General features: G+C 71.9%; 59 protein-coding genes, 2 tRNA genes and 1 pseudogene (2 of these 62 running past the window's edge). 25 read left to right on the top strand and 37 right to left on the bottom strand.

The features are described from left to right. Together glmU and IW249_RS13135 are read right to left on the bottom strand one after the other, a co-directional pair. Positions 1–629, bottom strand: the 5' end (the start) of a protein-coding gene (gene glmU, locus IW249_RS13140; RefSeq protein ID WP_196920984.1) for a bifunctional UDP-N-acetylglucosamine diphosphorylase/glucosamine-1-phosphate N-acetyltransferase GlmU. 931 nt of this gene lie to the left of the window's left edge; the window shows 629 of its 1,560 coding nt (coding positions 1–629); it begins with the start codon at positions 627–629; its stop codon lies beyond the left edge, outside the window. 110 nt (positions 630–739) lie between these two features. Then, a tRNA-Gln gene (locus tag IW249_RS13135) sits at positions 740–811 on the bottom strand. Between the two features lie 316 nt (positions 812–1,127). Between IW249_RS13135 and IW249_RS13130 the strand changes: the two genes are divergently transcribed. Both IW249_RS13130 and IW249_RS13125 read left to right on the top strand, forming a co-directional pair. Next, on the top strand, positions 1,128–2,093 hold the full coding sequence (locus IW249_RS13130; protein WP_196920983.1) for an acyl-CoA desaturase: 966 nt from the start codon (positions 1,128–1,130) through the stop codon (positions 2,091–2,093). A gap of 224 nt (positions 2,094–2,317) precedes the next feature. Next, positions 2,318–3,016, top strand: coding sequence for a TetR/AcrR family transcriptional regulator (locus IW249_RS13125; protein WP_196920982.1), 699 nt, complete (start codon positions 2,318–2,320; stop codon positions 3,014–3,016). A gap of 5 nt (positions 3,017–3,021) precedes the next feature. On the opposite strand, the gene IW249_RS13120 is transcribed toward IW249_RS13125, so the two are convergent. From IW249_RS13120 to IW249_RS13095, 6 genes are all read right to left on the bottom strand, one after another. Beyond that, positions 3,022–3,498, bottom strand: a complete 477-nt coding sequence (locus IW249_RS13120) for a DUF4383 domain-containing protein (protein WP_196920981.1) — start codon at positions 3,496–3,498, stop codon at positions 3,022–3,024. Between the two features lie 208 nt (positions 3,499–3,706). After that, the gene (locus IW249_RS13115) at positions 3,707–4,162 is read right to left on the bottom strand and encodes a DUF4383 domain-containing protein (protein ID WP_196920980.1); all 456 of its coding nucleotides are present in this window, start codon (positions 4,160–4,162) and stop codon (positions 3,707–3,709) included. A 100-nt stretch (positions 4,163–4,262) separates the two neighbouring features. Then, a complete protein-coding gene (locus IW249_RS13110; RefSeq protein ID WP_196920979.1) occupies positions 4,263–6,068 on the bottom strand; it encodes an ABC-F family ATP-binding cassette domain-containing protein in 1,806 nt (601 codons plus the stop codon). Between the two features lie 120 nt (positions 6,069–6,188). Then, complete coding sequence (locus IW249_RS13105; RefSeq protein ID WP_196920978.1) at positions 6,189–7,136, bottom strand: 4-(cytidine 5'-diphospho)-2-C-methyl-D-erythritol kinase; 948 nt, start codon at positions 7,134–7,136, stop codon at positions 6,189–6,191. Between the two features lie 86 nt (positions 7,137–7,222). Beyond that, positions 7,223–8,092 (bottom strand): 16S rRNA (adenine(1518)-N(6)/adenine(1519)-N(6))-dimethyltransferase RsmA, encoded by an 870-nt coding sequence (gene rsmA / locus IW249_RS13100; RefSeq protein WP_196920977.1) that lies wholly within the window; start codon positions 8,090–8,092, stop codon positions 7,223–7,225. Between the two features lie 46 nt (positions 8,093–8,138). Continuing rightward, positions 8,139–9,038, bottom strand: coding sequence for a TatD family hydrolase (locus tag IW249_RS13095; protein WP_196920976.1), 900 nt, complete (start codon positions 9,036–9,038; stop codon positions 8,139–8,141). Between the two features lie 131 nt (positions 9,039–9,169). Here IW249_RS13095 and IW249_RS13090 point away from each other — a divergent pair, with 131 nt between their 5' ends. Beyond that, positions 9,170–10,417: a hypothetical protein gene (locus IW249_RS13090; RefSeq protein ID WP_196920975.1), complete on the top strand. Its 1,248-nt coding sequence runs from the start codon at positions 9,170–9,172 to the stop codon at positions 10,415–10,417. Positions 10,418–10,460: 43 nt separating this feature from the next. Here IW249_RS13090 and metG read toward each other — a convergent pair whose 3' ends face one another. After that, positions 10,461–12,263 (bottom strand): methionine--tRNA ligase, encoded by a 1,803-nt coding sequence (gene metG / locus IW249_RS13085; protein ID WP_196920974.1) that lies wholly within the window; start codon positions 12,261–12,263, stop codon positions 10,461–10,463. A 149-nt stretch (positions 12,264–12,412) separates the two neighbouring features. On the opposite strand from metG, the gene IW249_RS13080 reads away from it, so the two are divergent. Next, complete coding sequence (locus tag IW249_RS13080) at positions 12,413–13,471, top strand: hypothetical protein (RefSeq protein WP_372432961.1); 1,059 nt, start codon at positions 12,413–12,415, stop codon at positions 13,469–13,471. Positions 13,472–13,502: 31 nt separating this feature from the next. Here IW249_RS13080 and rsmI read toward each other — a convergent pair whose 3' ends face one another. After that, positions 13,503–14,342: a 16S rRNA (cytidine(1402)-2'-O)-methyltransferase gene (gene rsmI, locus IW249_RS13075; RefSeq protein ID WP_231393438.1), complete on the bottom strand. Its 840-nt coding sequence runs from the start codon at positions 14,340–14,342 to the stop codon at positions 13,503–13,505. Positions 14,343–14,483: 141 nt separating this feature from the next. Between rsmI and IW249_RS13070 the strand changes: the two genes are divergently transcribed. The 3 genes from IW249_RS13070 (at position 14,484) to IW249_RS13060 (ending at position 18,570) form a co-directional block, all read left to right on the top strand. Continuing rightward, complete coding sequence (locus IW249_RS13070; RefSeq protein ID WP_231393437.1) at positions 14,484–16,145, top strand: dolichyl-phosphate-mannose--protein mannosyltransferase; 1,662 nt, start codon at positions 14,484–14,486, stop codon at positions 16,143–16,145. Between the two features lie 365 nt (positions 16,146–16,510). Beyond that, the gene (locus IW249_RS13065; protein ID WP_196920971.1) at positions 16,511–17,788 is read left to right on the top strand and encodes a VWA domain-containing protein; all 1,278 of its coding nucleotides are present in this window, start codon (positions 16,511–16,513) and stop codon (positions 17,786–17,788) included. Beyond that, positions 17,788–18,570 (top strand): peptidase, encoded by a 783-nt coding sequence (locus tag IW249_RS13060; protein ID WP_196920970.1) that lies wholly within the window; start codon positions 17,788–17,790, stop codon positions 18,568–18,570. The genes IW249_RS13065 and IW249_RS13060 overlap by 1 nt, the downstream gene beginning before the upstream one ends. Before the next feature lie 46 nt (positions 18,571–18,616). Here the strand turns inward: IW249_RS13060 and IW249_RS13055 are convergent, their stop codons facing one another. Beyond that, the gene (locus tag IW249_RS13055; RefSeq protein ID WP_196920969.1) at positions 18,617–18,886 is read right to left on the bottom strand and encodes a hypothetical protein; all 270 of its coding nucleotides are present in this window, start codon (positions 18,884–18,886) and stop codon (positions 18,617–18,619) included. A 197-nt stretch (positions 18,887–19,083) separates the two neighbouring features. On the opposite strand from IW249_RS13055, the gene IW249_RS13050 reads away from it, so the two are divergent. Then, entirely contained in the window at positions 19,084–19,740 is a 657-nt protein-coding gene (locus tag IW249_RS13050; protein WP_196920968.1) for a 4'-phosphopantetheinyl transferase family protein, read from the top strand. 203 nt (positions 19,741–19,943) lie between these two features. Further along, a complete protein-coding gene (locus IW249_RS35000; RefSeq protein WP_196920967.1) occupies positions 19,944–20,720 on the top strand; it encodes a DUF4352 domain-containing protein in 777 nt (258 codons plus the stop codon). A gap of 51 nt (positions 20,721–20,771) precedes the next feature. On the opposite strand, the gene IW249_RS13040 is transcribed toward IW249_RS35000, so the two are convergent. Continuing rightward, positions 20,772–21,290 (bottom strand): hypothetical protein, encoded by a 519-nt coding sequence (locus tag IW249_RS13040; RefSeq protein ID WP_196920966.1) that lies wholly within the window; start codon positions 21,288–21,290, stop codon positions 20,772–20,774. A gap of 29 nt (positions 21,291–21,319) precedes the next feature. Beyond that, positions 21,320–22,405, bottom strand: coding sequence for a Gfo/Idh/MocA family protein (locus IW249_RS13035; RefSeq protein WP_196920965.1), 1,086 nt, complete (start codon positions 22,403–22,405; stop codon positions 21,320–21,322). A 59-nt stretch (positions 22,406–22,464) separates the two neighbouring features. On the opposite strand from IW249_RS13035, the gene IW249_RS13030 reads away from it, so the two are divergent. Beyond that, on the top strand, positions 22,465–23,184 hold the full coding sequence (locus tag IW249_RS13030) for a hypothetical protein (protein WP_196920964.1): 720 nt from the start codon (positions 22,465–22,467) through the stop codon (positions 23,182–23,184). A gap of 79 nt (positions 23,185–23,263) precedes the next feature. Here the strand turns inward: IW249_RS13030 and IW249_RS13025 are convergent. The 6 genes from IW249_RS13025 to IW249_RS13000 all read right to left on the bottom strand — a co-directional run bounded on the left by IW249_RS13025 (position 23,264) and on the right by IW249_RS13000 (position 29,979). Then, a tRNA-Ala gene (locus IW249_RS13025) sits at positions 23,264–23,337 on the bottom strand. Between the two features lie 253 nt (positions 23,338–23,590). Beyond that, complete coding sequence (sepX, locus tag IW249_RS13020) at positions 23,591–24,367, bottom strand: divisome protein SepX/GlpR (RefSeq protein ID WP_372432960.1); 777 nt, start codon at positions 24,365–24,367, stop codon at positions 23,591–23,593. 207 nt (positions 24,368–24,574) lie between these two features. Further along, a complete protein-coding gene (locus IW249_RS13015) occupies positions 24,575–25,225 on the bottom strand; it encodes a GNAT family N-acetyltransferase (RefSeq protein WP_196920962.1) in 651 nt (216 codons plus the stop codon). A 111-nt stretch (positions 25,226–25,336) separates the two neighbouring features. Next, positions 25,337–26,650: a molybdopterin molybdotransferase MoeA gene (locus IW249_RS13010; RefSeq protein ID WP_196920961.1), complete on the bottom strand. Its 1,314-nt coding sequence runs from the start codon at positions 26,648–26,650 to the stop codon at positions 25,337–25,339. Then, a complete protein-coding gene (locus tag IW249_RS13005; RefSeq protein ID WP_196920960.1) occupies positions 26,647–27,609 on the bottom strand; it encodes a UTP--glucose-1-phosphate uridylyltransferase in 963 nt (320 codons plus the stop codon). Before IW249_RS13005 ends, IW249_RS13010 begins: the two co-directional genes overlap by 4 nt. A 9-nt stretch (positions 27,610–27,618) precedes the next feature. Then, positions 27,619–29,979, bottom strand: coding sequence for a diguanylate cyclase (locus IW249_RS13000; protein ID WP_196920959.1), 2,361 nt, complete (start codon positions 29,977–29,979; stop codon positions 27,619–27,621). 85 nt (positions 29,980–30,064) lie between these two features. Here IW249_RS13000 and IW249_RS12995 point away from each other — a divergent pair, with 85 nt between their 5' ends. Both IW249_RS12995 and IW249_RS34245 read left to right on the top strand, forming a co-directional pair. Then, on the top strand, positions 30,065–30,742 hold the full coding sequence (locus tag IW249_RS12995) for a 5-formyltetrahydrofolate cyclo-ligase (RefSeq protein ID WP_196920958.1): 678 nt from the start codon (positions 30,065–30,067) through the stop codon (positions 30,740–30,742). Beyond that, positions 30,739–30,945, top strand: a pseudogene (locus IW249_RS34245) (FmdB family zinc ribbon protein); the annotation flags it as partial. The gene IW249_RS12995 and the pseudogene IW249_RS34245, both read left to right, overlap by 4 nt. A gap of 14 nt (positions 30,946–30,959) precedes the next feature. Here the strand turns inward: IW249_RS34245 and IW249_RS34240 are convergent. After that, positions 30,960–31,166: a hypothetical protein gene (locus IW249_RS34240; RefSeq protein ID WP_231394647.1), complete on the bottom strand. Its 207-nt coding sequence runs from the start codon at positions 31,164–31,166 to the stop codon at positions 30,960–30,962. 333 nt (positions 31,167–31,499) lie between these two features. Here IW249_RS34240 and IW249_RS12985 point away from each other — a divergent pair, with 333 nt between their 5' ends. Then, a complete protein-coding gene (locus IW249_RS12985) occupies positions 31,500–31,820 on the top strand; it encodes a hypothetical protein (RefSeq protein WP_196920956.1) in 321 nt (106 codons plus the stop codon). Positions 31,821–31,877: 57 nt separating this feature from the next. Here the strand turns inward: IW249_RS12985 and IW249_RS12980 are convergent, their stop codons facing one another. After that, complete coding sequence (locus tag IW249_RS12980) at positions 31,878–32,060, bottom strand: hypothetical protein (RefSeq protein WP_112581848.1); 183 nt, start codon at positions 32,058–32,060, stop codon at positions 31,878–31,880. A 105-nt stretch (positions 32,061–32,165) separates the two neighbouring features. On the opposite strand from IW249_RS12980, the gene IW249_RS12975 reads away from it, so the two are divergent. Beyond that, positions 32,166–32,600, top strand: coding sequence for a hypothetical protein (locus IW249_RS12975; protein WP_196920955.1), 435 nt, complete (start codon positions 32,166–32,168; stop codon positions 32,598–32,600). A gap of 53 nt (positions 32,601–32,653) precedes the next feature. Here IW249_RS12975 and IW249_RS12970 read toward each other — a convergent pair whose 3' ends face one another. Further along, the gene (locus tag IW249_RS12970; protein ID WP_196924767.1) at positions 32,654–33,136 is read right to left on the bottom strand and encodes a DUF2231 domain-containing protein; all 483 of its coding nucleotides are present in this window, start codon (positions 33,134–33,136) and stop codon (positions 32,654–32,656) included. A 201-nt stretch (positions 33,137–33,337) separates the two neighbouring features. On the opposite strand from IW249_RS12970, the gene IW249_RS12965 reads away from it, so the two are divergent. Both IW249_RS12965 and IW249_RS12960 read left to right on the top strand, forming a co-directional pair. Beyond that, on the top strand, positions 33,338–33,766 hold the full coding sequence (locus IW249_RS12965; protein WP_196920954.1) for a Fur family transcriptional regulator: 429 nt from the start codon (positions 33,338–33,340) through the stop codon (positions 33,764–33,766). Between the two features lie 78 nt (positions 33,767–33,844). Continuing rightward, positions 33,845–34,702, top strand: coding sequence for an oxygenase MpaB family protein (locus tag IW249_RS12960; protein WP_196920953.1), 858 nt, complete (start codon positions 33,845–33,847; stop codon positions 34,700–34,702). Between the two features lie 21 nt (positions 34,703–34,723). Here IW249_RS12960 and IW249_RS12955 read toward each other — a convergent pair whose 3' ends face one another. The 11 genes from IW249_RS12955 to IW249_RS12905 form a co-directional block, all read right to left on the bottom strand. Beyond that, complete coding sequence (locus IW249_RS12955; RefSeq protein WP_231392503.1) at positions 34,724–35,674, bottom strand: RecB family exonuclease; 951 nt, start codon at positions 35,672–35,674, stop codon at positions 34,724–34,726. Between the two features lie 13 nt (positions 35,675–35,687). Further along, positions 35,688–36,302 (bottom strand): MarC family protein, encoded by a 615-nt coding sequence (locus IW249_RS12950; protein WP_091394729.1) that lies wholly within the window; start codon positions 36,300–36,302, stop codon positions 35,688–35,690. Between the two features lie 41 nt (positions 36,303–36,343). Continuing rightward, a complete protein-coding gene (locus tag IW249_RS12945) occupies positions 36,344–37,216 on the bottom strand; it encodes a PHP domain-containing protein (protein ID WP_196920951.1) in 873 nt (290 codons plus the stop codon). 47 nt (positions 37,217–37,263) lie between these two features. Then, positions 37,264–38,526, bottom strand: a complete 1,263-nt coding sequence (locus IW249_RS12940) for a hypothetical protein (RefSeq protein ID WP_196920950.1) — start codon at positions 38,524–38,526, stop codon at positions 37,264–37,266. Next, the gene (locus IW249_RS12935) at positions 38,523–39,299 is read right to left on the bottom strand and encodes a SigE family RNA polymerase sigma factor (protein ID WP_196920949.1); all 777 of its coding nucleotides are present in this window, start codon (positions 39,297–39,299) and stop codon (positions 38,523–38,525) included. The genes IW249_RS12940 and IW249_RS12935 overlap by 4 nt, the downstream gene beginning before the upstream one ends. A gap of 103 nt (positions 39,300–39,402) precedes the next feature. Continuing rightward, positions 39,403–40,278 (bottom strand): PH domain-containing protein, encoded by an 876-nt coding sequence (locus IW249_RS12930; RefSeq protein ID WP_088951386.1) that lies wholly within the window; start codon positions 40,276–40,278, stop codon positions 39,403–39,405. Positions 40,279–40,284: 6 nt separating this feature from the next. After that, positions 40,285–40,443, bottom strand: a complete 159-nt coding sequence (locus IW249_RS12925) for a hypothetical protein (RefSeq protein WP_007455302.1) — start codon at positions 40,441–40,443, stop codon at positions 40,285–40,287. A gap of 116 nt (positions 40,444–40,559) precedes the next feature. Continuing rightward, positions 40,560–41,237, bottom strand: coding sequence for a DUF6758 family protein (locus IW249_RS12920; RefSeq protein ID WP_372432959.1), 678 nt, complete (start codon positions 41,235–41,237; stop codon positions 40,560–40,562). Positions 41,238–41,316: 79 nt separating this feature from the next. Then, positions 41,317–41,940, bottom strand: coding sequence for a TrmH family RNA methyltransferase (locus tag IW249_RS12915; RefSeq protein ID WP_196924766.1), 624 nt, complete (start codon positions 41,938–41,940; stop codon positions 41,317–41,319). Between the two features lie 51 nt (positions 41,941–41,991). Continuing rightward, complete coding sequence (locus tag IW249_RS12910) at positions 41,992–42,528, bottom strand: hypothetical protein (RefSeq protein ID WP_196920947.1); 537 nt, start codon at positions 42,526–42,528, stop codon at positions 41,992–41,994. Between the two features lie 90 nt (positions 42,529–42,618). Next, the gene (locus IW249_RS12905) at positions 42,619–43,134 is read right to left on the bottom strand and encodes a MaoC family dehydratase (RefSeq protein WP_030486570.1); all 516 of its coding nucleotides are present in this window, start codon (positions 43,132–43,134) and stop codon (positions 42,619–42,621) included. A 548-nt stretch (positions 43,135–43,682) separates the two neighbouring features. On the opposite strand from IW249_RS12905, the gene trxA reads away from it, so the two are divergent. From trxA to IW249_RS12890, 3 genes are all read left to right on the top strand, one after another. Next, complete coding sequence (trxA, locus tag IW249_RS12900) at positions 43,683–44,045, top strand: thioredoxin (protein ID WP_030329190.1); 363 nt, start codon at positions 43,683–43,685, stop codon at positions 44,043–44,045. A gap of 154 nt (positions 44,046–44,199) precedes the next feature. Beyond that, a complete protein-coding gene (locus tag IW249_RS12895; protein ID WP_196920946.1) occupies positions 44,200–44,640 on the top strand; it encodes a hypothetical protein in 441 nt (146 codons plus the stop codon). After that, positions 44,637–45,593: an HTTM domain-containing protein gene (locus tag IW249_RS12890; RefSeq protein WP_196920945.1), complete on the top strand. Its 957-nt coding sequence runs from the start codon at positions 44,637–44,639 to the stop codon at positions 45,591–45,593. The genes IW249_RS12895 and IW249_RS12890 overlap by 4 nt, the downstream gene beginning before the upstream one ends. On the opposite strand, the gene IW249_RS12885 is transcribed toward IW249_RS12890, so the two are convergent. Further along, positions 45,557–45,976 carry a thiol-disulfide oxidoreductase DCC family protein gene (locus IW249_RS12885; RefSeq protein WP_196920944.1) on the bottom strand — a complete coding sequence of 140 codons (420 nt, stop codon included), beginning with the start codon at positions 45,974–45,976 and terminating at the stop codon, positions 45,557–45,559. The two genes, IW249_RS12890 and IW249_RS12885, sit on opposite strands and share 37 nt — an antisense overlap. Positions 45,977–46,069: 93 nt before the next feature. Here IW249_RS12885 and IW249_RS12880 point away from each other — a divergent pair, with 93 nt between their 5' ends. The 4 genes from IW249_RS12880 (at position 46,070) to IW249_RS12865 (ending at position 50,494) form a co-directional block, all read left to right on the top strand. Continuing rightward, positions 46,070–48,136 (top strand): intein-containing Rv2578c family radical SAM protein, encoded by a 2,067-nt coding sequence (locus tag IW249_RS12880; RefSeq protein ID WP_196920943.1) that lies wholly within the window; start codon positions 46,070–46,072, stop codon positions 48,134–48,136. Positions 48,137–48,348: 212 nt separating this feature from the next. Beyond that, entirely contained in the window at positions 48,349–48,939 is a 591-nt protein-coding gene (locus tag IW249_RS12875) for an RNA polymerase sigma factor (RefSeq protein WP_196920942.1), read from the top strand. After that, entirely contained in the window at positions 48,936–49,898 is a 963-nt protein-coding gene (locus tag IW249_RS12870; RefSeq protein WP_196920941.1) for a LolA-like protein, read from the top strand. The genes IW249_RS12875 and IW249_RS12870 overlap by 4 nt, the downstream gene beginning before the upstream one ends. Before the next feature lie 188 nt (positions 49,899–50,086). Next, complete coding sequence (locus IW249_RS12865; RefSeq protein WP_196920940.1) at positions 50,087–50,494, top strand: CoA-binding protein; 408 nt, start codon at positions 50,087–50,089, stop codon at positions 50,492–50,494. Between the two features lie 139 nt (positions 50,495–50,633). On the opposite strand, the gene IW249_RS12860 is transcribed toward IW249_RS12865, so the two are convergent. Then, positions 50,634–51,830, bottom strand: coding sequence for an acyl-CoA dehydrogenase family protein (locus IW249_RS12860; protein ID WP_196920939.1), 1,197 nt, complete (start codon positions 51,828–51,830; stop codon positions 50,634–50,636). Positions 51,831–52,007: 177 nt separating this feature from the next. Here IW249_RS12860 and IW249_RS12855 point away from each other — a divergent pair, with 177 nt between their 5' ends. Further along, positions 52,008–52,547 carry a DUF4190 domain-containing protein gene (locus IW249_RS12855; protein WP_196920938.1) on the top strand — a complete coding sequence of 180 codons (540 nt, stop codon included), beginning with the start codon at positions 52,008–52,010 and terminating at the stop codon, positions 52,545–52,547. 27 nt (positions 52,548–52,574) lie between these two features. Here the strand turns inward: IW249_RS12855 and IW249_RS12850 are convergent, their stop codons facing one another. Continuing rightward, complete coding sequence (locus IW249_RS12850) at positions 52,575–53,480, bottom strand: SDR family NAD(P)-dependent oxidoreductase (RefSeq protein WP_196920937.1); 906 nt, start codon at positions 53,478–53,480, stop codon at positions 52,575–52,577. A 118-nt stretch (positions 53,481–53,598) separates the two neighbouring features. Between IW249_RS12850 and IW249_RS12845 the strand changes: the two genes are divergently transcribed. Continuing rightward, entirely contained in the window at positions 53,599–54,153 is a 555-nt protein-coding gene (locus IW249_RS12845; RefSeq protein ID WP_196920936.1) for a DUF4190 domain-containing protein, read from the top strand. A 75-nt stretch (positions 54,154–54,228) separates the two neighbouring features. On the opposite strand, the gene IW249_RS12840 is transcribed toward IW249_RS12845, so the two are convergent. Next, positions 54,229–55,183: the 3' portion of an HpcH/HpaI aldolase/citrate lyase family protein gene (locus tag IW249_RS12840; RefSeq protein ID WP_196920935.1), read on the bottom strand. Its footprint extends 2 nt past the window's final position; only the last 955 of its 957 coding nucleotides appear in the window; the start codon is cut by the window's right edge — 1 of its three bases falls inside, at position 55,183; it ends in the stop codon at positions 54,229–54,231.

The raw sequence follows: 55,183 nt of genomic DNA, 5'->3' as shown, positions 1-55,183 counted from the left end.
CCGAAGACGTCGGTCAGGTACTCCTCGCCCTGGTCGTTGTCGGTGGAGAGCTTGCCCAGCGCCTCGCGCAGCCGCACCGCGTCGAACGCGTAGATGCCGGCGTTGATCTCCCGAATCGCTCGCTGCGTGGCGTCGGCGTCGCGTTCCTCGACGATCTGCTCCAGGCGGCCGTCGGCGTCCCGGACGATCCGGCCGAGGCCGGCCGGGTCGGGCACCTCGGCGGCCAGCACGGTGGCCGCCGCGGCGGCCTCCTCGTGCGCGGTCACCAGCGCGCCGACCGTCTCGGGTCGCAGCAGGGGCACGTCACCGTTGATCACCACGACCGTGCCGGCACCGTCCGGTACGGCGTCCAGCGCGATCCGCACGGCGTGCCCGGTGCCGAGCTGCTGGGCCTGGAGCACCGGCGTGGCGTCCGGAGCGACCTCGGACAGGTGCGCCCGGACCTGGTCGGCGCCGTGCCCCACCACGACGACGGTGCGGTCCGCGCCCAGCGGGGCGGCGGCGCTCAGCACGTGACCGAGGAGCGTCCGACCGAGCAGGGGGTGCAGCACCTTGGGCAGTGTCGACTTCATCCGCTTGCCCTCACCGGCGGCGAGCACGACGACGGTACGAAGGTGGGGCTGGGGCACGACGTGGCTCCCGTCGGGACGGCGGACACTCTCGCGGCCATGCTAGCCGCGAGGCCCGGCACGTTCCCCTCTTACCCCCACCGGACCCTAAAACGGACGTAGGTGGGCAGCTCGGCCGCCAGGGTTCGAACCTGAAATACGGGTACCAAAGACCCGGGTGTTGCCAATTACACCACGGCCGATCAGCGACGCTGAGCATGTCGCATGAGGGATGGATGGACATCCCGCCGCTACACCTTAGCGCCCCGGCCGCCGGACGCCATCGCTCATCCCGCCGTACCGTGAGAGATCGACGCCCCCGACCTCCCAGGCTCGTCGGCCCACACCTCGATCCCTCGTTTCGGGGGCCGGTCAGACACCCACCACCGGGCCTACTGACCTGGGCGTTCGAGTAGTTACACGAAGATCGTTCGAAACTTCCCCGTGCGATCTACGGGGCCGTAAGTTACGGTGACGTAGGCGTAGCTTCGTGATCAAACCATCCCCCTGCGAGGTCCCATGTCGACTGCTCTGCTCGAACCCAACACCGCCGGCCCCGGCCCCAAACCACTCACCGACGGCAGCCAGTCCCCCGGCATCCTGGCCGCCCTCTGGGCTTTCGTGGTCATCCCCTTCGTCGCCCTGCTGGTCGCCGTGCCGGTGGCGTGGGGCGGCTGGCTGGGCTGGACCGACGTGATCATCGGCCTGGTCTGGTACGTCGTCTCCGGGCTCGGCATCACCGTCGGCTTCCACCGCTACTTCACGCACGGCTCGTTCAAGGCCACGCGGTGGCTGCGGGTGACTCTGGCGGTCGCGGGTTCTCTGGCGGTGCAGGGCGAGATCATTCAGTGGGTCGCCGACCACCGTCGACACCACGCCTTCTCCGACCTGGAGGGTGACCCGCACTCCCCGTGGCGCTTCGGCACCAGCTTCTGGGCGTTGACCCGGGGCCTGTTCCACGCACACGTGGGCTGGCTGTTCCGCCGGGAGCTGTCCAACCGCGCGCGTTTCGCGCCGGACCTCATCGCCGACCGGGACATCAGCCGGGTCGACCGGCTCTTCCCCGCGCTGGTGGCCGTCTCGCTGCTCGGCCCGGCGCTGATCGGCGGCCTGGTGACCTGGTCCTGGCAGGGTGCGCTGACCGCGTTCTTCTGGGCCGGGCTGGTCCGGATCGGTCTCCTGCACCACGTCACCTGGGCGATCAACTCGGTGTGCCACGTCTACGGCGAGCGCCCGTTCGCGATGCGTCAGGGCGACCGCGCCTCGAACTTCTGGCCGCTGGCGATCCTGTCGTTCGGCGAGAGCTGGCACAACCTGCACCACGCCGACCCGACCAGCGCCCGGCACGGCGTGCTGCGCGGTCAGGTGGACATCTCCGCCCGGGTGATCTGGTTGTTCGAGAAGACCGGCGCCGCGACGCAGGTGCGCTGGCCAAAGCCGGAGCGCCTCGCCGCCAAGCTCGTGAAGCCTGTCGCACCCCGCTAAAACCGGGCGGTGCCCCGGGATGCCGCCTGGCAGGATGGCCGGATGACCGAGCCATGCGGGGGGACCAGGCGGCTCGGCGGACGGGGTGCCGGGCCCGATCCGGGTACGGTCGAACGGCGCGTCAGGGTGGTCGGACCGCCCGACAGTGAGGCGACGACGTGAACGGGCACAGCGGAGGAACCATTCCACGGCAGGGCGTCACCGAGCGCCAGCGAGGCGGCGACATGCCTGAGGTCAGCGACGACGCGGCGGCAGCTGTCGGCGGCCGACGGGCGACGCCGACGGCGGCACCGAAAGCCAAGGCCCCCTCCCGGGTCCGCATGTCGGCGGCCCAACGCCGGGAGCAGTTGATCGCGACCGGCCGGCAACTCTTCGCCGAGCGCGGTTTCGACGCCACCTCCATCGAGGAGGTGGCGGCCCGCGCCAAGGTCTCCAAGCCGGTGGTGTACGAGCACTTCGGTGGCAAGGAAGGGCTCTACGCGGTGGTGGTGGACCGGGAGGTCCGGGCCCTGTTGGACCGGATCACCACGGCGTTGACCGCCGGTCATCCGCGCGAGCTGCTGGAACAGGCTGCGCTGGCCCTGCTGACCTACATCGAGGAGGAGACCAGCGGTTTCCGGGTGCTGGTCCGCGAGTCGCCGCTGATGTCCGGCACTGCCACCTTCAGCAGCGTCATGAACGACGTGGCGCACCAGGTCGAGCACATCCTGGGCGCCGAGTACAAGAGCCGCGGGTACGACCCGAAGCTCGCCGAGCTGTACTCGCAGGCGCTGGTCGGCATGGTGGCGCTGACCGGCCGCTGGTGGCTGGAGGTGCGGAAGCCGCGCAAGGAGACGGTGGCGGCGCACCTGGTGAACCTGGCCTGGAACGGGTTGTCGCACCTGGAGGCGAAGCCGACGCTGATCACCGCGCGGCGTAGCTGACCCGATCAGCGGCGGTGTACGTCGGCCACCGGGTGCTTGCGGTGCTCCAGCTCCGCCTCGGCGGATTCCGGTGGGCCGACCTTGTCGTAGAGGCCGGTGCCGAGCAGGATCAGGCCGAACAGCATCGACACGACCACTGTCGACATCGAGAAGTTGAGGATGTTCGCTTCGGTCTGCAGCACCGACATCGTCAGGATGCTGGTCACCAGGAACACCACGCCCGCTGTGAGGTTCATGTAGTGGCCGAGGTTGGTGCGCCGCGAGGCCCCGATGATCAGGACGATCCCGAAGATCACCGAGGCGAGCGAGAAGGCCAGGTTGGTCCGGAGCCCGAGGGCCCAGGTGCTGGTGCGGGCGAAGAGTGGGTCGCCGATCGTCTCGGCGACGCCCCAGACGCCGAAGACCAGGATGTAGACCCCGATCAGCCCGGAGAGGACCCGGTAGAGCGGCCGTGCCGGATGGTTGACCGGAAAGTGCGGCATGCCCAGACCCCCTGATGTGACCGTTTCAGGGGAATTGTCGCCCAAGGCAGAGCCAACTGTCCGGAAAACCCCAATGCGGGAGGTCCGCCAAAGGCTGGACCAAGGTCAGGTTTTCGCCGGAGCCCGAGCTGCGCAGGGATCAAGCCTGACCGCCCGGAGCAGCTCGGGCTCCGGCGAAAACCACTGCCGCAACCACAAAGAAGAAGAATCAGAGAACGAGACGAGCCTTCTGGAACGCCTCCGCCTCGTCCTCCGTGCCGACCTTGCCGTACATGCCGACCATGAGCAGCACCAGGGCGGCCGTCATCACCACGACCACCGTGGTGATGCTGAAGTTGAAGATGTTGGCGTCGGTCCGGATGAACGCGAGACCGGCCAGGCTGACCACCATGAGGCTGTACGCCAGCCACTGGTTGATCGCCACGTCGATGTTGCGGCCGAGCGCGGTGCCGACCAGCACGACGATCCCGAGCAGCACGCTGAGCAGCGAGAAGCCCAGGTTGGTGCCCTGACCGAGGACCCGGGTGTCGTCCTGGGCGAGGATCTCGTTGCCGGTGCTCGCGACGATGCCGAGCACACCGAAGACGACCAGGTACAGACCGGTCAGCCCGCCGATCGCCCGGTAGATCGGCCGCGCGGGGTGGTTGACGGGGGTGTGTGCCATGTCTGTGTCTCCAACGCCGTGGGGTAGGTGTCGCCGACGATTGTCTCGCATGTGGTGGTGTGACGCCGCACACGGGGCCCGGGCCGGCGCGCCCGGCCGGTCAGCTCTCGGGCAGGTCCTCGGCGAGGGTCATCCAGCTCTCCTCGATCCGCTCCCGTTCGGCGCGCAGATCCTTGAGCTGGGTGTCCAACTCCGCGACCCGGGCGTAGTCGGTGGCGTCCGCCGCGAGCTGATCGAGCAGCGTGGTCTCGCGCTGGTCGAGCTTGCCGAGTTGCCGTTCCAGCCGGGTCAGCTCCTTGCGGGCCTGACGCACCTCGGCGGCGGACATACCACCACCCGAGGGGGCGGCGGGCGCGGAGGTCGAGGTGACGCCCGCCCGGGGAGAGCCAGCCCGCTCGGCGGTCCGCGCGAGGTATTCGTCCACCCCGCCCGGCAGGTGCACTAGCCGACCGTCACCGAACATCCCGTACGCCGTGTCCGTGACCCGCTCGATCAGGTACCGGTCGTGGCTGGCCACGATGATCGTGCCGGGCCACGAGTCGAGCAGATCCTCCAGCGAGGCGAGGGTGTCCGTGTCCAGGTCGTTTGTGGGCTCGTCGAAGAGCAGCACGTTGGGCTCGCCGGCCAGCAACCGCAGCATCTGCAACCGGCGGCGTTCCCCACCGGAGAGGTCACTGACCGGGGTCCAGAGCCGGCGGTCGTCGAAGCCGAACACCTCGGCGAGCTGCGCGGCGGAGACCTCCCGGTCCCCGAGCTGGACCCGGCGGGCGACCTCCTCCACCGCTTCGAGCACCCGCAGATGCCCGGGCAGCTCGGTGAGCTCCTGGGAGAGGAACGCGGGCCGCACTGTGGAGCCGGTGCCGAGGCGGCCACCGTCTGGCCGGGTGATGCCGGCGAGCATCCGCAGCAGTGTGGTCTTGCCGGCGCCGTTCGCGCCGAGGATGGCGATCCGGTCGCCGGGGCCGACCAGCCAGGTGACGTCGCGCAGGATCTCCTTCGGGCCGGCGTGCAGCTCGACGTTCTCCAGGTCGTACACCTGCTTGCCCAGCCGGGAGGTCGCCATCCGCTGCAACGACATGGTGTCGCGCGCCGGCGGCACGTCGGCGATCAACGCGTTCGCGGCGTCGATGCGGAACTGCGGCTTGGAGGTCCGGGCGGGCGGGCCACGGCGCAGCCAGGCGATCTCCTTGCGGAGCAGGTTCTGCCGGCGGGCCTCGGTGGCGGCGGCGACCCGCTCGCGCTCGGCGCGGGCGAGGGTCCAGGCGGCGAAGCCACCCTCGTAGGCGCGGACGGTCTGGTCGGCGACCTCCCAGGTGGTGGTGCAGACCGCGTCCAGGAACCACCGGTCGTGGGTGACCACGACCAGGGCGCCCCTGCGGCCGACCAGGTGCCGGGCCAGCCAGTCGACACCGCCGACGTCCAGGTGGTTGGTGGGCTCGTCGAGGATGAGCAGGTCGGATTCGCGGACGAGCAGCGCCGCGAGCGCCACCCGGCGGCGTTCGCCACCGGACATCGGGCCGACCGGCTGGTCGAGGCCGAGGTGCGGCATGCCGAGGCCGTCGAGGATGGCCCGCACCCCGGCGTCGCCGGCCCACTCGTGCTCGGCGCCCATGCCCTCGTCGAGCCAGGCGGTGCCGAGCACCACGTCCCGGACGGTCGCCTCGGGCGCGAGGGTGAGCTGCTGCGGCAACCAGAGCACGCGCAGGTCACGGCGGTGGGTCACCCGGCCGTCGTCGGGGTCCTCCTGCTTGGTGAGCAGCCGCAGCAGGGTGGACTTGCCGGCGCCGTTGAGGCCGACCACGCCGATCCGGTCGGCGTCGTCCAGGCCGAGCGAGACGTCCGTGAGCAGCCGCCCGGCGGCGCCGTACCCCTTGGACACCCGGTCCAGATTGACGATGTTCGCCACGTTCCACCCTTCATGATCAAGGCGTCCCGGTGCCGGCGGGCACCTGGACGCCTGTCCCAAGGGTACGCGGACGCCCCGAACGTCCGCGCCGCGTGCCAGCGGCCCCGGTAGGACGCGTCGTCAGCCGACGCGGGCGCCGGCGACCGGACCGTGCGCGACCCGCGCCTCGCGGCAGACGCCCGCGGCGGTCAGCTCGGCGGCGATCCGCTCCGCGTCGGCCGCGTCGGCGGCGAGGAACACGCAGGTCGGGCCGGAGCCGGAGACGATCCCGGTGAGCGCGCCGGCCGCCTCGCCGGCCTTCAACGTGTCGGCCAGCGCCGGGCGCATGGCCAGCGCGGCAGCCTGGAGGTCGTTGCCGAGCGTACGGGCGAGCACCCGGGGGTCACGTTGGCGCAGCGCGCCCAGCAGGGCGTCGGTGCTGCCCAGCGGGGTGCCGGCGGCACCAGAGTCGCGGAGCCGGTCCAGCTCCCGGTAGGCGGTCGGGGTGGACAGGCCGGCGTCGGCGATCGCCACCACCCAGTGCCAGGAGGTGGGGCGGGCCAGCACCGGGCTGATCGCCTCGCCCCGGCCGGTGCCCAGCGCGGTGCCACCGTAGATCAGGAACGGCACGTCCGAGCCGAGGTCGGCGGCGATGCCGGCCAGTTCGTCGCGGGACAGCCCGGTGCCCCAGAGCGCGTCGCAGGCCACCAGCGCGGCAGCCGCGTCGGCGCTGCCACCGGCCAGCCCACCGGCGAGCGGGATCTGCTTGCGCAGGTGCAGCCGGGCGTGCGGCAGCACCCCCGCGTACCCGGCGAGGGCGTGCGCGGCGCGGATCACCAGGTTGGTGTCGTCCAGGGCCAGCTCGCCGGTGCCCTCACCCTCCATGGTCAGGGCGAGGGTGTCGCCCCGGCGGGCCGTCAGCTCGTCGTAGATCGAGATGGCGTGGTAGACCGTGTTCAGCTCGTGGTAGCCGTCCCGGCGCAGCGGGCCCACCCCGAGGTGCAGGTTGACCTTCGCGGGCACCCGCACCCGCACCGGGCCGATGGCCCCACGTGGCTCGTCGTCGTCCGGTCGCCAGGCCTCGGTCACGGGGTGATGTCCCGCATGCGCAGGCGGATGTCGAACGGCTTGGCCACGATCAGCTCCTCGGTGTCCTCGGCGGGCACGGCGTCAGCCTACTTCGCGGCCGGCGTACCGACCGGAGCCGACGCGGCGATGGCGGCGAACTGCTCGACGGTCAGCGACTCCCCACGGGCGCCGGGGTCGACGCCGGCGGCGGTGAGCGCGGCGGCCGCCCGGTCCGCGCCGCCGGCCCAGCCGGCCAGGGCGGCGCGCAGCGTCTTACGGCGCTGCGCGAACGCCGCGTCCACCACTGCGAAGACCCGCTCCCGAGGTACGTCGGAGCGGGGCGGCTCGTGGCAGGTGAAGGCGACCAGGCCGGAGTCGACGTTGGGCACCGGCCAGAACACGTTCGGCGGCACCTTGCCGGCGCCCCGGGCCTGGGCGTACCAGGCGAGCTTCACCGACGGGATGCCGTACACCTTGGAGCCGGGACCGGCGACGAGCCGGTCGGCGACCTCCTTCTGCACCATCACCAGGCCGTGTCGCAGGGTGGGCAGCACGGCCAACAGGTGCAGCACCACCGGCACGGCGACGTTGTAGGGCAGGTTCGCCACCAGCGCGGTCGGTGCCGGGTCGGCCAGCTCGGCGGCGGCGATGCGCAGCGCGTCCGCGCGGTGCACCGTGAGCCGGGCGGCGTCGGCTCCGGCGTGCCGCGCGACGGTCTCCGGCAGCGCCCCGGCGAGCACCGGATCGATCTCCACGGCGTGCACGTGCCCGGCCACCGGCAGCAGCCCCAGGGTCAGCGAGCCGAGCCCGGGCCCCACCTCCAGGGCCACGTCGTCGGGGGTCAGGCCGGCGACGGTGACGATCCGACGCACTGTGTTCGGGTCGTGCACGAAGTTCTGGCCCAGCTTCTTGGTGGGCGCGACGCCCAGCCGGGCCGCGAGTTCCCGGATCTCCGCCGGGCCGAGGAGTCCGGTCATGGCTGGCAGCGTAACGACGGGGTCGGTGCCGACCGTCGGGCCGGGCTCACCACGGGCCGAAGGCCCGGTCGCCGGTGGCGGAGATGGCCGCGCACAGCTCGTCCAGGTCGCTGCCGGTGGTCGCGGCGAGCGCGCGGACGGTGAGCGGGATCAGGTACGACGCGTTGGGCCGGCCGCGGTACGGCATCGGGGTGAGGTACGGGGCGTCGGTCTCCACCAGCATCTGGTCCACCGGGGTGAGCGCGGCGGCCTCGCGCAGCGCCGTCGCGCTGCCGAAGGTTACGGTGCCGGCGAAGCTCAGCAGATAGCCGCGGCGGACGCACTCGCGGGCGAAGTCGGCGTCACCGGAGAAGCAGTGCAGCACCACCCGGTCGGGGGCGCCCTCGTCGTCGAGGATCCGCAGCACGTCGGCGTGCGCGTCGCGGTCGTGGATGACAAGCGTCTTGCCGTACCGCTTGGCGATGGCGATGTGCGCCCGGAAGCTCTGCTCCTGCGCGGCACGTCCCTCGTCGCCGGTCCGGAAGAAGTCCATACCGGTCTCGCCGATCCCCCGGACGCGGTCGCGGGCGGCGAGTGACTCGATCTCCCGCAACGCCTCGTCGAGGTCGCTCAGCCGGGGCGCCTCGTTGGGGTGCAGGGCCACGGTGGCCAGCACGGCGGGGTACCGGTCGGCGGTGTCCGCGCCCCACCGGGAGGAGGCGACGTCCACGCCCACCTGGACCAGTCGGTCCACGCCGACCTTCGTGGCCAGCGCGATGGCCACGGCCACCGGGTCGTCGGCCGGGCCGCCGCCGGGCACGCCGGCCTCGCTGACAGTGATGTCCAGGTGGGTGTGGCTGTCCAGCACCGCCCGGGGCAGCGACTCGGGGGCGGGCGGAAACTCTCCGGCCCGCCGGGCGGCACGCTCGCGGCGGGATTCAGTGGGCTCGCTCATCAGCGACAGCATCACACACCGGGCCTGTCCATCTGCCCGCCACCCGACGTTCACCCCGACTACGCCGCGCGACTCTACGGTCACCACCGAGCGGACGCGACAGGTTGCAAACCCCATCTCATCGAACAGAGGGACATGACGGCATGAGCGTCACCCCCCGGGCCGATGGCACCGCCGGCGAACGGACCGGCCTGCACGTGGCGTTCGGAGGCGGCGTGTATCCGGCCGAGGAGATCGCCCGGGGCGCCGCGTACGAGTTGTTCAGCGCCGACGAGGTGGCCGGCTTCGAGTGGGCACCCCGCCCGGGCAGCGCCCTGCCGTGGCGCCGTTTCGTGCACGTCACCGAGGTGACCGCGGTGCACGGGGCGACGGAGCCGGTCGACGAGCCGGAGACGCCGCTGCTGATGCCCGCCCATCGCGAGCGGGGTTGGGCGTACCTGCACCAGCTCAGCCAACAGCCGGCGGCGGCGGGCGACCCGACGCTGGCGATGGCGCGCGCGTCGGCTGTGGTCCGGCGGGGCACCCGGATGATGAAGGTGCTCTCGGCCCAGCAGGTCGCCGGCTACCTACGGGGTTGGCTGCCACACGGCTTCTGCTACCGCGAGCACGACGTGGCGCACCTGCGTACGCCGGCGGCGACGACGGTGCTGCGTACCGACGGCGACGCTGGCCGGGACGGCCCGGACGTGGCGTACGCGCTGCGCTGGCGGGCGTCCGACCCGGGCGACTACGACGTGCCGGTGGGCCCGGCGCACCGGGGTCTGACCGCGCTGCCCTCCCGGGACCGGCTCGGCGCCCCGGTGCTCGGCACCGGCTTCGTGCCCAGCAACGGTCAGCTGATCCCGGAGTTCATCACCCGGGACTTCGCCGACCTGCCGATGCCGGCGAACGCCGCCCTCATCGCCTACCCGGCGGAGGGGGTGGAGGTGGTGCTGTACACCTACCAGGCCGAGCAGCGCGGGTGGCTGCGGATGGTGGGCCCGCAGTGGCGGCACCTGCTGGCCGCGGTGCCGGGCCTCTCCCCGGATCAGGAGTACGTGCCGAACGCCGACGCGCCCCGCTCCACGCAGTTGGTCGGCATGTACGGCGACAGCGAGTACGAGGCGGTCGCCGACCTACCCGGCGGGTTCCGGGTGCTGGCGATGACCAGGGCGGCCCGTTACCCGGTGGAGGCGGTGGCCCGCCGGGTCCGGTTCGCCGCGTGGCGGGGGGTGCTGTGCCTGGTGCTGCGGGAGGAGGCCGGCTGGCTGCGGGTGCGCCTGCGCTACCCGAACCCGGACACCGTGGTCACCACCGGCGCGCAGTGTCAGGAACGTGGCGTCTACGAGGCGTGGGCGCCGGGCGCCGAGGTGACCGACGACCAGGTGATGGACACCCGGTACGCGATGTGACGGCGCGCGGCGGCAGGGCTTCCCGCCGCCGCGCGTCGTACGTTCAGTCGGCCAGCCGGGCCAGCTCCTCGTCGACGATCGACGGGTCGAGCTTGCGGAAAACCGGCTTCGGCACGGCCAGCGGGCGGCCTGCCTCGATGGACACCGACTCCCAGCGCGCGCCGACGGTGTAGTCCCCGGTGAGCACCGGGTACGCCGGGCCGCCGTCCAGGTCGTCGACCTGCTCGATCACCGGCATCGGCGCGTGTACGCCGGTGCCCCCGAGCAGCTCGTGCACCTGCTGCGCGGAGTGCGGCAGGAACGGGGTGAGCAGCGTGTTGGCGTCGCTGATCACCTGGAGGGCGACGTGCAGGATGGTGCCCATCCGGGGCTTGTCCGCCTCGTCCTTGAGCTTCCAGGGCGCCTGCTCGGAGAGGTACCTGTTGGCCTCGGCGACCACCTTCATGGCCTCACCGATCGCCTGCTTCTGCCGGTGCCGGCCGATCAGGTCGCCGACGGTGGTGAACCCGGCCCGGGCGACGGCGAGCAACGCCTCGTCGGCCTCGGTGAGCCCGGCCGGGTCGACCGGCGGGATCGCCCCGAAGTTCTTCGCGGCCATCGAGACGGACCGGTTGACCAGGTTGCCCCAGCCGGCGACCAACTCGTCGTTGTTGCGGCGGAGGAACTCGGCCCAGGTGAAGTCGGTGTCGTTGCTCTCCGGGCCGGCGGCGGCGATGAAGTAGCGCAGCGCGTCGGCGTCGTAGCGCTCCAGGAAGTCGCGGACGTAGATGACCACCTTGCGGGACGAGGAGAACTTGCGCCCCTCCATGGTCAGGTACTCGCTGGAGACCACCTCGGTGGGCAGGTTGAGCCGACCCAGCTCGCCCGGCTCACCGTCGCGGGAGCCCTCGCCGGAGTATCCGGAGAGCAGCGCCGGCCAGATCACCGAGTGGAAGACGATGTTGTCCTTGCCCATGAAGTAGTAGGACTGGGAGTCCTTACCGGCACCGTCGGTGGACCACCACTTCCGCCACGCGTCGGGGTCGCCGGAGCGGCGGGCCCACTCGATCGACGCGGACAGGTAACCGATGACGGCGTCGAACCACACGTAGATCCGCTTGTCCGACCGGTCGCGCCAGCCGTCGAGCGGGATCGGTACGCCCCACTCCAGGTCACGGGTGATCGCCCGGGGCTGGAGGTCGTCGAGCAGGTTGCGGGAGAACCGCAGCACGTTGGGCCGCCACCCCTCGCGGGTGTCCAGCCACTGCCGCAGCACGTCGGCCAGGGCCGGCAGGTCCAGGAAGAAGTGCTCGGTCTCGACGAACTTCGGAGTCTCCCCGTTGATCCGCGACTTCGGGTTGATCAGGTCGATCGGGTCGAGCTGGTTGCCGCAGTTGTCGCACTGGTCACCGCGGGCGCTGTCGTACCCGCAGATCGGGCAGGTGCCCTCGATGTAGCGGTCGGGCAGGGTACGCCCGGTGGACGGGGAGATCGCGCCCATTGTGGTCTTCGGCACGATGTAGCCGTTGCGGTACATCCCCTCGAACAACTCCTGCACCACCGCGTAGTGGTTGCGGGTGGTGGTGCGGGTGAACAGGTCGTAGGAGAGACCGAGGCCGTGCAGGTCCTCGACGATCACCCTGTTGTACCGGTCGGCCAGCTCGCGCGGGGTCACCCCGTCGGCGTCGGCCTGCACCTGGATCGGGGTGCCGTGCTCGTCGGTGCCGGAGACCATGAGCACGTCGTGGCCGGCCATCCGCATGTACCGGGCGAAGACGTCGGAGGGAACGCCGAAACCGGAGACGTGGCCGATGTGGCGGGGGCCGTTGGCGTACGGCCAGGCCACTGCCGCGAGAACGTGACTCATGAGCAGTGAGCCTAGTGACAGGTCCGGGGCGTTCGCGAACCAATGGGGGGTGCCCGACCGGCGGACCGGTCCGACCACCTCGCCCGTTGGTCCGATTTGTCGCCGACACGCGGCTCAGCTGCCCGTTTCACCTCCTGGGGCGGTGTGCAATGAACGTCGTGACGGGCAGAGGAGCGGCGCGGGACCACGAGGACCGTCCCACCGGGCCGGCGGTCGGCGGCGACCCGGGGCCGGAGCACGCCGCGCCCCGGGTCGCCGGGGTCGCGCCGCAGCCCCGGCTGGTGCCCAACGCCGCCCCGGGTGCGCAGCGGCCCACCCCGGCGGGAAGATCCGCCGCACCGGCCCGCCCCGCACCGGCGGCGCCGTCGCCCACCCCGACCCGTCCGACCCCCGCGGCACCCGTGCCCAGCCCGGTCCGGCCCGGCTCGTCGGGCCGGCCGGCCGGCGCGGTGCCGGGCGGCGGGGAGTCCGTCGAGGTGGAACCGACCACCGGCGCGCCGGTGGACGCGGTGCCGCGTCGGGTGCCGGTCCGGCAGCAGGGCCGCCGGCAGCGCGACCACCGGCCCGACGGCGACCCGGCGGACGACGACGGCGCTTTCTGGGCACCGATCGAGCAGGTGCACTGGGACGGCACCCCGGTCCGCAAGGACCCGGCACCAGCGCGGTTTCGCGGCTTCCGGCTGGCGTGGCGCCGGACACCCAGCCGCACACCCCCACCGCCGGATCCGCTGCCCGGGCTCGCCGCGCTGGTGGGGCTGAGCCTGGCCGCGGCCTTCTTCGCCTGGGTCAGCGCCGGCCCGTTCTGGCTCGCGGTCGGGCATGCCCGGACGGGCACTGTGGTGATCGACGACTGCTCCGGTGGCGGGCTCACCCAGCGGTGCCGGGGGATCTTCACGGCCGACGACGGGCGGTTCATCGCCCATGGTGTCCGGGTCAGCGGCGTGCCCGTCGAGGAGAGCGCGGCCGGTACCCCGCTGCCGGCGCGGATGACCGGCCCGGACAGCGGCACCGCGTACGCGGACGTCGGCGTGGGCCGGCACCTGCTGTGGCTGCCCGGTCTGCTGGTGGTGCTGGGCTGCACCGCCGGCATCGTCCGGTGGACCGGGTCGTCCCGGCTGCCCGGCCGCCGGCACCGCCGCTGGGCGGTGGCCGCCGCCATCGCCGGCCCCATGCTGATCACCTTCGGCTTCCTGGCCGCCGCGTGGTGACCCCGTGGTCAGGCGGCCCCGACCACAGCGGTCAGCTGTGCACGATCGTGTAGACGTCCCGGCGGCGCAACGCGTACTCGGTGGCGACGTCGGTGATGGCGTCCCGGCGGGACCGGCCGGCGGCCTCCCGCTCGGCGACGGCGGCGCGCAGGGTGTCGTCGTCGGGGCGTTCGGCGGCGGTCACCGGCGCTCCGGCCACCACCACTGTGATCTCTCCGCGCGGGTCTCCCTCGCTGGCCCACCGGGCCAGCTCGCCGAGGGGGCGGCGGAGCACCTCCTCGTAGGTCTTTGTGAGTTCGCGGCAGACCGCGGCCGGCCGGTCCGCCCCGAACGTGTCCGCCAGGTCGGTGAGCATCGCACCGATCCGGTGCGGGGCCTCGAAGAAGACCAGGGTGCGCTCCTCGGCGGCGAGCGCGCGCAGTCGGGATCGGCGGCCCCCGGGGGTACGGGGCAGGAAGCCCTCGAAGCAGAACCGGTCGCAGGGCAGCCCGGAGACGGCCAGCGCGGTGGTGACCGCGCTCGGCCCGGGGGCGACGGTGACCGGTGCTCCGACATCCAACGTGGCGCGGACCAGCCGGTAGCCGGGGTCGGAGACGCTCGGCATCCCACCGTCGGTGACCAGCGCCACCACGTACCCGCCGAGGATGGCCTCGACCAGTTCGGGGGTGCGCCGCTCCTCGTTGCCCTCGAAGTAGGAGACGATTCGACCGCCGACGGTGAGGTCGAGGTCGCGGGCCAGCCGGGTGAGCCGGCGGGTGTCCTCGGCGGCGACCACGTCGGCGCTGACCAGCACCTCCCGGAGTCGGGCCGAGGCGTCGGCGGGGTTGCCGAGTGGAGCACCGAGCAGAATCAGGCGCCCAACTTCGGACATTTCACCCACGAATTCGTCTCCTTCACTGACTGGGAATACCGGTATCAGGGACGACGGACGCCACCGGACACCTTGGCAGCCTACGATCGCCGGGTGACGAGTGCGTCGACAGCGCAGAGCCCGAGCGCCGATCCGGACAAGATGATCCAGGTGACGGGCGAGCCCGGTGCCACCCAGGAGCCGACGGCACCGAACGCCGAGGGCGGCGGGGTGGCCGCCATGGTCCGGCGACGGTTCGCCACCGTCGACACCCAGGCGGACCGGTTCTCCTGGCTGGCCACGGCGGTGGTGGTGGCCATCGCGGCGATCGTGCGCTTCGTCGGGCTGTCCAGCCCCAAGGGCAAGATCTTCGACGAGACGTACTACGCCAAGGACGCCTACGGGCTGATCTCCCGTGGCGTGGAGTGGAACTACAAGGACAACGTCCCGTCGTACGTGGTGCACCCGCCGCTGGGCAAGTGGTTGATCGGCATCGGCGAGTGGGCCTTCGGCTACCAGGACGCCGATTCCAAGGTCTCCGTCCCCGGGCACCTGATGACCACCGCGCCGGAGTTCGGCTGGCGATTCTCGGCGGCCGTGATCGGCACGCTGTCGGTGCTGCTGCTGGTCCGCATCGGTCGGCGGATGTTCCGCTCGACGGTGCTCGGCTGCGCGGCCGGCCTGCTGCTCGCCCTGGACGGCTTCCACATGGTGCTGTCCCGTGCGGCCCTGCTCGACATCTTCCTGCTCTTCTTCGTGCTGGCCGCGTTCGGCGCGCTGGTGCTCGATCGGGACGCCCGCCGTCGGCGCTGGGCGCGGGCTCTGGACGACGGGCTCGACCCGAGCCAGCCGGGCCGGGCCGGCCGGCCGCCGACCGGTTGGCGCACCTGGCCGTGGTGGCGGCTGGCCGCCGGGGTGCTGATCGGCTGTGCCTGCGCGGTGAAGTGGAGCGCGCTGTACTTCGTGCCGGCCTTCGCGCTGCTGGTGCTCTTCTGGGAGGTCGGCGTCCGCCGCTCGGCGGGGGTCCGCCGGCCCTGGCGGGACACGCTCGTCGACGAACTGCCCTGGCTGGTGCTCGCGGGCGTGCTCATGGTGGGCACCTACATCGCCACCTGGTCGGGCTGGCTGCTCACCGACGACGGTTACTACCGGCTCGCGTCGTCCTACCCGGGCGCTCCGCTCAGCGACCGCCCGGTGATCGGTCCGCTGATCAACCTCTTCGAATACCATCGCGCGGCGTACGGCTTCCACGCCCAGCTCGACGACGCGCACAAGTACCAGTCGTGGCCGTGGCAGTGGTTGCTGCTGGGCCGGCCGGTGGCGTTCCACTACGCCAACAACGGCGTCTGCGGCGCGGCGACCTGCTCCTCGGAGATCCTGCTGCTCGGCACCCCGCTGCTCTGGTGGTCGTTCCTGCCCGCCCTGGTTGCCCTGGTCTGGCTGGGTGTGGCCCGTCGGGACTGGCGGGCCGGCGCGATCCTGCTCACGGTGGCCGCCGGGCTGCTGCCGTGGTTCTGGTTCGCCCTCGACGGCCGGACGATGTTCTCGTTCTACGCCGCGCCGGCGGTGCCGTTCCTGGTGCTGGCCGTGGTGTACGTGCTGGGCGCGCTGATCGCGCCCCCCGGGGGTGACGTGGGTGCGGTGGCGCCACTGGTGCCCGGTGACCCGAGTTACGAGCGCCGACTGGTGGGCAGCATCGCGGCGGGGGCGTACGTGCTGCTGGTGGCGGCCTGCTTTGCGTACTTCTATCCGATCTTCGTCGGCCGGGTGATTCCGTACTCGGACTGGCTGTCCCGGATGTGGCTCGACGGTCGGTGGATATAAGCACCGACAGGCGACGCGCCGCACAGCGCGACGGAAGAAGGGCCCGCACGCCGAAGCGTGCGGGCCCTTCTTGACAGAGACGCGCGCCCCGATCGCCTGCCACGGGGGAAGCGGGCGATTGGGGCGCGCATGAAGAGCTTAACCACCGCGCACCACCGGCACAACGGGTCGACTTGGGTCAGATTTCCGACGGATGCTGGCCGAGCCGACACCTTTCCTCGCACAGTTGACCGAGGGTGACCTGCCGTGGACCCAGAGCGCGGGCACGGCCGGTCCGAGGTGGCCCCTGACCCGGCCGGTGTCGTCGGTTCCGGGCCTCGCCACCCAAACGATCATCCAAAGTGGATCTCACTACACTGCGGGTCGTGATCAACTTCAGACGATCGACGGCGGTCCTTCTCGGACTGCTGGCGACCACCGCGCTGGCCGGGCCGGCCCAGGCCGACGAGGAGCCGACGCCCGAGCCGCCCCGGGTCGAGCTGGTGCTCGACGTCAGCGGGTCGATGCGCGCCGCCGACATCGACGGACGCAGCCGGATCGCCGTCGCCCAGCAGGCCTTCAACGAGGTAGTGGACGCGCTGCCCGAGGAGACACAACTCGGCATCCGGGTGCTCGGCGCGACCTACCGCGGCAAGGACAAGAAGGTCGGTTGCCAGGACACCCAGCAGATCGTGCCGGTCGGCCCGGTGGACCGGACCGCCGCCAAGGCCGCGGTGGCGACACTTCGGCCGACCGGGTTCACCCCGGTCGGGCTGGCGTTGCGCTCCGCCGCGCAGGACCTGGGCACCGGGGCCACCACCCGGCGGATCGTGCTGATCACCGACGGCGAGGACACCTGCGCACCGCCGGACCCGTGCGAGGTGGCCCGGGAACTGGCCGCCCAGGGCACCAGCCTGGTCGTCGACACCCTCGGCCTGGCTCCCGACGAGAAGGTACGCCGGCAGCTACTCTGCATCGCCAGCGCCACCGGCGGGACCTACACCGCCGCGCAGAGCGCCGAGGAGTTGACCGACCGGATCAAGCAGCTCGTCGAGCGGGCCGGCGACACGCACACCCGGGCCCCGACCGTTGTCGGCGGCACGAACGCGTGCGACTCGGCGCCGCTGCTCACCCCCGGCGTCTACGCCGACCGGGAGGCGTTCTCCGAGCATCGCTACTACCGGGTGCCGATCCGTCCCGGGCAGGAGCTGCGGGCTTCGGTGAGCATGGCGCTGGACCGTGCCGTCAACCGGGACTACGGGGTGCTGCTGCGGGCCACCGCGGCCGACGGCCGGGAACTCGTCCGGGGCGCGGACGCGGGCAGCGGACGGACCGACGTGCTCTCCGCCGGGCTGCGCTGGTCGGCCACCGCCGACGACGAGGATGCCGCCGAAACCGAGGAGAGCGCCGCGCCGGTCGTCGAGCCCACCACCGTCTGCCTGGTGGTGAGCAACTCGTTCGCCCCGCGGCCCGGCACCGCGGCGACCCCGGGCATGCCGGTGGAGTTGACCATCGACGTGGTCGCCGCCGCACCCGCACCCGACGGACCGGACCTCGGCCGGGGCTGGGTGCTGCTCGCCCTGCTCACCGTCGCCGGGCTGATCACCGGCCTGCTCGCCGGCCTGCTCACCCGCTGGTGGGTCGCCACCTGGAGGGAGAACTGATGCGTACCGCACTGTTCCGGTCGACGGCGGCGCTGCTCGCCGCCGGCGGGGTCGCCCTGCTCCCCACCGCGGCCGTCGCCGCACCGACCCCCTCCCCCGGTGCCACGCCCGTGAACCGGGCCGGCACGTCGTTCCTCACCGCCACTCCGATCACCGCCGGTCAGCCGGTACGGGTGGACGCCTCGATCGGCGACCACCTCTACTGGTCGTTCCCGGCGACGGCCGGCCAGGTGCACGAGATCACCGCCACCGTCACCTTCCCGAAGGGACGCAGCGGCGCCTCCACCTGGACCGTGGACGTCTTCGACGGGCTGCGCCGACGCCAGGCGTGCACGGCGGGGGCGCAGACCCCGACCGTGGACGCGAAGGCGTCGAACGTGGTGCTGGGCTGCACACTGCGCGAGGTGCGGCCGTGGGCGGAGCCCTGGTCGGCCGATCCACTGCCCGGCACGTACGTCATCCGGCTCTCCGTGATCGACCTGCCGGAGCCGGATCTGGGTGCGCCGGTCGACGTCGACCTGCTGGTCGGCACCACCGCCGACCGGGGCGCCTCGGCCGACGACGGCGAGTTGGCCGCGCCGCTGGTGCCGAACACGAAGGCCGGCACCGTGCTCAACGCCGTACCCCCGGTGGACGCGGAGGCCGACGACGAGGGCGACCCGCTGACGGACTGGTTGCCGGATCTCGGCTCGCGCTGGGTCTGGACCGGCATCGGCGGCGCGCTCGCCGCGGTGGCCGGCGTGTTCGGTTTCGCTGTGACCCGGCGGCCTCGACGTCGCTGAAACGCCCCCTCTGGTGGCCCCGCCCAGCGGCGGGGCCACCAGAGGCTCAGCTACGCCGGGAGCCTCGCGGCAGCCAGCCGATGAACCGGTCCTGGAGCGACATCACCGGGGCCGCGCGCAGGTCCTCGGTGGCGGCGGCGAGGCAGGAGCCCAGATAGACGCTGAGCATGGCCCGATCACTCCCGTACTCCGCCAGCAGCCGGGTGCGCTTCGTCGCGCACGGCCACTCGTCACCGCAGGAGCCGCAGCTCCAGCAGGGGGTTTTCGGGGCGTGTTCGTCAGCCCGCACCCCCGGCCGTTCCAGACCATCGGTCATCGCGCGTCCTTCCAGATGTCCACGGGACTGGCGGCTGCCGTGCCGGCCAGCATTGATGGTGGTCCCCCCGGAGCCATCAGAGAGGCGCTGCGCGTCCCTCCGGTGTTACATCCTTGCGGTACCTTCGGCGGTCGTGGGAGTCGGAAATTTGACGGTTAACTTGCTGCGTCATTCCTACCGACCAGTAGGTCACCGGAATGCGTGACCTGCTGCCATCGACTGTCGCCGTCGCCGTCGCCGGACCCGAGGACTGGACAGGCGAATTGCTCCCCGCTGAGCAGGCATGTCTCGGCGAGCGGGCGGTGCAGACCCGTCGGCGGGACTTTGCCGCGGGAAGGATTTGCGCCCGCCGGGCCTTGCACGACCTCGGCCTGCCGATGACCGCCGTGCCGGCCGCCGCCGACCGCGCGCCGGTCTGGCCGGCCGGGGTGGTCGGCAGCATCACCCACACCGCCGGCTACTGCGCCGCCGCGGCGGCGCACACCACCGACATCCGGTCCGTCGGGATGGATGCCGAGCAGCATCGCGAGGTCAATCCGGGAGTACGCCGACTCGTGCTGCTGCCGGAGGAGGAGGCCGCCTGCGCCCGGCTACCCGGCGGCACCTACTGGCCGGTCGTGCTGTTCAGTGCCAAGGAGACCGTCTACAAGGTGTGGTACCCGGTGGTCCGCAGCTGGTTGGACTTCCACGACGCCCGACTCGACATTGATCCGGATGCCGGCACGTTCACCGCCCGGATCGCACCGGCCCGGGTGGACGCGGCGCGGGACCACGACGCACCGGCATCGATCACCGGCCGCTTCGTGATCGCCGACGGGTTGGTCCGCACCGCCGCCGCGCTTCCGCTGCGCTGACCTCGTCTGGTTACTCACAGCAATGGATGGGATACCGATCCACATTGGCGTTCGGTAATCAGCCGACCACCGTCCATGCTGGCCAGTGCGCTGTGGCGGCACCCTCGGTGGGACGCCCTCCGGCGTGGCGATTGGGCGCTCCGCCACCCACGGTAACGTCGGAGCGTTCCCGCACCGCACGTACCGAAGCGTCAAGGAGAACGGTGACCCACCCCCAGCCCTCCGTCAGGCCGCACGACCCCCGACAGCCGAACCCGCAGCCGCCGAACCGTCCGTTCGCGGCGACACCGCAGCCGCCGTTCTCGGGGGCTGCGTATCCGGCAGCTGGCGGGTACGCGGATGCTGGCGGCGGATACCGGGCGCCCGGTGGCGCGGGCTACCCGATCATCGCACCACCACCGGCGCAGACGGATCGCGCCAAGAAGTCCGTAGTGGTCGTCGCTGTCACCGCGGCCGTACTCACCCTGCTCTCCTGCGCCGGTGGCATCGTGGCGGTCGTCATCGGCACCAAGGGCACCTCGAGCACTGTGAGCGAGGCGCGGGCCAGTGTTTCCCCGTCGACGCCACCGTCGGTGAACGGCGGCAGCCGCGTCATGTCGCCCGGCGACACCCTGGTCGTCGACGGCGACGCCGGCACCGTCGAGATCACCGTGACGAAGTTCAGCAGCGCCACCAAACCCTGCAAGTCCCACGGGCTGAAGCCCGGCGAGGGCATGTACGTGATCGCCGACGTGACGGTGGCCGTCACCAAGGGCACCGCGTCGACGAACCCGCTCTACTTCCAGTGGGTCGCCGCCGACGGCACCAAGACCACAGCGATCGGTGGGGCCTTCTCCGGCTGCGGCAAACCGATGCCGGCCAGCGACGACCTGACCGCTGGCACAAAACGCACCGGCAGCGTGGTGTTCGACGTGCACGACACCTCGGGCGCGTTGGAGTACCAGGACCAGTTCCGGACCGCCGGTTCCTGGAAGCCGTGAACGTCCGGCAGGCGGGGCTGGCCAGCAGGTCCAGCCCCGCCTCCGGCGTCGTCAGTAGGCGTAGCGGCCGAGCAGGTACACGCTGAGCCGCTTGCCGTCGGGCACCGCCACCACGTCTCCGGTCACGAGGTCCCCCTTGCGCTGGTAGACCTGGTACGACGGCGCGTCGAAGCGCCACCCGATCGTGTCCGGAATGGCCGCGGCGGGAAGCGGGAAACCGGGATCGGTCGGCGCCATCGTCGACGGCTCCGCCGGTACGGCGGCCCAGCCGTCGAGGATCCGGTCCAGGCACCCTCGGGACGTGGTGAAGTGCAGAAACAGCTGGCCCATCGGTCCGGTCATGTCCTCGGCGTTGCTGTACCGGAGGCCGTCCACGTCACACGGCAGGCTGACCTGGTAGTGCGGCAGTATGTCGTCCTCGAAGTCGCCGCGGGTCACCCCGAACACCCCGTCCGGGTGCCGGTAGGGCCGCGGACCCCAGAAGTGCGCGGGCGGGTAGAGCGCCACCGCCAACCCGGCGATCACCAGCCCGATCGCTCCCCAGCGCCAGAGCCGAGCTCTGCGTCTCATGTTCCTTCCCCCGTTTCCTGACGATGGCGCTACCGCCCCCACGCCTCGGTGGCGGTGACGACCGGCCGACCGGTGCGTACCGATTCTTCGATGGCGAGGCTGATCAGGTGGTCCTGGCAGGCTTCGGCGAGCGGATACGGCGCCGGGCCCTCCTCCCGCGCCCACGCCCCGGCGCGGGCGACGATGTCGGCCACCGCGATGTCGTCGTCGGACATCCCACTGCCGACGAACGGATTGCGGTAGACCACGTCGCCGTCGAAGCTGATGTGCTTCAGGTCGAGCCCCTCCAGGTTGAGGTCGAGACCCGTCTGCCGTCGCACGAGGGATGACTCCACCGGCGTGGTCGGGTCGACCAGGCGGATCACCCGGTCGTCCACCAGCTCACCCCGCGAGCCCCGCACCACCAACCGTCGGGTACGCAGCGGGTTCCACCACTGGTTGTCGGTGAAGTCGTACAACCCCATCCGTCCTCCGAAGTCGATGGTCGCCAGGGTGGTGGTGAGCTGCTGCGGGGTGTCGTCGCCGCTCCAGCCGGACGGCGAGAGCGGGTTGGCCAGCGGCGCGACGAAGGCACGTGCGCTGACCTCGGCGCTCTCGTGACCGACGCCGAGCAGGCCGCGGATCAGCGACACGGCGTGGTACAGGTGGGTCGAGGAGATCTGGACCGAGGTCGGCTCGCCGAGCACCCCGGCGCGAACCAGCTCCAGCCGCGCCGCGTGCCCGGGCATCAGCAGGTACTGCTCGGCGACCTGCACCAGACCGCTGCCGCCGACGTCGGCCCAGAGCGAGCGCAGACCCGCCAGGTCGGGGGCGGGCGGCGTCTCGGCGAGCACCGGCACGCCGGCCGCGACCAGCTCCCTGGTCGCCTCGGGTGTCACCGGCCACGGCACCGACACGATGACGAAGTCCGGTCGCTCGTGGGCGAGCAACTCCGCAGTGGTGCGGAAGGTCCGCACGCCCCAGTCGGCCGCCACGGCAGCTCCCCGCGATTCGGTACGCGTCACCACCCCGGTCACCCGGAACCGCTCGGGGAGCAGCCGGGCCAGGCGAAGGAAGAACTCACCCCGCCAGCCGCTGCCGACGATGCCGAACCGGGTCTGGGCCACCGCAGTCATCTGGGCTCCTCACGTAGAGGTCCGGATGCTAACCGTTCTCCTTCGCTACGGTGGTGCCGATGACCACCGACCCGATGCGCGCCGCACCCGTGCTGGCGCCCGACGCGGGACCGCCCCTGGACTACTACCTGGTCCTACCTCGACTCGGCGACCCGGCGACCACTGTGGAGGGCGTCGTCGTCGAGGAGTTCACCCGCCACCACGACTTCACCACGACGGGGCTGAACAGCGCTGCCTGGGCGCCGGAGGCCGGTTGGTGGAGTTCCGCCGCGCTGAGCCGTGGCATGCGCACCGACCCTGAGGTGCTGGCGCGGGTGGTCCCCACCTCCCGTCGAAAGGCCGAGGAGGCCTACCGCGCGTCCGGAGGCGGGCAACTGCCCGACGAGTCAGTGCTTCGTACGCACTTTCTCGACCACCACCCGATCGCCGCCGCCCCACCGCTGCGGCTCGGCCCCGCACAGCCGCCGGCCGGCTTCCATGAGCGGCGGGTGTACCGCGTCCTGTTCGCCAAGGATCTCCGCGCCGAGCAGCTGGCGAGCCTCCGGACGGCCTGGCGGACAGCGACTGTCGCGTCCGCCCCGAGCGGTCGTCTCGACAGCGGTGCCGACCGGATCACCTGGGACCTGCGGCGGGTCGGCCACCACCTCGCCTGGGCTCTCGACGTGACAGTTCTGCTGAGCACCGAGGCGGCCGAGGCGGTGGGCCCGACAGTGACCGGCCTGACCAACGTCCTGCGCGAGCACGGCCTGATACCGGTGACGACCGAACGCTTCGCCTAGCCCGTGGCACCGATCACCGGCCTGCCGGAAGATCGAAAAAGGCCGTCTCCGACTTGCGGAAACGGCCTTTGACCTGGGGTGGAGCTGAGGGGATTTGAACCCCTGACCCCCTCGATGCGAACGAGGTGCGCTACCAGTCTGCGCCACAGCCCCCCGCCGGCGAACCGGCTTCGGTCCCACCCGGCTTACACCGGGCGGGCCGGCAGCAAGGCTAACAGGTCGCCGGCCCCCACCGCGAATCCGCCCCCGGCCCGGCGCTCCGACCCGCCCGAAGATCGACTCTGGTTCCTGGAAATCGGGGCATCCCGGACGCCACGACCACCCGACTTCCAGGAACCCGAGTCGATCAAGCCGGCCGGGGCGCGACCGAGGCCACGACGCAGCCCGGGGGCACGGCGGGACCGCGTCAGGCGCCTCGGCCGGCCTCGTAGGGGCGGCCGCGGAGCCCACCCGACCGCCGGTACGAGACCGATCCGCCGTTGACCGCCGCCGGCAGGTCTCCCGGCCGGTCCAGGCCCATGGCGGCTCGGCGTACCCCCTCGCGCTGGGCGGCCAGGCGGCGCTGCGCCTCCCGGCGGGCGGCGGCCCGGCGGGCCTGCTCCCGGCGCACCTCGGCCTGGCGGGCGGCCAGCCAGGCGGCCTCGCGGGCTCGGGCGCGGCGGCGGCGACGCCCGGCGAGGGCCTGACCGCGCAGGTGGACGACGTACAGGGCCAGGAGCAGGAAGGTGACGCCGAAGCCGATCCAGAAGCCCGGGCTGACGAAGAGCACGCCGATCAGCTCGACGACGTTGAGGAGCAGGAGGGCGGCGAGCACCCGGCGACGCCGGTACACGGCGGGGGTGTGCTGTCGGCGCGGCGGCGGCCGGCGGCGGGAACGCTTCGGTGCGGCGGGCACGGCCCGCAGCCGGCCGGAGCGGCGGGCGGCCGGTGGCGCGGAGACCGGCGCGCTCAACGCTCCGGTAGTCGCATTCTCACTGAGGGTGACGACAAGTGAGCGCGGAGGGTGGACGGGTCGCCGTCCCGGCACAGTGCGGCGCCGCCGGCGGCGCTGGAGCACCCGCGCCGTCGACTGCGCCCGCTCCGCCACCAGCCGCTCGGTGGCGTCGTACCGGCGAACCAGCGCCGGGGCCAGGGCGAGCAGGCCGGCGGCGGCGAGGACGGCGAGGAGCACCGAGGTCGGCACCCTCACCCCTCCCGTCACCGAATTCGAAGCAACCGCCATCCGACCGCAGGATCTTCCACCGATCACGCCTGGGCGCGTGGATCGTCCGGCCGGAGAGCGCTTGCCGCAGCTTGCAGTTACTTGAGGTTACGGCGCACCGACCGGGATGCCACCGCGCCGCGCCGATCCCGTCCGTGGGACGACTCGGGAGGATGTCGGGAAATCCTCCTACCGCGCGGTGGCGCGTACCCGGTGCCAGCGGGCCAGCAGGCCACCCTCGGCGGCGATCTCCTCACTCGTCATCGCGTACCCGATGTGGTCCCGCCATGCGCCGTCGATGTGCATGTAGCGCACGTGGTACGACTCTTCACGGAAGCCCAACTTCTCCACCACCCGCCGGGACGGCCGGTTCTCCGGGCGGATGTTGACCTCCACCCGGTGCAGCCCGCCCGGGCCGAACGCGTGGTCCACGGCGAGCGCCAGCGCCGTCGGGATCACACCCTGGCCGGCGACCCGGGCGTCCACCCAGTAGCCGACGTAGCCGGAGCAGAGCGCCCGCCGCACGATGCTGCCCACGTTGATGTGCCCGACCAGCCGATCCCGGTCGGCCTCCCGCAGGCAGACCGCGAACGGCATGCCCTCGCCCTCGCGGGCCGAGCGCCGCTGGTCACGGTGGACCCAACGGAACGCGGCCGGCGAGTTCATCTCGTCCCAACCGCCGGGCAGTGACGACTCCCAGGGCGCCAACCAGGCCCGGTTGGCCCGCCGTACCTCCGACCACGCCGCCGCGTCGGAACGCCGGTAGGGCCGCAGCAGCACCGGGCCGTCGGCCAGCTCCACCGGCCAGCCCGGTGCCCGCGCGGGTCCGAAGAGACTCACCCGCACAGTCTCCCGCGCGGGACCGTGTCGCGCACGAGTGGCCCCGCCGTGTTCACCGCACACCTCCGACGACCATCCGACACGGGCCGCGAGCGGGCCGGCCGGGACCTGTCACCGCCGGCGGTCCAGCAGCAGGACGTCCACCGTGGAGCCGGCGGCGGCCGTGGTGACCCGCTCGCCGAGCACCAGCAGCCCGTTGGCCTCGGCCAGCCCGGAGAGGGTGAACGGCCCGCCGCTGAGCGGCTGGACCGTGTACCCGCCGCCGCGTCGCTCGGCGACGTGCGCCGGACGGAACTCGCGCAGCCCCGCGGGCGACGACACGGTCTCCAGCAGGTGCGCCCGCACACTGGGTCGGAACACCGGCTCGGCTCCGGCGAGCAGTTGGATGGCGGGGCGGGCCAGCACCTCGAAGCCGATCAGCGCGGCGCCCGGGTCGCCGGGTAGGCAGACCACCGGCACCTCCTCGGCGCCGACAGTGCCGAACCCGAGCGCGGTGCCGGGATAGAGCGCCACGTCGGTAAAGGTGACCGGCCCGGCGCGACCGCCCTCGCGGCGGGACAGGATCCGTCGCACCATGTCCCCGGGGCCGGTGCCGGTGCCCCCGGTGGTGATGATCAGGTCGGCGCGCAGCGTCTGGTCCTCCAGGAGCCCGCGCAGCCCCTCCGGGTCGTCGTCGCAGATTCCCACCCGGTACGCCAGTGCGCCCACCTCGGCCGCCGCGGCGGTCAGCGCGTGCGAGTTCGCGTCGACCACCTGGCCGGGCTGGCTGCCCCGGCCCACGTCGACGAGTTCGTCTCCGGTGGCCACGATGACCACCCGTGGGCTGGGCCGGACCACCACGTGACCGATGCCGGTCGCCGCGAAGACGGCGACCAGGGCCGGGGACACGTAGGTGCCGGCCCGAGCCAGCAGGGTGCCGGCGGGCAGTTCCTCACCGGCCCGGCGTACCCCGTACCCCCGCTTGGGGGTGCGGAAGATCTCCACCGCGGCCATGCCCTGGTCGGTCCACTCCACCGGGACCACGACGTCCGCGGCGACCGGTAGCGGCGCCCCGGCGGCCACCGAGAAGCACGAGCCCGGGGTGAGCCGGACCGGCCGCCAGCTCGCGGCCCCGAGGTCGCCGACCACGTTGAGTCGGATGGTGCGGCCGCCGGGCGTGCCGGAGGGGGCCGGGACGTAGCTCGGCCCCCGGCCCCCTCCGGAAATGTCCTCCCAGCGCGCGGCGTAGCCGTCCACGGCCGCCTGGTCGAAGGCCGGGAAGGCGTGCGGCGCGACGACGTCCTCGGCGAGGACGTTGCCGTGCGCCTGGGTGAGGTCGAGGTCGAGTGGCGGCAGCGCGCGCAACCTGCGCAGCACGTTGCCCAGGTAGTCGGCGAGCGGCGTCAACTCGTTCGCGGCCGCCTCGGCGTCGGCCGTCGCGGTCATGTACCAGATCCGCCTGCCGCGTCGGCCTTGACGAAGTCGGCCAGCCAGGACCGGAACTCGGCGCCCAGGTCGTCGCGCTCGGCGGCGATCTGCACCACCGTCTGGAGGTACCCCAGCGGCATGCCGGTGTCGTAGCGGGTGCCCCGGTAGACGATCGCGTGCACCGGGGTGCCCTCGGTACGCAGCAGCTCCATCGCGTCGGTCAGCTGGATCTCGCCGCCGCTGCCCGGCTTGGTCCGCCGGATCGCGTCGAAGATCTTGCCCGGCAACACGTAGCGGCCGAGCACCGCGAGGTTGCTCGGGGCATCCTCGGGCTGCGGCTTCTCCACCATCCCGGTCACCTTGACGACCTCGCCGATGTCGGTCAGCTCCGACTCGGCCGGCTCGACGGAGGCGATGCCGTACCGCTTGGTCTCGGCCGGGTCGACCTCGAAGAACGCGAGCACCACACCGCCGGTGCGGGCCTGCAACTCCAGCATCGCCGGCAGCAGCGGCTCCGACGGCTTGACGAACTCGTCGCCGAGCAGCACCGCGAAGGGCTGGTCACCGACGTGCGACTCGGCGTACCCGATGGCGTGGCCGAGGCCGAGCTGCTCGGGCTGCCGCACCGTGTAGATCTCGGCCAGTTCGCTGGGCCGACGCACGGCGGCCAACCGCTCGGAGTCGCCCTTCTCCTCCAACCTGGTCTCCAGGTCCGGGCGACGGTCGAAGTGGTCCACCATCGACGTCTTACCCCGACCGGTGATCAGCAACACGTCACCGATGCCGGCCTGCGTGGCCTCCTCGACGATGTACTGCAACACCGGCCGATCCACCACCGGCAGCAGTTCCTTGGGCACCGCCTTGGTAGCCGGCAGGAACCGGGTGGCCAGTCCGGCGGCCGGGATGACGGCCTTGACCGCCAGGGGACGGCCAGTTGCGGCGACCGTCGATGAGGGGTTCGCTGAGTGCTCCGACATGCCGCGAGACTATCGGCCACGGCTCTGCCGCGGCGGGTGTGGCCCAGAAGACGCGCCGCCACCCGGCCCCGGCCGCGTCGCGTCCGGGCCGGCGCGCGCCCCGCCCGTCGCGCTGTCCGGCGTGTCGTCGTCCGAATCCGGTCGGGCGCGCGCCGGGCCCGCCAGCGATGATTCCGGTACGCCCACCGCCGGGTCGGACCGGGCGGGCCCGCCCGGCTCCCGGATGGCCTGCACGGGCTGGCCGGCGCGCGGCAGCCCGTCGGGTGGGCTCACGGCACACGCGAGCACCGGAATTTCCCGGGTCGGCAGATCCGAGCGCACCTCGGCGACCCGGTACGTGTCGCGGCCCGCCGCCTTGGCCGCGTAGAGCGCGTCGTCGGCGGCCTCCAGCACCTCCCGCCCGGTGCTGCCGTGGTCCGGGAAGACGGCGATGCCCACCGACACGGTCACCAGGACCGGCCCGGCGTACGCCTCGACGGCGATGGGTGTGTCGCGGACCGCCGCGCCGAGCCGTTCCGCCACGATCGCCGCACCCCGCGCGTCGGTCTCCGGCAGCAGCAGCACGAACTCCTCACCACCCTGGCGGAAGGCCAGGTCGACCTCACGGATCTCCCCGCGCACCCGGCGGGCGAACTCGGCCAGCACGGTGTCCCCCGCAGCGTGCCCGTAGGTGTCGTTGACGTCCTTGAACCGGTCCAGGTCCAGGGCGAGGACGCTGAGCATCCGCCCGAAGCGGCTGGCCCGTTCCACCTCCCGACGGATCGACTCACGCAGGTAGCGGTAGTTCCACAGTCCGGTGAGGGGGTCGGTGAGGGAGAGCCGCTGCGCCTCCTCGTGCACCCGGACGTTGTCCACTGCCACTGCCGCGTGGCCGGCGAAGGTGCGCAGGGTGGCCAGGTCGTCGTCGTCGAACTCGTCGGCGCCCAGCCGGTCGTAGAGGGCCAGCACACCGAGCGCGGCCGCCGCGCCGGCGTCGTCGGTCGACCCCGAGGGTCCGCCGAGGGTGGTCGTGGCACCGCCGGCCGGGGCGGCGAACGGAACCGCGACGTACGTGCGGCAGCGCGGCTCACCCGTCGGCGCCTCGGTCGGCTCCGACCGGCCCCGCTGCGGTTCCCCGGTGGCGGCGACCTCACCGACCACGCCGACGCCGACCGGCACCCGGAGCGTCGGCGGCCCGTCCGCCTCCTCGGCGGGCCAGCGCCCGTCCAACCCCTCGGTGCACTGCGCGACGAGCACCCCGCCGGTCTCCACCAGCAGCACGGCGCCGGCACGTGCGCCGGTCGCCCCGATGGCACTGCGCAGGATCACTCGCAGGATGCGTTGCAGGTCGTGCGTGCTGGCCAGGGTGTCGCCGAGCACCGCGAGGTGCCCGCGCAGCTGATCCCGGTTGCTGGTCAGCGCCGCGACGTAGGAGCCGGTCTCCCGGGTCATCCGGTTGAACGCGGCGGCCAACCGCCCCAGCTCGTCGCGACTGCGTACCGGCACCCGGGCCGTCAGGTCGCCCTGGGCCACCCGGTCGACCGCGCCGGCCAACTCCGCCAGCGGCCGGGTGGTCACCCGCGCCAGCCGCCATGCGGTCAGCACGGCGAGCAGCCCGGCCAGCACGACCACCCCGACGAGCGTGGCGTGCAGCCCGGGTGGCCGTTCACTGGGCACGGAGAGCACCAGTGGCAGCGGCTGCGCGTCGGAGGGCCTGAGCCGGCGCACGTACCGTCCCTCGTTGGTCTCGGTGACCTGCTCGCCCCGGACGTCAACGGCGGCGGCCAGCACCGCGTCGCGTACGTCCCGGGACTCGGTCGTGTGGGTGACCCGCGCGGCGCTCGCCCCGCTGTCGAGCAGGGTGACCGCCACCCCGGTCACCGCCGCCAGTCGGGCCACGAAGGCCGGGTCGACGAGTTGCGCGGCGGTCACAGTGCCCAATCGGGTGCCGGCGCGATCGTGCAGGTCGACCTGGGCGGCCAGCGCACGGACCGGGCTGGTCGGGGCTCCGTTCGAGCCCCCGTTCGCGTTCGGGCCCTCGGTGGAGCCGGCGCAGTGCTGCCACGGGGTCGACGGCGCACCGGGCGAGACGTAGGTGACCTGACCGGCCACGTCGGTGATCAGCACCGCGGCGGCCAGGCCCCGGCCGACCAGTTGCGCGGCGGCGACGGCCGGATCGGCGGTGAGCGCCACCGCGTCGGCGGTGGCGCGTAGCTGCTGGCAGAGCGCGTCGACCGAGGTACGCACCGTGGACGCCGCCACCGCCAGACGCTCGGTGGAGCGGCTGCGGTCGACCGCCGCGACGGTGGAGGCGACGAAGAGCGCGCCGAGCAGGACCGGCCCGAGCACCACCACGAGGAAGGCTGCCGTCAACCGCCCGCGTAGCGTCACTCGGTCCCCCCGGAAGTTCCGCCTCCGTTGCTTGCGATGCTGACACAGAGCAACCGTGGGAGAGGCGTTGCGTCAGGAGTGTTGCGTGCCGGAATTTTCTGATGAAGCGGAAGTGACCCGGATGGCGAAGCGGGACACCCGCGTCGACCTGCTCGCTCGCCGCCGGTCGCTGCCCGCCACGACGAGGGCGGTCGCCGCCGGGCGCGTGCAGGCCGAGCTGGTCGCGCTGGTACGCCGGCTGCGCCCGAACCGGATGACGGCGTACGTGCCGGTCGGCTCCGAACCGGGCGGCGCCGACCTGCCCGAGGTCCTGCGGGCGGCGCTGCCGGTGGACGCCGAACTGCTGCTGCCGGTGCTCCTCCCCGACCTGGATCTGGACTGGGCGGCGTATACCAGGCCGGATGCCTTGATCGCGGCGGGTCGGGGTATCCGAGAACCGTCCGGTCCCCGCCTCGGCGTGACCGCCGTGGCGCACGCGGAGCTGGTGGTCGTGCCGGCTCTCGCTGTCGACCACAACGGTCGGCGGCTCGGGCGCGGCGGCGGCTCGTACGACCGTGCCCTCGCCCGGGTACCCGAGGCAGCCCTGACGGTGGTGCCCCTGCACGACGGTGAGCTGGTCGAGGCGCTGCCGGCGGAGCCTCACGACCGCCGGGTGCGCGCGGTCGTCACTCCCGCCGACGGGGTGCGTACGCTTGACGGCGGCCCGGGTGCGGCGCACGGTGTCGCGCCCCACACGTCCGCTGGACGAACCCGGGGCGAATGACGCACCATTGGCACTCGAATACGTCGAGTGCCAACTGGCTGAGCCCAGATCCGGAGGAGAACGTGCCCACGTACCAGTACGCCTGCACCACGTGCGGTCACCAGCTCGAGGCGGTGCAGTCCTTCTCTGACGAGCCGCTGACCGAGTGCCCGGCGTGTCAGGGGCGGCTGCGCAAGGTCTTCAACTCGGTCGGCATCGTCTTCAAGGGTTCGGGCTTCTACCGCACCGACTCCCGGGCGTCCGGCTCCGAGACGACGGCCGGCGGCACGGCCACCAAGCCGGCAAAGTCCGAGTCGTCCTCCGGTGACAGCTCGTCGTCCTCGTCGTCCTCTTCGGGGTCCTCGTCCTCGTCCGGGTCGTCCTCGGGCTCGTCTGGGTCGTCCTCCTCGGGGTCGTCCTCCTCGGGTGGATCGGGCGGCGGCAAGGCGGCGGCGGCAAGCTCCGCGTCCTGATCGACGAAGGCCCGGCCCCCACGGGTCGGGCCTCAATCAACTCGGTCGCCGCCTCAGCCGGCCGGATGATCCACTCGGGCTTCAGGAAGTCGGCCTGTCCCCGTCGCGCTGACCGCCCGGATTCCTTGATCGCGAGTCGATCAGGGCGGGTGCCTAACAGATTGAACCGGCGGATGGGCGTTATCCACAGGCCGCGCGGTTGTCCACAGGCGGCGGCCGGAGGGTGGGTCGAGGCGGCGGGAAATGCCTAGCCTGCCGTCCATGGGTGCCAGTGCGGCACTCGGGGACGGGAGGCGGCAGAGGCGATGCTCGATCCGAATTCCGCGCGGGCGTTGCGCCCGCTGCGCCGGCTCAACCTGCCCGGCGGGCGCACAGTGCTTCGGGCCGGTCTGGTCGCCGCGCTCCTCGGCCTGGCCGCCGCAGTCCTGCACACCCCGGCCGAATGCCCACCGACCGCCGTGCCCTCCGACGCACCGTCGGTCGCGGACGACACGGGCCGGCAGGTCGACGGGAGCCGATCGGCCGAATCCAGCAGGACGGGCGTCCCCGACATCCCCAGGTCAACGAGCGCCCCGGACGAGTCGGCCGCAGAACCCGGCCGCGTAGGCCCCGGCCCGCCGGCCTAGCCGGATCGGCGTCCCGCGCCGGATCAGGGTCGTGGGGAGCTGGCCGAGCCGCCGGGGTCAGTCCCAGTGCGGGGGGCGTTCGGCGAGCAGCCAGTCGTCGTTGCCGCCGGACCGCTCGCCCCAACCACGGTCGGTGTCGTCGGAGGTCTGCTCGGGCAGCACCACGAAGTCTTCGCTCAGGTCGACGGCGCGGTCATCGTCTCCACGTACGCCGTGCGTGCCGGGGTCTTCGGTGCTCACGAGCGGCAAGACTAGCGCAGCCGACGGCGGTGGACCGGGCCGTCTACCGTGGCACGCCGGCCAGAAGCGACCGGGCCGCCGGTGGCGTTGGTAGCGTCGGACGGCGTGACGACCCCCAGCGGTGGCAGCACCCCGGACGACTACTGGCGACGGCCCGACACCGGCGACGACGCCGTGGCGGACCGACCTCCCGCCGCGCCCGCGGCCACACCACCGTCCGGGCCCACCAACCCGCCCACTAGCGGACCCAGCACCCCGCCCACGACTGGGCGTCCTTCCAGCGGGCCAACTGGCGCGCCACCGGCCGGGGGTCCTGCCGAGGGATACTCCGGCCCGCCGCCGAGCGTGCCGCCGCCGGCGGGTTGGCGTCCACCCGTACATCTGCAGCCGGCGCCGCCGCGACAGTTGCCGCCGCAGGACATGGCCGACCTGGACGCGGCCGAGCAGCGCTCGCAGCGGGTCACCTACGGCTTCGGCGCGGCGGCCGGGGTGGTGCTGCTGGTTCTACTCTGCCTGCTCTGCTCGCGAGTGATCTTCTGATCCTCACCCCGAGGGGCAGCAGCACAGAGGGCAGCAACAAAGGGAACAGCAGCTCAGAGGGTGGTGCCCCAGACGGTCTCGGCGCCGGAGTGGCCGGTCAGGTAGACGTAGATCAGGGCGGCGATGGCGAGCCCCACGGCCGCTACCGACAGCACCGGGGTGACCAGCGCGGGCAGCTGCGGCACCCGGGGGTGCCCACTCGTCGCCACGAGCAGCAGGATGGCCACGATCCCGAGCGGCACCACGATGCGGAACAGAATGTCACCGTAGCGGGAGTGCTCGAAGATCTGATCGAGGATCGGTCCCTGGAAGCCCCTTGCCACCAGCGCGTCGGTGAGTGCCTCACCTGATTTGACCGCGACGTAGGCGGTCACCGGCGCGGCCACGGCGAGGAGGCCCAGGGCCCAGTCCAGTCGGTGCCGCCAGCGCGGCAGCCCCACGTACGCGACGGCCAGCACCGCCAGCAGCGGCACGAACACGACGACCGCGTGGATTACCAGGACGTGCACCGGTAGACCCAGGATCTCCTCGAACATCGAACCCTCCAGGTGGATCATGGTCGGGGGTGGTCAGCCTATGGTCCGCCGATCCTCCCCCGGCTCTCGACCGGACACACGCGCGCCGCGTCGCTGGGGTTCACCCTCCGGGCCGTACTCCCGATCTCGCCTGGCTGTGTCGGTGGCCACCCGGAGCGTGCGACGGTTGTCGATGCCGACCGGGCGTGCTGTCATTGGCCCATGTCCGGTGCCGAGGAGCTGCTGCGGTCGAGGGGCCTGCGGGTCACGCGGCCACGCCTCGCGGTGCTCGACGTGCTTGCCGATGGCGGCCACCTGGAGGTCGACGAGATCACCCGGCGGGTTCGCGAACGCCTCGACTCGGTGTCCACCCAGGCGGTCTACGACGTGCTGGGTGCGCTGTCCCGGGCCGGGCTGTCGCGCCGGATCGAGCCCGCGGGCAGTCCCGCCCGCTACGAGGCGCGGGTGGGCGACAACCACCACCACGTGGTCTGTCGGGGCTGCGGCGAGATCGCCGACATCGACTGCGCGGTGGGCAGCGCCCCGTGCCTGGAGCCGAACACGGCCCACGGGTTCGAGGTGGACGAGGCCGAAGTGACCTTCTGGGGTCTCTGCCCGGGCTGCCGGGCCCGTCGCTCCGCCGACGTCTGACCGGCGGCCCCACGGTCCAGGTGCGGCACCGGCGGCACGTGGTCGGCGTGGCCGGCCCGACCGTGGCACTCTTGACCGGTGGACTCCGATGACCTCGGCCTTTTCGGTCCGGGTTCGGTCACGTGGAAGGTGCACGAGGAGCCGATCCTGATCGTCGCCGGCCTGCGCTCGCTCTACCTTCAGGCGTTGCACCCTCGGGCCATGGCCGGGGTCGCGCAGAACAGCAACTACCGCACCGACGCCTGGGGCCGCCTGGTCCGCACCGCCACCTACGTGGCGACCACCGTGTACGGGACCACCTCCGAGGCGCAGGCCGCCGGGGCCCGCCTGCGTCGTCTGCACGACCGGATGCGGGCCACCGACACGCTCACCGGTGAGCAGTTCCGGATCGACGAACCGGACCTGCTGCGCTGGGTGCACGTGACCGAGGTCGAGTCGTTCCTGAGCACGGCCCGACGGGCCGGGCTGCCGCTGAGCGACGACGAGGTGGACGGCTACTACACCGAGCAGCGCCGCGCCGCCGCCCTGGTCGGCCTGGACCCGGCCACCGTTCCGGGCACCGCCGCCGAGGTCGCCGACTACTACGGGGCGGTACGGCCACAGTTGCGGATGACCCGGGAGGCCGCCGAGACGGCGGTGTTCCTCACCGCCCCGCCGCTGCCGTGGAAGCTCAGCCTGCCGGTCCGGTTGGGGCTCACGCTGGGCCCTCCGCGCTGGGCGTACCTGGGGATTGCCGGCACCGCGTTCGCGCTGCTGCCGACGTGGGCGCACCGGATGTACGGCGGTCTCGGTCTACCGACCACCGCGCTGTCGGCGGACCTGAGCGTGCGCGCGCTGCGGCTCGCGTTCGCTGCCGTCCCCCGCCGCTACCTGGAGGGGCCGTTGATCCAGGCGGCCAAGGAGCGGGCCGCGCGGCACGCAGCGCTGGCCGGCTGACCCGGCCCTCGGCGCGGGGAATCAACCGTCGGCGGGCCGGTCCATGGCCGCCCACGGCTCCTTGCCCGGGGCCTGCGCGCCCGCCGGGCAGTGCCGCCGGAAGTCGCACCAGCCACAGCGCGGGCTGGGTGCCACCGGGAAAGCCTCGTCCGCGTCGGCGCCGTCGGCGACTGCCCGTTCGGCGGCCATGATGTCGCGGGCCGTCTCTTCCGCGCGGGTCAGTTGTCGGGCCAGCGACTCGACGGTGTGGTCGTGGCCGGCGACCGTGCCGGTCGGCAGGTGGTGCAGCTCCACCCGGCGGCACGGCCGACGGAACACCCGCTCGGCGGCGTACGCGTAGAGCGCCAGCGCCTGCGAGCCCCGGGCGTCGTCCGTGTCCAGCCCGGTGCGACCGGTCTTGTAGTCGACGATGACCAGCTCCGGCCCCTCCGGGCCGGGCCGCGAGTCGATCCGGTCGGCGCGACCGTTGAACGCCAACACCGCGGTCTTGACCGCCACCACCCGCTCCACGCCGAGCGGGTCGGAATCCGGCTCCAGCGTCTCGACGTACGCTTCCAGCCAGCCCAACGCCCGCCGGTAGGCGGACCGCTCCTGCTCGTCGTCGCGGTAGCCCTCGCGGACCCAGGTGCCCTTGAGCAGCGTGGCCAGCGCCTCGGGGCGCCGCCGGTCGGCGGGCAACGCGTACCAGTTCTTCAGGGCGGTGTGCACGCTGGCGCCGAGCGAGTTGTGCGCCCACGGCGGGCCCTTGGGTGGGGCGGGCCGGTCGACGTAGGAGTAGCGGTAGCGACGCGGGCAGTCCGCGTACGCGCCGAGCTTGCTCGGGGTGCAGACGAACAGCCGCTCCGGCATGCCCTCGAAGCCGAGTTGCTCGGCGTCGCCGGCGCGCTGCCGTGGGGCCCGACCGCCGGCGGCCGGCCGCCCCGCTGATGAGGATCGTCGCACGCCTGCGATCCTGCCATCCACCCCCGACATCGCGCGCGTGCCGTCAGGCCATGTTGACGTACTGCGTGACGAAGGCGGCCACCGCGTCGGCGATGAGCTGTACGGCGATCGCGGCCAGCAGCAGGCCGGCGATCCGGGTGAGCACCTCGATCCCGCCCGGCCGGAGGATCTTCACGATGCCGCCGGAGAAGCGCAGGACGATCCAGACGGCGACCATCACGGCGAGGATCGCCACGGCGATGGCGCTGAACTCGCCCAGCCCGTCGGCCTGCTGGACGAAGAGCATGGTGGCCACGATGGCGCCCGGGCCGGCCAGCAGCGGCGTGCCCAGCGGCACCAGCGCGATGTTGGAGGTGACCTGCTGGCTCGGGTCGTCGGCCTTGCCGGTCAGCAACTCCAGGGCCACGAGCACGAGCAGCAGCCCACCGGCCGCCTGCAACGCCGGCAGGTCCACGTGCAGGTAGTCGAGCAGGGTCTGCCCCGCCACCGCGAAGATCACGATGACGCCGAGCGCCAACGCGACGGCCTGCCAGGCCGCCCGGTTGCGGTCACGGGCGGGCAGCGGGCCGGTCAACGCCAGGAAGATCGGCATCATGCCCGGCGGGTCGGTGATCACCAGCAGGGTCACGAAAACCTCGCCGAACAGCTTCAGATCCACGTGATCAACCTAGCCGCGCCGCGATGGGCGAAATACCCGGATCACCCCGAAGCGACCTCGGTCACCCCCTCGGCGACGATCCGCTCGTACGCCTCGACGCTGGTGCTGAACGCGCCGAGCTGGACGGTCTTGTGGGTGCCGTGAAAATCCGAGGAACCGGTGACGAGCAGGCCCAGCTCGTCGGCGAGTGCCCGTACGTGTTCCCGCTCGGCCGGGGTGTGGTCCTCGTGGTCGACCTCGAGCCCGGCGAGCCCGGCGGCGGCCAGCTCGACGATCAGCTGGTCGGGCACCACCCGGCCACGTCGGGTGGCCCGCGGGTGGGCGAAGACCGGCACCCCTCCGGCCGCCCGGACCAGTCGAACGGCCCGGAACACGTCGATGTCCTCCTTGGGCAGCCGGTACCGCTCGCCCAGCCAGTTCGGGCCGAACGCCTCCCGGACGCTGCCGACCAGGCCGGCACGGATGAGTGCCTGCGCGAGGTGCGGGCGTCCGACGGTGCCGCCACCCGCGCCGGCCAGGATGTCCGACCAGTTCACGTCGATGCCGTCGGCCCGCAGGAGGTCGACCATCCGTTCGCCCCGCTCCTCCCGGGCGGCCCGGACCCGAGCCAGCTCGGCCACCAGCTCCGGGTGGTCCGGGTCGAACAGGTACGCGAGCAGGTGCAGCGGCACCGCCGGCTGCGTGCCGGACCAGCGACACGACAGCTCCGCACCCCGGATCAGACGCAGTCCTGGTGGCAGCGCGTTCACTGCGGACGCCCAGCCGGCAGTGGTGTCGTGGTCGGTGATCGCCAGCACGTCCAGCCCGGCGTCGAAGGCCGCGCCGACCAGCTCGGCAGGGGTCAGGGTGCCGTCGCTGGCCGTGGAGTGGGTGTGCAGGTCGATCCGGGGGGCGGAGCCGGTACGCGAGGTCACCGCCCGACGTTACCGAGGAAACAGCGAGCCCGGCTCACATGGGCGGGTCAGAAGCCCTGCACCAGGATCGGCCGATCGTCGGCCGACACACCGGGCACTGCGGCGGGGCTTGCGGGCTTTCCCGCCCGCACCTCGCCGACGTCGACCCGAACCAGCTTCCCGGCGCCGTCGAGGTAGGCGGCCCGGGTCTCGTCGCCCCACACGACCGCACCGGTCATCGGAGGCCCGGCCGTAACGGCGCTCACACCCGGCCCGAGCCGTTGCAGGTCGACAAGCAGGGACCGGCCGGTCTTGCCGGTCCCACCGTTCACCAGCAGCCACCGCCCGTCCGGCGAGACCCCGCCGATGCCGTCCCGGCTCAGGTCCGGACCGCAGCCGGTGCGTACCGGGTCCAGCTGACGTGTCGGGGCGAGGACCGCGAGGCAGGTCCGGGCCGGATCGGTAGTGGCCACCTGCCCGACGAGCCGCCCGTCGGGCAACCGCCCGTAGACGTTGAGGCTCTTCTGCTCAAAAGCCCCGGGCAGTGGGCCCGCACCGGGCCGCCAGAGGGTGTGACCGGCGCTGGCCGGGTCGAGTCGGACCAGCACGCTGTCGGCGACGAACCGGACGGGCTCCGCCGCTGCGGGCACCGGGGTGCGCACCGCCCCGATGAGTTGGGTGCCGACCACGCCCGCCACCAGCAGGTCGTCTCCGTCGCGCCAGGCGACCTGGAGGCTGTCCGGAGCCAGGACGATCGCACCCGCCCCGGCCAGCAGCACCTGCACCAGCCCGTCGTCCTGCACCACCCACAGGGAGCGTCCTGCGGTGCTCGGCGCGCCCACCACCAGCCAACCGCCGCCGCTGGGGAGGGGCTGGACGCGTTCGGCGGGCCCGACCTCGGGCAGCACCAGCCGCCGTCCGTCGGCGTTGACCAGCGTCTCGCCGACGAGGAGAGCGTTCGACGTTTCGGGCGATGGGGCGGGGCCGGGAATGCTGGCCGTCGGGAGCGGTCGGTTGGTCGGGTCCGGGTCGCCGATCACCACGATGGGTGACCCGTCCCGCCTGGTCTCGGCTCCGAACTGGGCCATGCCGGCACTGAGCAGCACTGTGGTGGCCGCCGCGAGGGCGAGGCCGGCCGCGGTGCGTCGACGCCGGATCCGGTTCGCGCGGCGGATGGCCTGGCCCGCCGGATCGACGCTCAGCGGGCGGGCAAGGGCGACCCGGTGCGAGAGGGTCTCCCGCACCGCACCTTCCAGTTCGTCAGGCCGCACCTGGTATGAACGCCGTGGGCCGTCCGTCAGGTTGTCGGCCCGGCCTGGCAACTCGCTCACTGCTGGTCCCCGGGGCCCGTGCCGACGGGCACGGCCGCCGGGGCGGTGGGCAGCACGACCTGCGGGGTGATCGAACGCGGCACGGCGGGGCGCGGAGCGGCCGGGCGGGGTACGGGTCGGCCGGCCGACCGCCCCGGCCCGGGTGTGGCAGCGGCACCGGTGACCGGGGCCCGTCCGGTGCGGGAACCCGAGCCCGTCGTCCGGCCGGCGGTCGCGGCCGACCCACCGGCGGCGGGTGCCGACCGGCCGGCGATGCCGGCTGCGGCGGCGAGGTCCGGTGCGTCAGCACCCATTCGTCGACGCAGCGTGGCCAGCGCCCGGGAGGTCTGGCTCTTCACCGTGCCCGGTGAGATGTCCAGCATCGCGGCGGTCTGCGCCTCCGACATGTCCTCGTAGTAGCGCAGCACCAACACCGCCCGCTGCCGGTTGGGCAACTCGCGGAGATGCCGCCAGAGCAGGTCACGGTCGAGTTGCTGCTCGATCTCGTCGACACCGGCCCGCTCGGGCAGCACCTCGGTCGGGCGTTCGCCGTGCCAGCGCCGCCGCCACCAACTGGTCGACGTGTTGACCATCACACGGCGGGCGTACGGCTCGACCGCCTCGATTCCGCCGAGCCGCTTCCACGCGAGGTAGGTCTTGGTCAGCGCCGTCTGGAGCAGATCCTCGGCCGTGGCCCAGTCTCCGGTGAGCAGGTAGGCGGTGCGTAGGAGCGCGGCGGAGCGGGCCGCGACGAACTCGCGGAACTGCTCCTCCAACGAGTCCTTGCTCGCCACCGCCCACCTCCACACCCCTGCCGTCCTGGCAGAGTGCCACGTCAGAGGCGCTCTGGTCCATGACGAAAGGTGCGCACTTGCTCCGATGTTCGGTCGAAAACCTTCACGCCCCGTCGTCGGCCTTGGCCTCGTCGGCCTCCTTGCCGAGCCGCGCCTCGACCGCCTGCGGCTCGTACATCTCCTCGACGACGCGCAGGTAGAGCTCGTTCGGGTTGGGTAGGTTCTTGATTTCGCGGAGCGCCTGCTCCTGACCGGCGGACTCCAGCACGAAGGTGCCGTAGTTGAGCGCTCGGCCGGTGGGGGTCTGCTCGTACTTCATGTCGGTGACCCGGACCAGCGGCATCATCGCCACCTTGCGGGTGACGATGCCGTTGACCACCATGACCCGCTTGTTGGTCAGGATGAAACGGTCATACCACCAGTCGGCGACCTTCCACGCCACCCAGCCCATCACCGCGAACCAGAGCAGCACGGCGATGGTGGTCAGCGCGCCGACGTCCTGGCCGGCGAGGAAGCCGGAGAGGTAGCCGAGCACGAAGGTCGCCGCGACGCCGATCAACAGCGGGTTGGTGAGGTGGATCCAGTGTCGCTTCCACTCGCCCCGGTAGCGCTCGGTGGGGAAGAGGTAGCGAGCCACCAGCGAACTGGGCTCGTCTTCCAGTGGCAGCACCCGCCGAGGGGTCGAGCCGGTCGCGTCGGCGCGCAACCCGGCCAGCTCGTCCTCGGAGATCTGCGGCGGCTGGTAGCTGGCCTCCGGATCACGGATCCACCCCCGACCGGAACGCCCCTGACCGGCGTAGCCGGGCCCGTCGCCGTAGCCGACGTCGTCCGAAAGGGACGGACCGTCGGACAGGCCGGGACCGGCCCCGTAGCCCGGGCCGTCATCAGGCCCGATCCGCGGGATCGGCTCGGTGTCACGCTCGCGGCGTTCCCGGTCGGGGTCGTCCGGGTCGAAGGGTGGACCGGAGGGGCTGCCCATCGGCGGCTAGGCGACGAGGCTGGTGAAGAAGTCGCCGAACCCCTGGGCGATATCCATGATCCCGCCGCCGAGCGACTTGAACACGTCCGCCGCAGAGTTTGGCCGGTAGGCGACGAAGAAGATCAAGAATGCGATTCCGGCCCAGGTGAGGACCTTCTTGACCATGGCGGGCCATCCTCTCGCGCGGCGCCGGGTCCCATTACCGCAGCGGCACCCAGAGTATCAGTGTGGTGTCGTACAGTGAATATCTGCGTCCGTTCTCCGTCAATCCGGAAGAGTTGTCAAGCTCTACCAGGTAGATACGGGGACGGTGCGCCGTACACGAGCTCGGGGGGAGTCCACTCGGTCAGGTCGTGTAGCACGACGTCTTCCGCGAGCAGGTGACCCGCACTCGCCGGCCAGGCTATCGCATGGAGCCACATTCCCCGAGCCTCGCCGGCGTACGCGCTTCGATCCGTTGGTGAATTCACCAACCACAGTGGAGTAGGGTGCCCGCCGACCTTGATCTTCGCCTGTCCGACGTGGTCAGGGTGACCCGGCCCCGGGTCGGTCAGCGCGTCGACCAACTCCGGCCCCGGATCCGGGCCGGTCAGTCCGGCGAGTCGGGTGCCCAGGCCCACACCGGGTTCCTCGGCCACGAAGACCAGATCGGCCGGACCACCGCCGAACGGCGCCGGGCCCGCGCAGGCCACAGCGGTCGCCCGCACTCCCGTCCGGTCGTCCCCGGCGTACGCCACGCCGGTGAGCGTCCAACCAGGCGGCAGCGGCCACGGGCACCACAACGGCGTCACCGGTGGATCGCCGCTCGCGGTGATCTGTTCCACCACGCTCGCCACGATCTCCGCTCCGATGTGCTCGGGCACGTGCAACGGCGGCACTGGGCCGCACTGCACACACCTCGAGTCGGTGTTCATCAGATCCGGCGCCCGTACCGGGCCCCCGCATCTCGGACAACTCACCGCGACACTCACATCCCCACCGTTCACCCGGACCGCCGGCACGTCAAGCCGGAACGTCCGATTCGGCACCGTACGTGGGTCAGTCCGGCGGCGTTCCGGCGTGCGCACGGATCCAGGCGTGCATGGCGATTCCGCTGGCCACGCCCGCGTTGATCGACCTCGTCGAGCCGTACTGGGCGATGGAGTAGAGCTGGTCGCACGCGGCGCGGGCCGGCTCGGAGAGGCCCGGCCCCTCCTGGCCGAACAGCAGCACGCAGTCCCGGGGCAGGGTGCCGGTCTCCAGCGGACGCGACCCGGGCAGGTTGTCGATGCCGAGCACCGGCAGGTGCCGCTCGGCCGCCCAGGCGACGAACTCCTCGATCGTCTCGTGGTGCCGTACGTGCTGGTACCGATCGGTCACCATCGCGCCGCGCCGGTTCCACCGTCGCCGTCCGACGATGTGCACCTCGGCGGCGTTGAACGCGTTGGCGTTGCGCACCACAGTGCCGATGTTGAAGTCGTGCTGCCAGTTCTCGATCGCCACGTGGAAGCCGTGCCGGTGCCGGTCCAGGTCCGCGACGATCGCCTCGTGCCGCCAGTAGCGGTACCGGTCGACGACGTTGCGCCGGTCCCCCTCCGCCAGCAACTGCCTGTCGTAACGGGGGTCGTCCGGTGGGTCCCCCGGCCAGGGGCCCACGCCCACCTCAAGCTGGTCGTCGGTCACGGTCATCAGAGGGTACGGACCGCGCTGGCGCCGGGCGCGACGACCTGCCGGTCAGCCCAGGTCGAGGGCGGCACCGAGCCGGTCCAGGAAGCGCCGGTCCGCCGGGCTGGCCGGTGGGTCCAGTCGGCGCGCGCCGGTGCCGGGCACCGCGCGACAGACCCGGGCCGCGACAGACTGCACCCACTGGCGGTACGCGGCCGAGTCGGCGGGGTCGGCCCGTCGCCGGAGGACCCGGCTCGCCGCCCGGCAGGCGGCCAGCAGGCCCACCAGGTCGGTGAGCCGCTCGGCGGGTTGCGGGGTGCCGTCGTGGCGGGCGTAGATCGTGGCGACCACCGCGCGGACCAGGTCGCTGTCGGAGGCTCGGCCCGCGGCCACCGCGTCCAGGCCGGCCAGGCTGGCCAGCACCCCACGCTCCGTCCGGCCGGGACCGGGCGCCGCGGCGGCCACGAGGACCCGACCGGGCAGGCTGGTGAGCAGATCCCACTCGGCGGCGGAATAGACAGCGGTGGTCAAGGGTGCGGCTCGGCGGCCGGCAGAGGACGGCTCTCCGGCGACGGAGTGGCTCATCGGAACCTCCGGCGTCAGCATATGCCCCGAGACGGGCACAGGGCCCCTTCCCCCGCAGACCCGCGGCGGGAAGGAGCCTGTGTTCGTCGACGGTCGAGCCCGCCGCGACGGTCAGCGCGGCTCGGGGAAGCTGGGCCGCTCCGGGTCCACCCCGTCGGGCACCGCGGCGGCCGCGTACTCCCGTTTGGGGACCATGACCTTGCGCCGGAAGACGCAGACCATCGTGCCGTCCTGGTTGTAGCCGCGAGTCTCCACGGAGACCACGCCCCGGTCGGGCTTCGAGCCGGACTCACGCTTGTCCAGCACTGTCGTCTCGCCGTAGATGGTGTCGCCGTGGAAGGTCGGCGCGACGTGCCGCAGCGACTCGACCTCCAGGTTGGCGATCGCCTTTCCACTCACGTCGGGCACCGACATGCCGAGCAGCAGCGAGTAGATGTAGTTGCCGACCACGACGTTGCGCTTGAACTGGCTGGCCGTGGCGGCGTAGTGCGCGTCCATGTGCAGCGGGTGGTGGTTCATGGTGAGCAGGCAGAAGAGGTGGTCGTCGTACTCGGTGACGGTCTTGCCCGGCCAGTGCCGGTAGACCGCGCCGACCTCGAACTCCTCGTAGTAGCGACCGAACTGCATGCTGGTCCCTTCGACGGGCGGCGATGGAGTTCGGCACAGCATGCCTTACCGATGGTTAAGGCGACCGGCGGGGCGCGACGGCGGCGGAAATGTCACACCGGTCACTCGCACGAGGGGAGACGCAATGAGCGGCGGGGCCCTCCCCGGCACCCGCCGCCCACGCTCTGATGTGAGGAATTCTGCCCTACGCCTGCGTAGGTTCAACAGAGATCGCGGTCACATTTATCTTTTTGTAACACTACTGTCCGTGACGAGCCGGAGGTTGATCAGCGATCTCTGCAGGCCGGATACCTCCTTGTCAATGCCCAAGTTACCGATTCGTAGTGCTCAATCGGGTGGATCTCCCTGGAAACGCTCCCATTACCGCAGGTCACGCAAGTGCGTCGTGCACTTGCGTTCCGCAGGTGGGGTGTGAACAGACGTGTGTCGATGACCCGCAGAGCCCCTCGGCAGCCCCGAGCACGTTTCGTGCCCCCCCGCCCGGGAATTCGATACGGTCAGCCCTGGTTCTACGGGACGTAGATAAACCGCGGTGATCGGAGAGTGCAATGGCAACCGTTGAGCTGACCTCGGCGAACTTCGACGAGGTGACCGGCAACGACGGCATCGTCCTGGTCGACTTCTGGGCCGACTGGTGTGGTCCGTGCAAGCGGTTCGCCCCGGTCTACGAGCGCTCCTCGGAGAAGCACCAGAACATCGTCTTCGGCAAGGTCGACACGGAGGCTCAGCAGGAGCTGGGCGCCAAGTTCGACATTCGCTCGATCCCGACGATCATGGCGATCCGTGACGGCGTCATCGTCTTCGCCCAGCCGGGCGCCCTTCCCGAGTCCGCGCTGGAGAACCTGATCGAGCAGGTCGAGGCGCTGGACATGGACGACGTCCGCAAGCAGTTGGCCGAGCACAACCACTGAGTCGTCGACACGACGACACGCGAGGCCGGGCCCGGTACGGGCCCGGCCTTCGTCGTACCCCCACCAGCCCTCGCATGATCACCTGCCCGGTCAGGCCGAACTGCCCGTCGGAGGGACCCGGCGCAGCCGGTACATCCCGTATCGTCACGACCCGATGGAGAACCTGACCACCCGCGGGCGCGTGACCCGGCTGGGCGCGACCGCACTCGGTCTCGTCCTGCTCGTCGTCGGCACCTTCTGGGGCAGCGACGACGACTTCCCGTTCGGCCCGTTCCGGATGTACTCCACGTCCAACCCGCCGAACGCACCCGCACCCGACACCCGCGTCGAGGGAGTGAACAGCTCCGGGGCGGTGATCGACCTCGACCAGAACGCGACAGGCATCCGCCGCGCCGAGATCGAGGGTCAGCAGGCCCGGTACGCCGCCGACCCGACGCTGCTCACCGAGGTCGCCGACGCGTACGCCGAACGCCACCCGGACGCCCCCGCGCTGGTCGAGGTCCGCATCGTCATCCGCTGGCACGGCATCCGCGCCGGCCGACCGACCGGCCAACACACCGACCAGACCGTCGTCCGCTGGCAGGCCCCCCGATGAGCTGGCTGACCGAGGCCGTCCCCCGGGGCCGGGTGGCCGCTTTCCGCACCCTGATCTACCTGTTCGTCGCCGCCGACCTGGTGATCTTCACCCCCTGGGTACGCACCCGGGTCAGCGTGCCCGGCGACCTGTACCAGCCGCTCCTGATCGGCCGCCTGCTCCCACTGCCGACGCCGACCGAGACACTGGTGACGGTGATCTTCTGGGCGTTGCTGCTGCTCGCTCTCCTCGCCGCCACCGGACGGGCGCCCCGGGTGCTCGGCTGGGCGGTGTGCGCGCTGTACCTGGAGTGGATGATCATCGCGATGAGCTACGGGAAGGTCGACCACGACCGGTTCGGGCTGCTCGTCGCGCTGGCAGTGCTGCCCACCGCCGGTCGCGCCCGACACGGCGACACCACCCGCACCGAGGCCGGCGGTTGGGCGCTCCGCGTCACCCAGATCGCGGTGATCTGCACGTACTTCCTGGCCGCCTTCGCCAAGCTGCGCTTCGGCGGTCTGGACTGGCTGACCGGCTCGGTTCTGGCCCGCGCGATCATCCGACGCGGCACCGACCTGGCGGACCTGATCGCCCAGGTGCCGCACCTGCTGATCGTCGCCCAGTTCGGCATCGTGGCGTTCGAGCTGCTGAGCCCGGTGGTCTTCCTGCTGCCACCCCGCTGGCGACTCGCCATGGTCGGCTTCTTCTACTCGTTCCACGCGGTCACCATCGCGACCATCACGATCTCGTTCGCGCCGCACCTGGCCGCGATGACCAGCTTCCTACCGCTGGAACGGGTGCGCCCGCTGGTCTGGGCCCGCCGGCTGATCGGGCGTGGCCCTTCCGAGGCGGCGACCGACGTCCCTCCGACGGACGCCGACACGGTGCCGCCCGGCCAGGACACCGTGGGAGCCCGTGCGGAGCGAGCGCTGGACGATCAGGCGCCGGTGGTCGGGCGACCAGTCGGGCCGTAGAGCCGCTCCCGGGCCTCCTGCGGCAGGGAACAGGCCGCCGTACCACCGGGAAGTCGGTGCCGGTTGCGCGCCACCCAGCGGTACAACGGCCAGGCTGCGGCGCGCGCCGGCGGGAACCGCAGACCAGCGCCGGCCACCCGCCAGAGCGGACCACTCGCGGTGAGCAGCTTCGCGATGGCGTCCGGACCCGCGGCGCGCGAGCCGTCCGCGCCGACCCACTGCACTGCCTCCTCGCACTCGGCCACTGTGAGGCCGAGCGCGTCCAGGTCGGCGAACTGCCAGGGCACCACCCGCGCGGCGGTGGGGATGCGGCGCTCGATGAACTCCGCACAGGTCGTGCAGAACGCGCAGTCCCCGTCGTAGACGAAGGTCGACGTCTCCATGGTGTCCATCCTCCCCTCTCCGACCACCCGGACGCCCACCGGTGTACGGCGGGTCACTTGCGCTCGCCTCGTACACGTGTTCGAATAGTGGCCATGCGCTGGGACAACCTCACCGCTCCCCCGGTTGAGGGAGACCCCGAGCGGGCAGCGCCAGCGACGCCACCCCTGCCGCTGGCGCTGCCCGGCGCCGTCGCCCGCACCTTCGACACCCCCGAGTTCGCCGGGATGACCTTCTACGAGGTGCAGGCCAAGTCCATCCTCAACCGGGTGCCCGGGCAGTCCCGCGTCCCGTTCGAGTGGACGATCAACCCGTACAGGGGCTGCTCTCATGCCTGTGTTTACTGCCTGGGCGCCGACACCCCGATCCTGATGGCGGACGGTCGCACGAAGCCGATCAGCGAACTGGAGCCGGGCGACCGCATCTACGGGACCGAGCGACGGGGCGCCTACCGCCGATACGTGACCACCACCGTCCTCGACAAGTGGTCCACGGTGAAGCCGGCCTACCGGGTCACACTGGAGGACGGCACGACACTCATCGCCAGCGGCGACCACCGGTTCCTCTCTGAACGTGGCTGGAAGTACGTCACCGGGGCCATGCATGGCAACGCCCGACGCCCCTACCTGACCATCAACAACCGCCTGATCGGCACCGGTCGTTTTGCCTCCGGGCCCAAGGAGTCACCCGACTATCGCCGGGGTTACCTGTGCGGCATGGTCCGTGGAGATGCGCACCTGGGCACGTTCTCGTACTCGTACGGGACTGTGCACCGGTTCCGGCTGGCGTTGGCCGATGACGAGGCATTGAGCCGCAGTGAGCGGTACCTCGCCCTCGAAGAGATCAAGACACAGCGTTTCGATTTCACCCCGGCCAGTCCCACGCGACGTGCAGTGGCCGCCATCCGAACCTCTAAACAGCGCGACATCCTGGCGATCACCGAACTCGTTCGTTGGCCGGTCGAGCCCAGTGACGACTGGCGGCTTGGCTTCCTGGCCGGCATCTTCGACGCGGAGGGCAGTTGCAGCAGAGGCATTCTGCGCATCAGCAACAGCGACGACGCCATCCTCGACCAGACGACAGCAGCATTGCGCCATTTCGGTTTCGCCTGCGTGCGAGAAGACCGCGGCCTACCCAACCGTGTGCGGGAGATCAGGTTGACCGGGGGCCTCGCCGCCCGGCTCCGGTTCTTTCACCTGACCGACCCTGCCATCACCCGGAAGCGGTCGATCGAGGGTGGCGCACTGAAGCATCAGGGCGCCCTCAAGGTTGTCGGCATCGAGGCACTCGGGCTGGAGTTGCCGCTCTGGGACATCACCACTGGCACCGGGGACTTCATCGCCAACGGAGTGGTCAGCCACAACTGCTTCGCCCGAAACACGCACACTTACCTCGATCTCGATGCCGGCGCCGACTTCGACCGGAAGGTGATCGTCAAGGTCAACGCCGGTGAGCTGGTCCGGCGGGAGCTGGCCGCACCGCGCTGGCGGGGCGCACACGTGGCGATGGGGACCAACGTGGACTGCTACCAGCGCGCCGAGGGTCGTTACCGGCTGATGCCGCAGATCATCGGTGCCCTGCGAGACTTCGCCAACCCGTTCTCGATCCTCACCAAGGGCACACTGATCCTGCGCGACCTGCCGCTGCTGCGCCAAGCCGCCGAGGTGACCACGGTGGGCATCTCGTTCTCGGTGGGGTTCGTCGACGAGCACCTCTGGCGCACCGTCGAACCGGGCACACCGCACCCACGCCGCCGGCTCGACGCCGTCCGGGCACTCGCCGACGCCGGCTTCTCCGTCGGCGTGCTGATGGCCCCGATCCTGCCCGGCCTCAGCGACAGCGACGAGTCGATCGAGGCCACCGTCTCGGCGATCGCCGCCGCCGGAGCGACCAGCGTGACCGCCCTGCCCCTGCACCTGCGCCCCGGCGCCCGGGAGTGGTACGCGCAGTGGCTCGCCCGTGAGCACCCGCACCTCGTGCCCCGCTACCGCGAGCTGTACCGGGCCGGCGCGTACGCGCCGCAGGCGTACCAGCGGGAGCTGACCGCGCGGGTGCGGATCGCGGCCCGCCGGCACGGGCTGCACCGCGCCGAGGTGGGCGACAACCGCCAACTGCCCGAGCCGCCTCCTGCGCCGACCGCCGAGCAGATGACCCTGCTCTAGCCTTACGTGCCGGGCAGGGACGCCTCTACCTGCGTGAACGCTGATCGGTCGCACCTGCTTTTTGCAACTGCGGCACGTGGCGACCAACGGACAGTAGCCACGCAACACGTAGCGCTCGCGTGGGCCTTGGGCCGGAGGTGGCGGGAACCTGGCGTCGGCGCCAGACAAGAACCAGGTATGAACACACCGTCGAACCAGGGGGCCATCGGGACATGACTGTGACCGAGCGCTCCGACGCGCTGTTGGTAACGGGGGCGCCTGAACTGTTCGGGGAGCTGTACGAGCGGTACGGCGGTTGGCTGTACGACTTCAGCGCCCGACGGGTCGGGCGACAGCTCGCCGAGGATCTGGTCGCCGAGACGTTCCTGGTGGCGTTCTCGCGACGCGACCGGTACGACACGTCGGTGGCCAACGCGCGCCCGTGGCTGTTCGGCATCCTGACCAACCTGCTGCGCAACTACCACCGTGCCGAGGTGCGGTGGCTGCGAGCACTGGAGAAATCGGGTTCGGACCCGCTCGGCGGTTCCGGTCAGCACAACTTCGCCGACCGGGCCAACGAACGGCTCGACGCCAAGGCCGCCACGCAGACATTGGCCGGCGCGCTCGCCGCGATGCCGCACGACCAACGCGATCTGCTCCTGCTGCATGTCTGGGCCGGCTTGGACTATCCGGAGCTGGCCTCCGCGCTCGGCCTGGCACCGGGCACCGTCCGGTCCCGCCTCCACCGGGCCAAGGCACGCCTGCGCCTCGCGATGCCCGCTCACTACGCACCGTCCACGTCTGCGAACGAGGGAACCGCATGAACATCAATTCCGACTCCGACAATTCGGGCGTCGACCTGCTTGTCGGCTTCCGCGAGGACCTGACCGGCGCTCCGGCGGACGCCACCGACCGGATGCGGCACGCGATCCTCAACGGGTCGGTCTACCGGCGCCCGGCCCCGAAGCGCTGGTTTCTGCGCCGGCCAGCGATTGCGACCGCGACCGCTTTCGCCCTGGCGGGTCTCACCGCCGGTGGTGTCGCGCTGAGCACGGTCGACGGCGGCACCGGTCAACCGGGCGGAGCCTCCGCCAGCTCGACGGACACGTCTCGCCAGTGGCAGTTGCGCGACATCACCTATGTCAGCGCACAGACCCAAGCCGCGCTGGGCGACGCGGACGACTACGTCGTGAAGGTCCGCGACGCCTACCCGGGCGGCCGGATCGACTACTGGACGGACAAGCAGACCGGGCGCTCCCGGGTCGACATCTACCGGGGCGACGGCAGCCCGGACTCCTCCCTGGTGACGATCGTCGCCGACGGGAAACAGCGCGGTACCCAGATCAGCCACCCCGAGCGGACGTACTTCGAGTTCGTCGGTTCTGCGAAGGACGCGACCGGCACGGTCTTCGTTCCGAACGACCCGGCGAGCATCAGGGCCTGGCTCGCCAAGGGGAGCCTGGAGATCGTGGGCCAGGAGAAGGTGGACGGGCACGACACCGTGCACCTGCGGTTGAAGCCGGGAACGGCGACCTACACCGCTGAGCTCTGGGTGGACGAGACCTCGTTCCTGCCGTACAAGACGGTCGCCGACAAGAGCGGAAAGGTGACCGACAAGGCAGAGGTCAGCACCTTCGAGTGGCTGCCCCGCACGGCCGAGAACCTGAACCACTTCGACCTGACGCCGCCCGCCGGTTACACGAAGTTCGAGGGCAAGACCAAGGGCGACTCGACGCGCACCGCTCCCACCGCCCCGCCCCTTCCCGGCGGGCCGACCAACTGACGGTCCTGGATCGCCGATCCCCGCGCTCCGGGGGTCGGCGATCCAGGACGTGCCCGGCCTGATCGGTTCTGCGCGAACCGCCGACCGGGGCCAGGACCTAGGGGCGTCCAGTCGGGCCCCCAGCCGCAGCTGCTCGTCGGCGGGTTCTGCGCCTGCCTGCGGCGGGCGGACGGCGCTACAGTCGGCGGGTGCGTACCGCTCAGCAGATCCTCGCCGAAGCCGCCGTGATCGCCGTCGTGGGCGCGTCCCGCGACCCCGGCAAGGCCGCGCACGGCGTGCCGTTGCAGATGCAGCAGTACGGCTGGCGCATCATCCCGGTCAACCCGACGGTCGACGAACTGTTCGGGGAACGGGCCTACCCGACCCTCGCCGACATTCCCCACCCCGTCGACCTGGTGGACGTGTTCCGACCGGCGGCCGACGCCGTGCAGGTGGTCCGGGACGCGGTGGCGATCGGCGCCCCCGCGGTGTGGCTGCAACTGGGCATCGTCTCGGCCGAGGCGCGACGGATCGCCGAGGAGGCCGGCATCGACTACGTCGAAGACCGCTGCCTCATCGTCGAACGCGCCGCCGCCAACCTGACCCGCCTGACCTGACCAACCCACCCCAACCCCGCGCCCCACGCCCGCTCCCCGCGATCTTGCACTTTCTGTCCCGGCATATCGGACACAAGGGGCAATCGGGCAACCGAAAGTGCAAGATCGCGGAAGCCGGGCGGCACAGGGGTGGGGCGGGTTAGAGCTTGTATTCCTTGAGCAGGCCTCGGGAGATGATGGTCTTCTGGATCTCTGACGTGCCCTCGCCGATGAGCAGGAACGGGGCCTCCCGCATCAGCCGCTCGATCTCGTACTCCTTGGAGTAGCCGTAGCCGCCGTGGATGCGGAACGCCTCCTGGACGACCTCGGCGCAGTACTCCGAGGCGAGCAGCTTGGCCATCCCGGCCTCGACGTCGTTGCGCTGACCGGCGTCCTTGAGTCGGGCGGCGTTGACCATGAGGGCGTGCGCGGCCTCGATCTTCGTGCCCATCTCGGCGAGCTTGAAGGCGATCGCCTGGTGCTTGGCGAGGGGCTGACCGAAGGTCTTGCGCTGCTGGGCGTAGCTCACCGCCAGCTCGAAGGCGCGGATGGAGATGCCGCAGGCGCGGGCGGCCACGTTGACCCGGCCCACCTCGATGCCGTCCATCATCTGGTAGAAACCGCGGCCCACCTGGTCGGCGCCGCCGAGGATCGCGGAGTCGGGGACGGTCACCCCGTCGAGCACCATTTCGGTGGTCTCGACGCCCTTGTAACCCATCTTCTCGATCTTGCCGGGGATGGTGAGACCGGGGGCGGTCTCGCCGAACCCCGGCTCCTTCTCCAGCAGGAAGGTGCTCATGTTGCCGTAGACGGAGTCCGCGCCGGTGTCGGTCTTGACCAGGGTGGCCACCACCGAGGAGTACGCCCCGTTGGTGAGCCACATCTTCTGCCCGTTGAGCACGTAGCTGTCCCCGTCACGGACGGCCCGGGACTTGATCGCGGAGACGTCGGAGCCGGTCTCGGGCTCGGACATGGAGAACGCGCCGCGCACCTCGCCGGTGGCCATCTTCGGCAGCAGGCGGGCCTTCTGCTCGGCGGAGCCATGCTGGGAGATCAGGTACGCCACGATGAAGTGGGTGTTGACGATGCCGGAGATCGACATCCAGCCTCGGGAGAGCTGCTCCACCACCAGCGCGTAGGTGAGCAGCGATTCGCCGAGCCCGCCGTACTCCTCGTCGATGGTGAGACCGAAGAGCCCCATCTCGCGCATGCCGTCGAGGATGTCGGTGGGGTACTCGTCGGCGTGCTCCAGCCGCTGCGCGTGCGGGATGATCTCCTTGTCGGCGAAGTCCCGAACGGTCTCCAGGATCGACTGTTGCACATCGGTCAGGCCGGGCGTCTGGGCGAGTCGGGCCATCTCAGCCTCCGGGGATCCGCGCACTACTCATGGGTAACTGAACGCTGGGTCAGTATCGGCCCCTCGGGTCGACGAGGCCAAGGTGACCAGTCCACACAACCGCTGTGAAAAGGTTCACCGCTGCGGGTAGCGTCCGGCAAGAGGGACTTTTCCGGCACCGGCAGGAGGAGGACAGCTGTGAGCTACCCGCCGCCGTCGGGACCACCCGAGGACGAGCCACCGCCGTCACCCTACGAGCCACCCAGGGACCAGTCGCCGTACGCGCCACCGCCGCCCGGCCAGCCGCCGTACGCGCCGCAGCCGGACCAGCCGGCGTACGAGCTGCCGGCGGAACGCTCACCGTACGGACCACCAGCGGACGAACCGTCGCCGTACGGCCACCAGGGGCCGCAGCAGTCGGCGCACTGGAGTCAGCAACCGCCGTACCCCCCGCAGGGCCCCTACGGCCAGTACGGCCCACCGCCGGGCGGGCCCGGTCGGGGCACCAACGTGCTGGCGATCCTGTCTCTGGTGTTCGCCTTCGTCTTTCCGCCTGCCGGCGCCGTCCTCGGCCACGTGGCCAAGCGGCAGATCCGCACCAGCGGCGAAGAGGGCGGCCAGCTCGCGACCTGGGGGCTGATTCTGGGCTACGTCTTCACCGGGCTCACCGTGCTTGCCTGCTGTGGCTGGCTGGCGCTCGTGGCCTTCAGCAACAACGGCGACAGCGGCGGCTACTGACGAGCGGGCCGGTGCGGACCGGCGCGGTCAGCGGAAGCGGGCCTCGCGGACGCTGTTGCCGCCGTCCACCACCAGCATCTGCCCGGTGATGTACGAGGCGGCCGGCGAGCAGAGGAAGCTGATCGCGGCGGCGACCTCGTCCGGCGTGCCCGGTCGCCCCACCGGGGTGCCCAGCCCCTGCTTGATCTCGGCCATCGTGGACGCCGCGGTGTAGATGGTGCCGGGCGCCACCGCGTTGACCGTCACGCCGTCGGCGATCATCTCCATGGCCAGGGCCCGGGTCAGCCCGACGACCCCGGCCTTCGCCGCGGCGTACGCGGCCTCGGTGGGCAGGGCGTTGACCGGGCCGGCGGTGGCGGACAGGTTGACGATCCGACCCCAACCCCGCTCGGCCATCCCGCCGATGAACGCCCGGCTGCACAGGAACGCGGTGGACAGGTTGCGGTCGATCTCACCGCGCCACTCGTCGTAGGTCAGCTGCGCTACCGGCCGCAGCACCCCCTGGCTGGCCCGACTGGCCAGGCCGGCGTTGTTGACCAGCACCTCGACGTCGCCCAACTGCTCGGCGACCGCATCGGCCAGCGCGCCGACCTCGGACTCGTCGGTCAGGTCCGCGACGAAGCCGGTCACCCCCAGCTCGGTCGCCCGCTCATGGATGCGTCGGGTGGTGGAGACGATGGCCACCCGAGCGCCCAGGTCGGCGAGTCGCCGCGCGGTGGCGTACCCGATGCCGTCCGGGCTGCCCGCCCCGGTGACCAGGGCGACCCGCCCGTCGAGGCGCATGGTGACCGGGTCGGCGAGCGCGACCGGCTCGTCGGGGCCGGGGCTGCCCGCCGGGGCGGCCGTCCGGGCGCGCCGGGCCGCGCCCGGGCGGCTGACGTCCCGTCGGGGTCGACTGCCGGAACGGTCCGCGGCGCGCGCGTCGAATGCCATGCCAGGGATCCTGCCCGTTACGACCGGCCCGGGCAACGCGGCACCCGGAAGCGGGGGCGTCGGGTTTGGGCGGCGCTGGCTACCCTGTCTCCGCACCCCGACCTGACGGAGAGTTCGCATGACCAATCCCCCGCCGCCCGGCAACTGGACCGATCCCACGTGGTCGGCCCAGCCGTCGAGCCCCGCACCTGACCCCACAGTGGTGGCCGGGCAGCCGGTGCCCCCGCAACCGGGCCCGGTCGACCCGTACGCCCCCGACCCGTACGCCCCGAACCCGTACGCCCCGGTCGACCCGTACGCCGGCGCGCAGCCGCCAGCCACCCAGCCGATGCCCGGTTACGCCCCGCCCGGTTACGCCCCGCAGGGCTACCCGCCGCAGTACCCCGGCTACGGCTACCCGCAGCCGCCGAAGACCAACGGGATGGCCATCGCGGCGTTCGTGCTGGCCCTGATCGGTGTCACGTCCTGCATCACCGCGCCGGTCGGCGCGATCCTCGGGCACGTCGCGCAGAAGCAGATCCGGCAGAGCGGCGAGGGCGGTGCGGGGATGGCGAAGGCTGCCATCATCGTCGGCTGGATCCTCACCGGGTTCCTGGTGCTGGTGATCCTCTTCTATGTTGGCGCGATCATCTACGCGATCGCGACGAGCAACGACAGCAGCAGCGGTTACTGACCGGCGGGCGGGCCGTCGTACCGTCGATCGTCGAGCCGGACCGACAGCCGGCGGCTGTCGTCCCGGCCCGGCCGGTCACTGCTCCGGTGGGGTGAACGACGAGGTACGGCTCATCCCGGCGGCGCGGCCCTTGGCGGCGACCACCAGCGCCATCTTGCGGGACGCTTCGTCGATCATCTCGTCGCCGAGCATCACGGCGCCGAGCCGGCCGCCGGCCTCCGAGGTGTAGTGCTCGTACGCGTCGAGGATCAGCTCGGCGTGGTCGTAGTCGTCCTGCGCCGGCTGGTAGACCTCGTTGGCGGCGTCGATCTGGCCCGGGTGCAGCACCCACTTGCCGTCGAAGCCCAGTGCGGCCGAACGCTTGGCCACCTCGCGGAACGCGTCGACGTCGCGGATCTGCAGGAACGGGCCGTCGATGGCCTGTTTGTCGTGCATCCGCGCGGCCATCAGGATCCGCATCAGGATGTAGTGGTACGGGTCGCCCGGGTAGTCCGGGATCAGGCCGCCGACCACCATCGACTTCATGTTGATCGACGCCATGAAGTCGGCCGGGCCGAAGATGATGGTCTCCACGCGCGGTGAGGCGGCGGCGATCGCGTCCACGTTGACCAGACCGGCGGCGTTCTCGATCTGCGCCTCGATGCCGATCCGGCCGACCTCCAGGCCGATCGTCTTCTCGATCTGGGTGAGCGTCAGGTCCAGCCACTGCACCTGGGCGGCGGTCTGCACCTTCGGCAGCATGATGCAGTCCAGGTTGGCGCCGGCGCCCTCGACGACCTCGATGACGTCCCGGTAGGTCCACGGGGTGGTCAGGTCGTTGACCCGGACCACCCGGGTCTTGCCGGCCCAGTCACCCTCGTTGAGGACGGCCACGATGTTCTTGCGCGCGTCCGGTTTGGCCAGTGGGGCGACGGCGTCCTCCAGGTCGAGGAAGACCTGGTCGGCCGGGAGCCCCTGGGCCTTGCCGAGCATCTTCACGCTGGAACCCGGCACGGCGAGGCAGGACCTGCGGGGGCGACCGACTGCGGCC

This window comes from Micromonospora vinacea (genome assembly GCF_015751785.1).
GTDB classification, from domain to species: domain Bacteria; phylum Actinomycetota; class Actinomycetes; order Mycobacteriales; family Micromonosporaceae; genus Micromonospora; species Micromonospora vinacea.
Note: the sequence above shows the minus strand (reverse complement) of the source record. Positions and strands in the feature narration are given on the sequence as shown.

Coding starts and splice junctions, on each gene's coding strand:
- IW249_RS13080 (WP_372432961.1), top strand. CDS start 12,413: ATGAACGTCGTGACGGGCAGAGGAGCGGCGCGGGACCACGAGGACCGT.
- IW249_RS12985 (WP_196920956.1), top strand. CDS start 31,500: ATGCTCGATCCGAATTCCGCGCGGGCGTTGCGCCCGCTGCGCCGGCTC.
- IW249_RS13090 (WP_196920975.1), top strand. CDS start 9,170: ATGAGCGTCACCCCCCGGGCCGATGGCACCGCCGGCGAACGGACCGGC.
- metG (WP_196920974.1), bottom strand. CDS start 12,263: ATGAGTCACGTTCTCGCGGCAGTGGCCTGGCCGTACGCCAACGGCCCC.
- IW249_RS12860 (WP_196920939.1), bottom strand. CDS start 51,830: ATGGCCCGACTCGCCCAGACGCCCGGCCTGACCGATGTGCAACAGTCG.
- IW249_RS13130 (WP_196920983.1), top strand. CDS start 1,128: ATGTCGACTGCTCTGCTCGAACCCAACACCGCCGGCCCCGGCCCCAAA.
- IW249_RS12905 (WP_030486570.1), bottom strand. CDS start 43,134: ATGCAGTTCGGTCGCTACTACGAGGAGTTCGAGGTCGGCGCGGTCTAC.
- IW249_RS13120 (WP_196920981.1), bottom strand. CDS start 3,498: ATGCCGCACTTTCCGGTCAACCATCCGGCACGGCCGCTCTACCGGGTC.
- IW249_RS12925 (WP_007455302.1), bottom strand. CDS start 40,443: ATGGTCAAGAAGGTCCTCACCTGGGCCGGAATCGCATTCTTGATCTTC.
- IW249_RS12890 (WP_196920945.1), top strand. CDS start 44,637: ATGAGCTGGCTGACCGAGGCCGTCCCCCGGGGCCGGGTGGCCGCTTTC.
- IW249_RS12970 (WP_196924767.1), bottom strand. CDS start 33,136: ATGTTCGAGGAGATCCTGGGTCTACCGGTGCACGTCCTGGTAATCCAC.
- IW249_RS12910 (WP_196920947.1), bottom strand. CDS start 42,528: ATGCTGACGCCGGAGGTTCCGATGAGCCACTCCGTCGCCGGAGAGCCG.
- IW249_RS12930 (WP_088951386.1), bottom strand. CDS start 40,278: ATGGGCAGCCCCTCCGGTCCACCCTTCGACCCGGACGACCCCGACCGG.
- IW249_RS12885 (WP_196920944.1), bottom strand. CDS start 45,976: ATGGAGACGTCGACCTTCGTCTACGACGGGGACTGCGCGTTCTGCACG.
- IW249_RS13115 (WP_196920980.1), bottom strand. CDS start 4,162: ATGGCACACACCCCCGTCAACCACCCCGCGCGGCCGATCTACCGGGCG.
- IW249_RS13125 (WP_196920982.1), top strand. CDS start 2,318: ATGCCTGAGGTCAGCGACGACGCGGCGGCAGCTGTCGGCGGCCGACGG.
- IW249_RS13035 (WP_196920965.1), bottom strand. CDS start 22,405: ATGACTGCGGTGGCCCAGACCCGGTTCGGCATCGTCGGCAGCGGCTGG.
- trxA (WP_030329190.1), top strand. CDS start 43,683: ATGGCAACCGTTGAGCTGACCTCGGCGAACTTCGACGAGGTGACCGGC.
- IW249_RS12845 (WP_196920936.1), top strand. CDS start 53,599: ATGACCAATCCCCCGCCGCCCGGCAACTGGACCGATCCCACGTGGTCG.
- IW249_RS12965 (WP_196920954.1), top strand. CDS start 33,338: ATGTCCGGTGCCGAGGAGCTGCTGCGGTCGAGGGGCCTGCGGGTCACG.
- IW249_RS12895 (WP_196920946.1), top strand. CDS start 44,200: ATGGAGAACCTGACCACCCGCGGGCGCGTGACCCGGCTGGGCGCGACC.
- rsmA (WP_196920977.1), bottom strand. CDS start 8,092: ATGACCGGACTCCTCGGCCCGGCGGAGATCCGGGAACTCGCGGCCCGG.
- rsmI (WP_231393438.1), bottom strand. CDS start 14,342: ATGTCCGAAGTTGGGCGCCTGATTCTGCTCGGTGCTCCACTCGGCAAC.
- IW249_RS13040 (WP_196920966.1), bottom strand. CDS start 21,290: ATGAGACGCAGAGCTCGGCTCTGGCGCTGGGGAGCGATCGGGCTGGTG.
- IW249_RS13070 (WP_231393437.1), top strand. CDS start 14,484: ATGATCCAGGTGACGGGCGAGCCCGGTGCCACCCAGGAGCCGACGGCA.
- IW249_RS13050 (WP_196920968.1), top strand. CDS start 19,084: ATGCGTGACCTGCTGCCATCGACTGTCGCCGTCGCCGTCGCCGGACCC.
- IW249_RS13030 (WP_196920964.1), top strand. CDS start 22,465: ATGACCACCGACCCGATGCGCGCCGCACCCGTGCTGGCGCCCGACGCG.
- IW249_RS12870 (WP_196920941.1), top strand. CDS start 48,936: ATGAACATCAATTCCGACTCCGACAATTCGGGCGTCGACCTGCTTGTC.
- IW249_RS13010 (WP_196920961.1), bottom strand. CDS start 26,650: ATGACCGCGACGGCCGACGCCGAGGCGGCCGCGAACGAGTTGACGCCG.
- IW249_RS13055 (WP_196920969.1), bottom strand. CDS start 18,886: ATGACCGATGGTCTGGAACGGCCGGGGGTGCGGGCTGACGAACACGCC.
- IW249_RS12955 (WP_231392503.1), bottom strand. CDS start 35,674: ATGTCGGGGGTGGATGGCAGGATCGCAGGCGTGCGACGATCCTCATCA.
- IW249_RS13005 (WP_196920960.1), bottom strand. CDS start 27,609: ATGTCGGAGCACTCAGCGAACCCCTCATCGACGGTCGCCGCAACTGGC.
- IW249_RS12850 (WP_196920937.1), bottom strand. CDS start 53,480: ATGGCATTCGACGCGCGCGCCGCGGACCGTTCCGGCAGTCGACCCCGA.
- IW249_RS13095 (WP_196920976.1), bottom strand. CDS start 9,038: ATGCTGTCGCTGATGAGCGAGCCCACTGAATCCCGCCGCGAGCGTGCC.
- IW249_RS13060 (WP_196920970.1), top strand. CDS start 17,788: ATGCGTACCGCACTGTTCCGGTCGACGGCGGCGCTGCTCGCCGCCGGC.
- IW249_RS12875 (WP_196920942.1), top strand. CDS start 48,349: ATGACTGTGACCGAGCGCTCCGACGCGCTGTTGGTAACGGGGGCGCCT.
- IW249_RS12880 (WP_196920943.1), top strand. CDS start 46,070: ATGCGCTGGGACAACCTCACCGCTCCCCCGGTTGAGGGAGACCCCGAG.